This is a genomic window from Streptomyces sp. NPDC056883 (genome assembly GCF_042788835.1).
Lineage (GTDB): Bacteria > Actinomycetota > Actinomycetes > Streptomycetales > Streptomycetaceae > Streptomyces > Streptomyces stoeckheimensis.
This window is the reverse complement of sequence record NZ_JBHUBS010000007.1, coordinates 268,740-324,589: the sequence shown is the minus strand read 5'-3', so window position 1 is coordinate 324,589 and position 55,850 is coordinate 268,740. Positions and strand designations below refer to the sequence as shown.

The window sequence follows — 55,850 nt, the reverse complement described above, 5'->3', positions numbered from 1 at the left end:
CAGTTGCCGTGGTCGTTCCAGTTGTCGTGGTTCCAGTTGTCGTGGTCCCAGTTGTCGTTGCTCCAGTTGCTGTTGTGCCAGTTGTTGTTCCAACTGTCGTTGTCCCAGTTGTCCCAGCACCAACTGGGGCGGTCCGAGCGCGAGGTGTCGCAGCAGTAGCGCCACCAGTCGTCCCCGCTCCAGTTGCTGCCGCGCCAGTCGGAACACCGGTACGTCTGCGGAAGACTCGAGGCGAATGCACTGCTGACGGGCATCAGGCCGAGCGTGATCCCGGCGGCCCCTGTCACGGCTGCCGCAATGAACCCACGGCGCATGGCCATACACCTCCGAGAGTGAAGGGTGAATTACTCCGGATTGCTCCGTTGTGAGGCATTTCCACCCTCCCCCCTCCCCTGCCCACTGTCAAAGGCACCCGCTCGGCATCCCGGCGGCACCCGCGCTCACCAGCGAAAAGACCTACGGGAGCACCGCCAGCCCGTCCAGCTCGACGAGCGCCGTCTCGTCCCACAGCCGGACCACGCCCACGACCGCCATCGCCGGATAGTCCCGGCCCGCCAACCGCCGCCAGATCCGGCCCAGTTCGGGGGCGCAGTCCCGGTAGTCGGCCACGTCCACGGCGTAGACGGTGACCCGGGCCAGATCGGCCGGTGCGCCGCCCGCCCCCGCCAGGGCGGCCAGCAGGTTCGCCAGCGCCTGCTCGAACTGCTGCGGCAGCGTCCCTCCCACCACCTTCCCGGCGCCGTCGAGCGCCGTCTGCCCGGCCAGGAACACCAGCCGGCCCCCGCTCGCGACGACGGCGTGCGAGAAGCCCGTCGCCGGGGAGAGCTCCTCCGGGTTGATCCGCTCCAGGCTCACGCCTCCCCCACCTCCTGCGCCTCCTGCGCCTCCTGCGCCTCCTGCGCCTCCTGCATCTCCCGTGCCTCCCGGTAGAGCTCCTTGGCGATGATCGTGCGCTGCACCTCGCTCGCCCCCTCGTAGATCCTCGGCGCCCGCACCTCCCGGTACAGGTGTTCCAGCAGGTGGCCGCGGCGCAGGGCGGCCGCCCCGTGCAGCTGTACCGCGTGGTCGACGACGTACTGGGCCGTCTCGGTGGCCAGCAGCTTCGCCATGGCCGCCCGCCTCGGTACCTGCGGGGAGCGCGCGTCGGCGTCGTAGGCCTCCGCCGCCGCGTAGACGAGGAGCCGGGCCGCCTCGGTCCGGGTGGCCATCTCGGCCACCCGGTGCGCCACGGCCTGCAGGTCGCCCAGCACCCCGCCGAAGGCGGTACGGGCGGCCGTGTGCGCCACCGTCGCGTCGAGGGCGGCCCTGGCCATCCCGACGGCGAAGGCGCCCACGCTGGGGCGGAAGAGGTTCAGGGTGTCCATGGCCACCCGGAAGCCCCGGCCCGGCTCCCCCAGCAGGTCTGCCGGGCCCACCGGGACCCCGTCGAAGGCGAGCGCGCCGATGGGGTGCGGGGAGAGCATGTCGAGGGGCTCCCCCGAGAGCCCGGGCCGGTCCGCCGGGACCAGGAAGGCGCTGACCCCCTTGGCTCCGGGGCCTTCGCCGGTGCGGGCGAAGACGGTGTAGAAATCGGCCTCGGGCGCGTTGGAGATCCAGCACTTCTCCCCGCTGAGCCGCCAGCCACCTTTGCCCCTGCCTGGGCCCCCGCCCCCGCCCTCGGGCACCGCTTCGAGCGCCAGCGCCCCCGCGTCCGATCCGGCCCCCGGCTCGCTCAGCGCGAAGGCCGCCACCGTGCGCCCGGCCCGGACGCCGGGCAGCCACCGCTCGCGCTGCGCGTCGCTGCCCGAGCGCAGCACCGGGTACGCACCCAGTCCCTGGAGGGCGAGGGCCGTCTCCGCCTCCGTGCAGCCGTAGGCGAGGGATTCGCGCAGCAGGCACAGTTCCAGCGCGCCCGAGGTGAACACCCGTCCCAGCAGCCCCTCTTCGCCCAGTGCGGCCAGCAGCGGCCGGTTGACCCGGCCCGGCTCCCCCTTCTCCGCCAGCGGCCGCAGCCGCTCCGCCGCCAGTGCGCGCAGCCGCGCGCACCACTCCTCCTGGTCCGTCCCGAGCGCGAATCCCGTGAATCGGGTCATCCGTATGCCCCAGCCTCTATCGCGTCCTGTTGACTCCCGTCACCATGACGATACGCTCGTGCTGCGTTCGCACGGCCCGGCTCTTCCACTTCGGTCCACAGTCCATACGCAGGGTCCGGCCCCCACCCGGGGCGCGGGCCGTCGCAAGGGGGCGAACCCGCCTTGGAGCTCAAGCCTTCCGCTCACCGAGACACCTTCGCGCGCGACCACCTGCCGCCCGCGCACGCCTGGCCGCAGCTCCTCTTCGAACTCCCCGGGCTGGCCTACCCCGACCGGCTCAACTGCGGTGTGGAGCTGCTCGACGCCACCATCGCCCGGCTGGGCCCCGACCGCCCCGCCTTCCGCGGCGCGGACGGCACGGTGTGGACGTACGGGGAGCTGCACGCCCGCGTGGACCGGCTCGCGCACGTGCTCACCACCGATCTCGGCGTCGTCCCCGGCAACCGCGTGCTCCTGCGCGGCCCGACCGGCCCCTGGCTCGCCGCGTGCTGGCTGGCGGTGATGAAGGCGGGCGCGGTGGCCGTCACCGTCCTGGCCCAGCAGCGTGCGCAGGAGCTGGCCACGGTGTGCTCGATGGCCCGGGTGAGCCACGCCCTGTGCCAGGCGGAGGTGGTGGACGACCTGGTGAAGGCCGGGGTGCCGGGGCTGCGGATCACCGCGTACGGCGGCGGGGCCCCGGACGACCTGCTGCGGCTGGCCGAAGCCGAGCGCCACTCGGAGCCCTACCCGGCGGTGGAGACCTCCGCCGACGACGTGGCGCTGATCGCCTTCACCTCGGGCACCACCGGGCGCCCCAAGGGCTGCATGCACTTCCACCGCGATCTGCTCGCGGTGGCCGACACCTTCTCTCAAGAAGTGCTGCGCCCCCGCCCCGAGGACGTCTTCGCGGGCAGTCCGCCGCTCGGCTTCACCTTCGGCCTCGGCGGACTGGTGGTCTTCCCGCTGCGGGCCGGCGCCTCGGCGCTGCTGCTCGCGGACGGCTCCCCGCGCCGGCTGCTGCCCGCGCTGGCCGAGCACCGGGTGTCGGTGCTGTTCACCGCGCCCACCGCGTACCGGTCGATGCTGGACACGCTGGGCCCGTACGACACGGGCGCCTACGACCTCTCCGCGCTGCGCCGCTGCGTCTCGGCGGGCGAGAACCTGCCGGCCGCCACCTGGCAGGCCTGGTACGAGCGCACTGGCCTGCGGATCATCAACGGGATCGGCGCCACCGAGCTGCTGCACATCTTCATCTCGGCGGCCGACGAGGACATCCGGCCCGGTACGACGGGCCGCGTGGTGCCGGGCTGGGAGGCCCGGGTGGTGGACCGGGCGGGGCTGCCCGTCGCGGACGAGGTGCCGGGGCTGCTGGCCGTACGGGGGCCGGTGGGCTGCCGCTACCTGGCGGACCCGCGGCAGGGCGAGTACGTACGGGACGGCTGGAACCTCACGGGCGACACCTACGTCCGCGACGCGGAGGGCTATTTCCGCTACGTGGCCCGGGCCGACGACATGATCATCTCCGCGGGGTACAACATCGCGGGACCCGAGGTCGAAGAAGCGCTGCTGCGCCACCCGGACGTGCTGGAGGCGGCCGTGGTCGGCCGCCCCGACGAGCGGCGCGGGCAGGTCGTCGTCGCGTACGCGGTCCCCCGGGAGGGCGCGGTCCTCACCGAGGACGCCCTGCGCACCTTCATGCGGAGCGAGCTGGCCCCGCACAAATGCCCGCGCACCTTCGTCTTCCTGCCCGCCCTGCCCCGGACGGCGACGGGCAAGCTGCAACGCTTCCGGCTGCGCGATCAAGAGGAGCATTTAGAGTGAAGCCGTGGTCGAGCAGCACACCCCGCGATCTCTGATCGTCACGTTCTACGGCGCCTACGGGCGGGCCTTCCCTGGCCCGGTCCCGGTGTCCGCGCTGGTCCGCCTGCTGGGCGCGGCCGGCGTGGACGCGCCGTCCGTCCGCTCGTCGGTGTCCCGGCTGAAGCGGCGCGGCTTCCTGCTGCCCGCGCGGACCGGGGACCGCGCGGCGGGGTACGAGCTCTCCGCGGAGGCGCGCCGGCTCCTGGAGGACGGCGACCGCCGGATCTACGGAACCACCCGCCCGCCGGAGTCCCAGGAGTGGCTGCTGGCCGTCTTCTCCGTCCCGGAGCAGGAGCGGGCGAAGCGGCACCTGCTGCGCTCCCGGCTGGCCGGCCTCGGCTTCGGCGCGGTGGCGCCCGGCGTGTGGATCGCCCCGGCGCAGTGGGACGGGGAGACCCGGCACACCCTGGAGCGGCTGCACCTGACGCCGTACGTGGAGCTCTTCCGGGGCGCCCACCTGGGCTTCGCCCCAACGGCGGAGTCGGTCTCCCGCTGGTGGGACCTGGCGGCGCTGGCCAAGCAGCACGAGGAGTTCCTCGACCTCCACGAGCCCGCCCTGCGCGCCCTGCAGACGGGCACGGCCGACCCCACCCCGGAGGCTGCCTACCGCGGCTACCTGCTCGCCCTGGACACCTGGCGCCGGCTCCCGTACGCGGACCCGGGGCTGCCGCGCGCCCTGCTCCCGGCGGACTGGCCGGGCGACCGCTCGGCGGCGGTCTTCGCGGAACTCCACGAGCGGCTGCGGGACCTCGGGGCCGGCTTCGTGGAGCTGTGAGCCCGGCAGCCGGAAAAGGGGCTGTACCGCGCGCCCGGCGCGGGTGATCATGTGCCATGACGTGGACCTTCACCCCTGATCTGGCGGCCTGGGCGGCCGCCGTGCGTCCCGCCGTGGCTGCGCGGCCCGTGCCCCACACCCAGCTGGTCACGGTCATCGACGCGCTGGAGCGGCAGGGCCTGGACGCCTTCGGATCCGAGCCGCCCCTCTTCGGCTGGTGGACCGGGCCCGACGGGCTGGTCTCGGGCGCCGTCGTGCAGTGCCCTCCGCACCCGCTGCTGATCGGCACGCTGCCCGCCGAGGCGGTCCGGGAGCTGGGAACCGCCCTCGCCTCCGAGCCGCTGCTCGCCGGGGTCGACGCGCTCAACGCCCGCCGCGAGGACGCGCGGGAGCTGGCCGTCTCCTGGGGGAAGCCGACCGAGGTCGTGGAGGAGAACCGCCTCTACCGGCTCTCCGGGCTCATCGCCCCCGACCCCGCCCCGGCCGGGCGGGCCCGGCCCGCCGCAGAGGCCGACCTCCCGCTGCTCCTGGAGTGGGTCACCGCCTTCAGACAGGAGTCCGGCGAGGGCGGGGCCGCCTCGGAGGCGGCCCTGCGCGACCGGCTCTCGTACGGGGGCATGCTGCTCTGGGAGGACGCCGGGATCCCGGTCTCGCTGGCCGGGTTCTTCCGCCCGATCGACGCGGTGACCCGGATCGGCCCGGTCTACACCCCGCCGGAGCTGCGGGGCCGGGGCTACGCGGCCGGGGTGACGTACGCCGCCACCGAGGCGGCGCACGCGGCCGGAGCCGCGGAGGTGCTGCTCTTCACCGACCTGGCCAACCCCACCAGCAACCGCGTCTACCAGCGCCTGGGCTACACCCCGGTCGAGGACCGGGTGGAGGTGGCACTGACGTGACCACCCCTGCGGACGACGAGCAACCCTTGAAACCTCCAGAACCTCCAGAACCCCTCTGGATGCGTGGCTACCCCCGCCCCGTGGGCGGCTTGCGGCTGCCCGCGAGGTAGGGGGCGGGCCAGGGTGCGGCCGGGCCGGTGTAGGACTGGTCGGCGGCCGCGTGCAGGGTCCAGTGCGGGTCGTAGAGGTGGGGGCGGCCGAGTGCGCAGAGGTCCGCCCGGCCGGCCAGCAGCAGGGAGTTGACGTCGTCCCAGGAGGAGATCGCCCCGACCGCGATCACCGGGACGTTCAGGGCGTTGCGGATCCGGTCGGCGTACGGGGTCTGGTACGCGCGCCCGTACTCGGGGGTCTCCTCCGCCACCACCTGTCCCGTGGAGACGTCGATGGCGTCGGCGCCGTGGGCCGCGAAGGCTCCGGCGATGGCCACCGCCTCCTCGGGCGAGGTGCCGCCCGGCGCCCAGTCGGTGGCCGAGAGGCGGACCGTCATCGGCCGGTCCGCGGGCCAGACGGCGCGGACCGCGTCGAACACCTCCAGCGGGAAGCGGAGCCGGTTCTCCAGCGGGCCGCCGTAGGCGTCGGTGCGGTGGTTGGTCAGCGGGGAGAGGAAGCCGGAGAGCAGGTAGCCGTGCGCGCAGTGCAGTTCCAGCAGGTCGAAGCCGCTTCTCGCGGCCCGGACGGCGGCGGCGGCGAAGTCGGAGCGGACGGCGGCGAGCTCGGCGGTGCTCAGAGCCCGGGGCACGGCCGAGACGCCGGGGCGGTAGGGCAGTGCGGAGGCGGCCACCAGGGGCCAGTTCCCCTCGGGGAGCGGGGCGTCCATGCCCTCCCACATCACCCGGGTCGATCCCTTGCGGCCCGAGTGGCCCAGCTGGACGCCCAGCGCGGTGCCGGGCGCCGAGGTGTGCACGAAGTCGGCGATCCGCGCCCAGGCTGCCGCCTGCCCGGCGGTGTAGAGGCCCGTGCAGCCCGGGGTGATCCGGCCCTCGGGGCTGACGCAGACCATCTCCGTCATCACCAGGGCGGCCCCGCCCAGCGCCCGCGCGCCGAGGTGTACCAGGTGGAAGTCGCCCGGCACGCCGTCGCCGTCCGCGCCCGCGCCCGCGCCCGAAGCCGAGTACATGTCCATCGGGGAGACCACGACCCGGTTGCGCAGGGTCAGGCCCCGCAGGGTGAACGGGGTGAACATCGGCGGGGTCCCGGCCCCGTCCGTTCCGTCGACCGGTCCGTCGTCCGGGCAGCCGAATTCCCGCTCCACGGCCCGGGTGAAGCGCGGATCGCGCAGGGCCAGATTCCCGTGGGTGACCCGCAGGCTGCGGGTCAGGAGGTTGAAGGCGAACTGCCGGGCGGGCTGCTCCACGTACCCGGCGAGCTCCTCGAACCACCGCATGCTCGCGGCCGCCGCCCGCTGGGTGGAGGCCACCGCCGGCCGGCGTGCGGCCTCGTAGGCGGCCAGTGCGGCCGGGACGTCCGGCTCGGCCTCCACCGCCCGGGCCAGGGCGAGCGCGTCCTCCACCGCCAGTTTGGTGCCGGAGCCGATCGAGAAGTGCGCGGTGTGCGCGGCGTCGCCGATGAGCACCGTGTTGCCGTGCGACCAGCGCGCGTTGACCACCGTACGGAACTGCGTCCAGGCCGAGCCGTTGCCCCGCAGCGGCCGTCCCCGCAGGGCCTCGCCGAAGATCTTCGCGCAGCGCGCCGCGGATTCCGCCTCGTCGCAGAGGTCGAAGCCGGCGGCCTGCCAGACCTCTTCGCGCATCTCGACGATCACGGTGGAGGAGTCGGCCGCGTACGGGTACGCGTGCAGCTGCACCACCCCGTGCTCGGTCTCCGCGATCTCGAAGCGGAAGGCCTCGAAGGGGAAGTCGGCGGCCAGCCAGATGTACCGGCACCGCCCGCCCGTCAGCGTGGGCCCGTAGTGCTCCGCCGCGGCCTCCCGGGTCCGGCTGTGCACCCCGTCGGCCGCGACGACCAGGTCGTACGAGGCTGCGAGCGCCTGCGGCTCGGGCGCCGGGGTGCGGAAGCGGAGCCGGACCCCGAGGCCCGCGCAGCGCTCGTGCAGGATCTCCAGGAGCCGGCGCCGCCCGAGCGCGGCGAACCCGTGGCCGCCGGAGGTCAGCAGGCGGCCCCGGTGCACGATGTCGATGTCGTCCCAGCGGACGAACTCGGCGCTCAGGGCCGCGTAGACCACGGCGTCGGCCGCTTCGATGCCGCCGAGCGTCTCGTCGGAGAGGACCACCCCGAAGCCGAAGGTGTCGTCGGGGGCGTTCCTCTCCCACACGTCCACCGCGTGCCCCTGCCGGGCGAGCAGCGCGGCGGCGTACAGCCCGCCCGGGCCCCCGCCGACCACGGCGACCCGCAGGGCGGCGCCCTCCCGGCCGGTGCTCATCGCGCCGGTGCTCATCGAACCGGTGCCCATCGAACCGGTGCCCATCGAACTACCGGCCCTTCCACTGGGGCGGCCGCTTCCCGGTGAAGGCCGCGTGGAACTCCCGGTAGTCCTCGCCGTTCATCAGCAGGGCCTGGGTGTTCGCGTCGAGTTCCACCGAGGCGGCCAGCGGCATGTCCAGCTCCGCGGTCAGCAGCGCCTTGGTCTGCGCGTACGCGAGGGCCGGACCGGCGGCGAGGTGCGCGGCGAGCTCCGCCGCGCGCACGGAGGCCTTGCCCTCCTCGGTGACCTCGCTGAGCAGCCCGATCCGCTCGGCCTCCGGGGCCCTGACCTGCTCCCCCAGCATCAGCAGCCGGGTGGCGTGCCCGAGCCCGACGACGCGGGGCAGCAGGTACGCGGCGCCCATGTCGCCGCCGGAGAGGCCGACCCGGGTGAAGAGGAAGGCGAAGCGGGCGGTGGGGTCGGCGATGCGGAAGTCGGCGGCGAGCGCGATGACGGCCCCGGCGCCGGCGGCGACCCCGTGGACGGCGGCGATGACCGGGAAGGGGCATTCGCGCAGGGCGCGCACGACCTGTCCGGTCATCCGGTTGAAGTCGAGGAGCTGGGCGGTGTCCATCGCGAGGGTGGCGCCGATGATCTCGTCGACGTCGCCTCCGGAGCAGAAGCCGCGCCCTTCGCCGCCGAGCACGAGGGCCCGTACGGAACGCTCACGGGACAGTTCGGCGAGCAGGTCGCGCAGGTCGGCGTAGGCGCCGAAGGTGAGCGCGTTGAGCTTCTCGGGGCGGTCGAGGGTGACGGTGGCGACGCCGTCCCGCCGGTCCACCCGGAGGTGGTTCCAGCGTTCGGTCGCGGGTGTGGAACCGAGGAAGGGACTCACCCTCCCGAAGGTATCACCGGTCCATGACTGTCGTCAGGGAAGCGCGATAACCGTGGGTCCGTGCCGCCGGCCGGACTCCACACGTACCGAAGGTCCCGAGCCGGTGTGCCCGACGTCCCTTGCGATCACGTCGGGGTGCCCTACGGCCGGACATTTCCACTTCGTATCGTTGAAAACAGGATTTCCCCCGCCCCTACGACCCCACGGAACGGACGGCCTGCCTTGCCCGAACCCTCCGCCTGGCGGATAGCCCTGCCGCACACGACGGCGGCCGTACCCATCGCCCGCGCCCTGGTCCGTACGGCCCTCGCCGACATCGACGCACCCGCCGACAGCGACACCGCCGAACTGCTCACCGCCGAACTGGTCGCCAACGCCGTGGAGCACACCCCCGGCGACGCCCCCATCGAGCTCGTCGTGGAACTGCTGGCGAACGGCTGCCAGGTCGAGGTCCACGACGGTGATCCGCAGCCCCCCGCCGACCTGACCGCCCCCGGCCCGGACGACGCCCATCCCGACCCCTGGCAGGAGCACGGCCGCGGCCTGCTGCTGATCCGGACCCTGAGCTCGGCCTGCGGGCACCGCGCCACCCCGCACGGCAAGGCCGTGTGGTTCACCCTGCCGTCCCGGGCGGCCCTCTAGGGCGCCTGGGCCCCGGTGCCCCCGCCCCGACGCATGACTATGCGGCCGACTCCGCGAGGGTCGCGACGAGCACGGCCTTGATGGTGTGCAGCCGGTTCTCCGCCTCGTCGAAGACGACGGAGTGCCTGGACTCGAACACCTCGTCCGTCACCTCCAGCGACTCCAGCCCGTGCCGCTCGTGGATCTCCCGGGACACCTTGGTGCCGAGATCGTGGAACGCGGGCAGGCAGTGCATGAACTTCACGTCCGGGTTCCCGGTGGCGCGCAGCACGTCCATGGTGACGGCGTACGGGCTCAGCGCCTCGATGCGCTCGTCCCAGACCTCCTTGGGCTCCCCCATGGACACCCAGATGTCGGTCACCACGAAATCGGCCTGCCCTACGCCCTCCGCGAGGTGCTCGGTGAGCGTGATCCGGGCGCCGCTGGCGGCCGCCAGCTCGCGCGCCGCGGCCACCACGGGCGCGGCCGGCCAGTAGTGCTCCGGCGCCACGATCCGTACGTCCATGCCCAGCAGCGCGCCGGTGACCAGGTACGAGTTGCCCATGTTGAAGCGGGCGTCGCCGAGGTAGGCGAAGGAGATCCGCTCCAGCGGCTTGGTGCAGTGCTCGGTCATCGTGAGCACGTCGGCCAGCATCTGGGTGGGGTGCCAGTCGTCGGTGAGGCCGTTGAAGACGGGCACGCCGGCGTGTGCGGCGAGCTGCTCGACGGTGTCCTGCGCGTCACCGCGGTACTGGATGCCGTCGAACATCCGGCCCAGCACCCGCGCGGTGTCCTTGACCGATTCCTTGTGGCCCATCTGGGAGCCGGAGGGGTCGAGGTAGGTGGTGTGGGCGCCCTGGTCGGCGGCGGCGACCTCGAAGGCGCAGCGGGTGCGCGTCGAGGTCTTCTCGAAGATCAGGGCGATGTTCTTGCCCTGGAGGCGGCGCCGCTCGGTCCCGGCCTTCTTGGCCGCCTTGAGTTCGGCGGCGAGCTCGACCAGGCCGCGGAACTCGGCGGCGGTGAAGTCGAGCTCCTTGAGGAAACTGCGGCCGACAAGATCGGTGGCCATGGGGGCGCTCCAGAGTCACGGTGACAGGGGATGCTGGAAGTCTATACGACGGACTGCATTGATATACAGACCTTCGCATACGGGCGGACCTCGGCGTTCCCCGCCCCCTGGTTCCCCGGCGTCCCCCGCCCCGCCTCGCCCCCGCCCCCGCCCCCGGCTAGGCCACCGCGTCCCGCTCCACCGGACAGCTCATGCAGCGCGGCCCGCCCCGTCCCCGTCCCAGCTCGCTGCCCGGGATCTCGATCACCTCGATGCCCTGCTTGCGCAGGTGGGTGTTGGTCGTGACGTTCCGCTCGTACGCGACGACCACGCCCGGCTCCACGGCCAGCACGTTGCAGCCGTCGTCCCACTGCTCGCGCTCGGCGGCGTGCACGTCCTGGGTCGCCGTGAGCACCCGGATCGCGTCCAGCCCGAGCGCGGCGGCGATGGCCCGGTGCATGTGCTCCGGCGGATGGTCCGTCACCTTCAGCTCGCTCGGCCCGCCGCCGGGCTCAATCGTGTAGGAGCGCAGCATGCCCAGGCCCGCGTACTGGGTGAACGTATCTGCGTCGACCATCGTCATCACCGTGTCCAGGTGCATGAACGCACGCCGCTTGGGCATGTCGAGCGCCACGATCGTCGTCGCCGACCCGGCGGCGAACAGCCCGCGCGCCAGCATCTCCACCGCCTGCGGGGTGGTCCGCTCGCTCATCCCGATCAGCACGGCGCCGTTGCCGATGACCAGGACGTCGCCGCCCTCGATGGTCGAGGGATAGTCGGCCTGCCCCTGTGACCAGGTGTGGAAGGGCCCGGAGCCGGTGAAGAGCGGGTGGTGCTTGTAGATGGCCTCGAAGTGCACGGTCTCGCGCTGCCGGGCCGGCCAGCGCATCGCGTTGATGGACACCCCGTCGTAGATCCAGGCGGAGGTGTCCCGGGTGAAGAGGTGGTTGGGCAGCGGCCCCAGCAGGAAGCCGTCGAGCTCCAGGGCGTGGAAGCGGACCGACACCGGCTCCGCGTGCCGCTCCAGGAACTCCCGCTTGGTCATCCCGCCGATCAGCGCCTCGGCCAGGTCCCCCGAGGGGAGTCCGTCGAAGACCGCCCGCAGGTGGTCGGTGGCGAGCGGACCGTACTCCTTCTCGTCGAAGACCCGGTCCAGGACGAGGTGTCTGGCCTCCGGGATGTCCAGGGCCTCCACCAGCAGGTCACCGAAGAGGTGGACCTCCACTCCGCGGTCGCGCAGTACGTCGGCGAAGCCGTCGTGCTCCTGGCGGGCCCGGCGCACCCACAGCACGTCGTCGAAGAGCAGCGCGTCCTTGTTGCTCGGCGTGAGCCTCTTCAGCTCCAGGTCGGGCCGGTGGAGGATGACGCGGCGAAGCCGCCCGGTCTCGGAATCGACATGGAATCCCATGCCGTACACGTTCGCAGACCGGGCGGCTTTTTGACGTGGCGTCGGCTCAGCGGGTTCGGACCGCCCGATCCGGCGGCGATCCGGGGCCCGCCGGTTCAGCGCAGGCCGAGCAGGGCCTCCGGGGTGCCGGTGAGGTCCGGGGCGATGACGCCCAGCGCGGGGGCGGTCACGTTCGGCAGCCCGTGGTTGGACGCGTCGGGCATGGTCAGCGGGGAGCCGACGAGCAGTCCCGGGGTACGGGTGCGCACGGTGGTCGCGGGTGCGTCCAGCGAGCCCTCGCCGTCCGTCTCGGGCTTGCCGAGCAGGTTCGGCACCGGGGAGGTGAGGAGGGTGTCCCCGAGCTCGGTGCCGATCGGCACCGCCGGCAGAAGCGGGCTCGGCAGCATGTCGCCCTTGTGGAACCGGGGCGCCTCGGGTGCTCCGACCACCGGCACCGGCACTCCGGTGGCCAGGTGCGGGACGTCCACGCCGAGCGTGGTCCGCACCGCGTCCAGGGGGACTCCCACCGGCACCGCGTCGGCCATGGCCGGGGTGGCCGCGCCTGCCGCGGCCATACAGGTCATGAGTGCCGCAATGCTTCCGCGCGCGGTCATCTTCATAGGTGACGTTCCGTCCTTCCAGGGTCGCGGACATTCCGCTGCCCTGGATGAACGATCCCGCCGGTGGTTTTCCCGGAGTTCTCCGCGAAAGTTCCCCCATACGACCTAATGAGCGGCCGTACGGGGGCCTTTCCTTGACGCCTCGGCGGCTTCAGAGCCGCGGGTCCACCGGCTCCGACTCCAGCGCGAGGACGGCGAAGACCGCCTCGTGGACCCGCCACAGCGGCTCCCCGGCCGCCAGCCGGTCCACGGCCTCCAGACCGAGCGCGTACTCGCGCAGGGCGAGCGAGCGCTTGTGTCCGAGGTGGCGCCCGCGCAGCCGCTCCAGGTGGTCCGGACGCGTGTACTCGGGACCGTAGATGATCCGCAGGTACTCGCGTCCGCGCACCTTCACCCCCGGCTGCACGAGCCGGCCCTTGCCGTCCTTGGCGTACGCCTGGAGCGGTTTGACGACCATGCCCTCGCCGCCGGCGGCCGTCAGCTCCAGCCACCAGTCGGTGCCCGCCCGTACCGAGGCCTCGTCGGCGGTGTCCACCAGGATCCGGCCGGTGCGGCGCAGCAGTCCGGTCCCGGCGGCCTCGTCGGCGGCGACGAGCCGGTCCAGCCAGAACAGCTGCTCGTCGTGGGGCACGGCCGCCAGCGAGCGTCCGGCCACCGCCAGCAGCTGGAACGGGGCGAACCGTACGCCGTCCAGCCCGTCGGTGCTCCAGCAGTAGCGCCGGTACGCCTCGGTGAACTTCGCCGCGTCCGCGGCCCGCCCGCGCTGGCGCTCCAGGAGCTCCCCGGTGTCCACGCCCCGGGCCGCGGCCGCCTCCAGGGCGGCGAGGGCGTCGGGGAAGACGGCTCCGGAGGCCGCGCCCACGGCGGCGTACTGGTTGCGCAGCAGGCCGGCGGACTTCAGCGACCAGGGCAGCAGTTCGCCGTCGACGAGCAGCCAGTCCGTGTCGAGCTCCTCCCAGAGCCCGGCGTCGGTGACCGCCGCCCGCAGCCGGGCGAGGACCTCCTCGGTGACCTCGGGGTCCTTGAAGAAGGGCCGTCCGGTACGGGTGTAGACGGAGCCGGTGGGGCCGTCGACCCCGAAGTGCTCGCGGGCCGCGTCGGCGTCCCTGCAGAGCAGCACGGTGGCCCGGGAGCCCATGTGCTTCTCCTCGCAGACGACCTGGGCGATGCCGTCCTTGCGGTACTGCGCGAAGGCCTCGGCCGGGTGCTCCAGGTAGCCCTCATCAGCGGCTCCGCCGCGGGCGTCGATCTGCGAGGTGGCCGTCGGCGCCATGGTCGGCGGGAGGTACGGCACCAGGCGCGGGTCCACGGCGAAGCGGCTCATCACCTCCAGGGCGGCGGCCGCGTTCTCCTCGCGGACGTTGACGTTGCCCAGGTGCCGGGTCTCCACGATCCGGCGGCCGTGGACGTCGGCCAGGTCGAGCGGACGCCCGTCATGACCGCCCGGTACCTCGGTGACCAGCGGCTTGACCGGCTCGTACCAGACCTTCTCGGCCGGTACGTCGACCAGCTCGCGCTCGGGCCAGCGCAGGGCGGTCATCTTCCCGCCGAAGACGGCTCCGGTGTCGAGGCAGATGGTGTTGTTGATCCAGGCGGTGTTCGGGACCGGGGTGTGGCCGTAGACCACGACGGCCTTGCCCCGGTAGTCCTCGGCCCACGGGTAGCGCACGGGCAGCCCGAACTCGTCGGTCTCCCCCGTGGTCTCCCCGTACAGGGCGTGCGAGCGCACCCGGCCGGAGGTGCGGCCGTGGTACTTCTCGGGCAGCCCGGCGTGACACACCACGAGCTTGCCGCCGTCGAGGACGTAGTGGCTGACCAGGCCCTGGATGAAGGTGCGGACCTCCTGGACGAACTCCGCCGGCTCCGCTTCGAGCTGCTCGATCGTCTCGGCGAGGCCGTGGGTCCGCTGGACCTTGGACCCCTTGAGGTGGCGGGCGAGCTTGTTCTCGTGGTTTCCGGGCACGCACAGGGCGTTGCCGGAGCCGACCATGCCCATCACGCGGCGCAGCACGCCGGGACTGTCCGGGCCGCGGTCGACGAGGTCGCCGACGAACACGGCGGTGCGGCCCTCGGGGTGGGCGCCGTCCTGGTAGCCGAGCTTGGCGAGCAGGGTCTCCAGCTCGGAGGCACAGCCGTGGATGTCGCCGATGATGTCGAAGGGGCCGGTGAGGTGGGTGAGGTCGTTGAAGCGCTTCTCCAGGACCACCTCGGCCGACTCCACCTCCTCGGGCGTGCGCAGCACGTGCACCTTGCGGAAGCCCTCGCGCTCCAGCCCGCGCAGCGAACGCCGCAGGTCGCGGCGGTGGCGCTGGATGACCGCACGGGGCAGCTCGGCCCGCTCCGGGCGGCCCGCGTTGCGCTCGGCGCAGACCTCCTCGGGCAGGTCGAGGACGATCGCGATGGGCAGGACGTCGTACTCGCGGGCGAGCTGGACCAGCTGCCGGCGGGACTCGGCCTGGACGCTGGTGGCGTCGACCACGGTGAGGCGGCCGGCGGCGAGCCGCTTGCCCGCGATGTAGTGCAGGACCTCGAAGGCGTCCTTGCTGGCGCTCTGGTCGTTCTCGTCGTCGGCGACCAGGCCCCGGCAGTAGTCGGAGGAGATGACCTCGGTGGGCTTGAAGTGCGTGCGGGCGAAGGTGGACTTGCCCGAACCGGTCGCACCGATCAGGACGACGAGGGACAGGTCGGTGACGGGAAGAACGCGCTTGCGGTCGGTGATGTCGGTGGTCATGCTGCCTCGCCCTCCTTCGGGGTGTCGGTGACGGTGGTGGCGGTGTCCAGGGTGAAGACGGCCATCTGGGTCGGCGGCCCCACCTCGGGGTCGTCGTCCCCGACGGGCAGGTACGCGACGGAGTAGCCGTGCCGGGAGGCGACGTCCCCGGCCCAGGCCCGGAACTCCTCGCGGGTCCACTCGAAGCGGTGGTCGCCGTGCCGGACGTGCCCGGCGGGCAGGGTCTCCCAGCGGACGTTGTACTCGACGTTCGGCGTGGTCACGAGGACCGTGCGGGGGCGGGCCGAGCCGAACACCGCGTACTCCAGGGCGGGCAGCCGCTCGGGGTCCAGGTGCTCGATGACCTCGCTGAGCACGGCCGCGTCGTAGCCCACGAGCCGCTTGTCGGTGTACGCGAGCGAGCCCTGCATCAGGCGGACGCGGGAGCTCTGCCGCTCCCCCATCCGCTCCAGCCGCAGCCGCCTCGCCGCGATGTTCAGCGCCCGGACGGACACGTCCACTCCGACGATCTCGGTGTACGCCGGGTCCTTGAGCAGCGCCTGTACCAACTGGCCCTGGCCGCAGCCAAGATCGAGGACGCGGGCCGCACCCGCTGCCCCCAGCGCGGCGAGGATCGCCTCGCGGCGCAGCACGGCGAGCGGTACGGGCCGCTCTTCCGTGTCGCTCGCCTCGTCCACCGCGTTGTCGAGCTCCTCCACCTCGCTGCCGTCGGCCTCGGCGAGGCGGACCAGCTCCAGCCGCTCCAGGGCGTCCTGGGTCAGCCGCTTGTGGCGGGCCAGGTAGCGGGAGGTGATCAGCCCGCTCTCCGGGTGTTCGGCGAGCCAGCCGTCTCCGGCGCGCAGCAGCTTGTCCACCTCGTCGGGGGCTATCCAGTAGTGCTTGGAGTCGTCGAGGACGGGCAGCAGGACGTACAGGCCGCGCAGGGCGTCGGAAAGCCGCAGCTCACCCTCCAGGACGAGGCGTACGTACCGGGAGTCGCCCCACTCCGGGAAGGTCTCGTCGAGCGCGACCGGGGTGGCCGTGACCGACTCCCAGCCGAGCGGGCCGAACAGCCGGCGCACGAGCTCGGCGCCGCCCCGGGCGGGCAGGACCGGGATCTCGATGCGCAGCGGGCGCACCTCGCCGGGCAGCTCGGGGCGGGCCGCGCACTGCCCCTTCAGTGCGCTGCGGAACACCCCGCTCAGGGCGACGGCCAGCAGCGAAGAGGCGGCGTACGGGCGGTCGTTGACGTACTGCGCGAGCGCGGCGTCCGGGGTGCCGCCCTGCCCCTTGCCCTGACCGCGCCGCACGAGCGCGACGGGATCCACTTCCAGTAGCAGGCCCGCCGTGCACCGCTCGTCCGTGGCTTCGGGGTAGAAGACGTGGGCGGTGCCGTGGGAGGTGGAGAACGCCTGCGTCTTGCCGGGATGCTTGTGCAGCAGGAAGCCCAGGTCGGTGGCGGGACGCTCGGCCGTGCCGGTCGTGGAGATCGTCAGGAACATGCGAGCGATTGTTGCTGGTCAGCGGTGTTGCCCGCGCCCTATTTTCCGGCGGCGCCTACCGTCGAATCATGAGCGGCATCGTTGTTGTGTACGAGCTCGACCAGCCGGTGGCGGGGTCCGTCCACCGGGTGCACGCCGCGCCCACCGCCCCGGGAGGCGGCACAGAGCGCGGCCCGCGGACCATGTGCGGCAAGGACACCTTCGCCATGGAAACGGCCGACTGGAAACCGTCCGACCATCCGGGCGCCTGGTGCCCGCCGGAGTACGCCGACGCGGTGTGCCCCGGCTGCGAGGCGGTGATGGGCGAGGATTAGGCCCCCTCCGGGGTGATGACGTCTCCATCATGACAGGTCAGAGGCCGTTTTCGTAGGACGGACGGCACAGCCGATCCGCCTTGTCCGGGGCCCTGCGCGGACCACAAGATCTCCCTCATGAATCCCACGGAGAACATCAATCACGACGCCGTGCTGCGAGCCCGGGTGGCGCTCCTCGGATCGGGCACGCTGCCCGTCCGGGAGCGGGTGGCCGCCTATCGCGTCCTCGTCCGGGTGAGTCCGTTGGCCTATCTGCCGCTGCTGGCGGCCGCGTTGTTCGCGTACAGCCGTCAGGAGTTCGCCCACCGGCCCGGGATAGCCCTTGCCCTGCGGGCCGAGTCCGTCGCCGCCGCGCGCCGGATGTGCGCGCTGGAACCCGAGGAGACCCAACTGCTCCTCACCGCACTGGTGCACCACCGCGAGCAGCTGCTCCTGATGGAGCGTCCGGAGGAACTGGCCGCCGTGGAAGCGGAGATGGAGGCGCTCGTGGCCTCGGGCGGCGGATCTCCGGGCGTGCGCTGGGACCTCAGCGGAGCGTAGCGGCCAGTTCCGCGATGCGGTCGGGGCCGATGCGGCAGCAGCCGCCGATGAGCCGGGCCCCGGTGCGCCGCCAGGCGGCCGTGGGCCAGGGGGCGGGGGTGGCCGGGGCCCGCCAGGTGGCGGTGACGGGCTCCCAGACCGAGCCGTCGTTGGGGTACGCCAGCAGCGGTTTCGCGGTGACGGCGGCGGCCGCTTCGAGGGCGGGCAGGACCTCCGCCGGGTCGCAGCAGTTCACGCCGACGGCGATGACCTGCGGGGACCCGGCGGCGAGGGCGAAGGCCTCGGCCAGGGGCTGCCCGGCCCGGGTGCGGCCGTCCGCCACCGTGTAGCTCAGCCAGGCGCGGGCTCCGCTCTCCGCGAGCACGGTGAGCAGGGCTTCGGCCTCGGTGGCGTCCGGGACGGTCTCCAGGGCCAGGAGGTCGGGGCCCTCGGCCAGCAGCGCCGCGATCCGGGGCCGGTGGAAGTCGGCCAGCTCCCGCACGCTCAGGCCGTACCGGCCGCGGTACTCGGAGCCGTCCGCCAGCACCGCCCCGTACGGGCCCACGGACGCGGCGACCCACACCCCGTGCTCCGCGGCCCGGGCCGCCGCGTCGGCCAGCCGCACGCTGCGCCGCAGCAGGGCGGTGGTGCGCTCCGGGCCGTAGCCGCGCCGGGCGAAGGCGGCGTACCCCACCTGGTAGCTCGCGGTGATCAGCACCTCGGCGCCGGCCCGGGCGTAGGCGGTGTGGGCGGCCGTCACCTGCTCCGGCCGCTCGGCCAGGACCCGGCCCGTCCACAGGCCGCCGGACAGGTCGCAGCCCTGGTCGGCGAGCTGGTTGCTCAGCCCGCCGTCCAGGAGCACGGTCCGCCCGCCGGGGCCGGCCAGGGCCTCGGCGAGCGGCCGGGATGCGCGGGGCACGGTGGCCGTCCCGTCAGCCGAGCTGGGACTGGACCCGGGAGGAGATCAGCTCCAGGTGGTCCAGATCGGAGAGGTCGAGCACCTGGAGGTAGAGGCGGGAGGAGCCGACCGCCTCGTAGGCTCCGATCCGGTCCACCACCTCGGCCGGGGAGCCGGCCAGGCCGTTGGCCTTGAGTTCCGCCACGTCCCGGCCGATGGCGGCGGCCCGCCGGGCCACCTCGGCGTCGTCCTTGCCCACGCACACGACGAGCGCGTTGGAGTAGACGAGGTCGCCGGGCTTGCGGCCGGCCTCCTCGAGGGCCGCGCGGACCCGGCCGAACTGCCGCTCGCTGTCCGCGATCGAGGCGAACGGCATGTTGAACTCGTCCGCGTACCGGGCCGCGAGGCGCGGGGTGCGCTTCGCGCCGTGGCCGCCGATGAGGACCGGGATCTTGTCCTGGGCCGGCTTGGGCAGCGCCGGGGAGTTCTCCACCTGGTAGTGGACGCCGGCGTAGTCGAAGGTGGCGCCGGGCTCGGTGGCCCACAGGCCGGTGACGATCTCCAGCTGTTCTTCCAGCCGGGCGAGGCGCTCGGCCGGGAAGGGGATGCCGTACGCCTTGTGCTCCTCCTCGAACCAGCCTGCGCCCAGGCCGAGTTCGATCCGGCCGCCCGACATCTGGTCGACCTGTGCGACCTGGATGGCGAGCACGCCGGGCAGCCGGAAGGTGCCGGCCGTCATCAGGGTGCCCAGCCGGATCCGCTTGGTCTCGCGGGCCAGGCCGGCCAGGGTGATCCAGGCGTCGGTGGGACCGGGCAGACCGTCGGCCGCACCCATGCGCAGGTAGTGGTCCGAGCGGAAGAAGGCGTCGAAGCCGAGGTCCTCGGTGGCCTTGGCGACGCTCAGGAGGGTGTCGTAGCTCGCGCCCTGCTGGGGCTCGGTGAAGATACGGAGATCCATGACTCCATCCTGCCCCTTCGGCCCCGGCCGGGTGAATCTGCGTCAACCGGGCGGTCGCCGCCGCCCGCGCCAGTGACCAGCCCGGATGGGGATCGTTGGCTCGGACGGAGCCGGACCGCCCGGCCCGCGCGCCGGCGGCCTTCGCCGGTGCGTCCACCGCCCCCTTCCGCCCCGGAAGGGCCAGGGCCGAGGAGGCCGCCATGTCCCAGGAGTCCGCGCCGGAGACCCTCCGGCAATCCCGTCAGGACTGCCAGACCGGACAGGCAGCGCACGACCACGCACGCCAGGAGTCCGCGGTACCCGCCCAGGGCGGCGCACCGAAGGGCCTGCTGCAGCAGATGGAAGAGCTGATGGCGGCGCTGAACGCCGACCTCTCACAGCTCGACGCCGACCTCCAGTCCTCCACCGACCGCAGCCCCGGCACTGCGCTGCACCAGGACGGCCGCACCCCGGAGACCGGAGACCGCCCGTCCCACCGCACCTCCTGACCGCCCGGGTCCCGTCGCCCGCGACGGGACCCCACCGAAACGCCCCGAACGCCGAAGCACCCCGACTCGGGCGCCCCCGTCTGGAGCCGCGCCAGCCCGGACCACCCCGCTCAGGCCACGCCGGAGGCGGATCCCCGTTCGCGGACGGCCATCCGGCGCAGGATCGCCCGGACGCGGTCGCTCGACTCGTCGGCCGCGTCTATCGACTCTATGCACTGCCAGTACAGACCCTCGTCGTCCGTCCCGCAGGCCACCCCGACCAGCGCTATGCCCACTTCGCCGAGCAGCGCCTGGAGTCCGAGCAACGCCTGCCGGGCGTCCGTCACCTCGGTCAACTGCGCAGCCCGGGGCGGGAGATCGGGCGCATAGCCCTCTCCGCGCAGAGCCGCCCGGTCGAGCACCCCGCAGCCCCTGCCCCCCGCTTCACCCAGCCCCCGTGCCTCCGATCTCAGCTCCGGCGGCCCGGTGACCGCCAGCCAGCTGCCAATGCCCTGCGCGAGGGCCTGTGCCTGCCAGGCCTCGCCCACGATGTCCCAAGCCGCCCCGCTCTGCGCCAGCGCGTGCCGGCCGGCTGCGATGAGCCGTACCGCGTCCATATGCCGTCCCCCGTCCGCACGACATCTTGCCGTTCTCTCCACTACCCAGAGTGAGGGCAACGGGCCGGTAAAGCCAGGGGTATTCGGAAATTGTGGACACCGAAGATGGTTGTGGATATCGCCATCACTCCGAAGAGTGACGGTCCGCCCCCGGAGTGCCCGGGACGGGAAACCTCAGCTCGTTCCGGTCGATCTTCGCGGCGAGCGCATCCAGCACATCGACCCCGAGAACCTCACAGAACTGCAGCAGATAGGCGAGTACGTCCGCCACCTCATCGGCCACTCTGTGTGCGGTGTCCGGCTTCTCCATGACCCTGGCGGACTGTTCGGGCGTCAGCCACTGGAAGATCTCCACCAGTTCGGACGCCTCGACGCTCAGCGCCACCGCCAGGTTCTTGGGCGTGTGGAAGGGTTCCCATCCGCGCGCCGCCGCGAACTCCGCCAGCCGCCGCTGGAGCAGGTCGATCCGCTCGCCGGCACCCTTCTCTTCCCCGGTCACTCCACTCACTCCACGCTCTTCGCTCATGCACCCAGGTCTACCACCGAGATCCCCGCGACCCCCCGGGCGGCCGTCGCGCAGGCCTCGCCCGCGGAGGCGGCCAGCCTGACCTGCCCGCGCCCGCACGCCAGTACGGCCAGCCGCAGCAGTTCGTCGGTCTGCCGGCCGTCCAGGTCCCGGTCGAAGCCGTCCGCGAGCACCGCCAGCGCCTGCCGCGCGGTGGGCAGTTCGGCCGCCGGATCCACGTCCAGGACACCCGGCCCGGTCAGCAGCACCAGCGCGAGCGCGAGGAAGCGCAGCTCGCCCGCGCCCAGCCGGGCCAGCTCGGTGGCGGGCCTCGACGGGCCCCGGTCCAGCAGGCCGGTGACCGGGCCGCCCTCGGGAGCCCGTACGTCCAGTCCGGCCACCCACCCCGCGCACCCGGTCCGGGCGGCCCCGGTGAGCAGCCCGTACCGGGTGCCGCACTCCAGGCGGGTCCGGCGCAGTACGTCGGCCAGGTTGGCGCAGTCGGCCAGCAGCCTCCCCTCCCCCGGCGCGACGGGCTCCCGCATCCGCTCCGGGCGGGGGTCGCAGGGGAACACCGAGCGCAGCGCGACCACGACTTGTTCGGCGGCGGCCAGCACCTGCCGCTGCCCCTCGGTGGCCCCGGCCACGCGCAGCGGGAGCAGCGCGGTCCCGAGCCGGTCGTCGGGCAGCGGGGCCCGGGTGACCCCGGTGGATCCCCCGGTCAGCCAGGCCGCCTGGACGGACCGTCGCCCGGGGTCGCGCAGTGCGGTGGCGAGGAGGATCTGCCCGTCCACCGAGAGCCGTTCGCCGACGATCCGCAGTGCGGGCTCCGCCTGGACGGCGAGGTCGAGCCGGACCGGCCCGGCGGGGCCGTCGACCGTACAGCCGATCCGGAACCCCCGCCGCCGCTCCGCGTCGGGCGCCGCCCGGTCGGGGATCCGGGCCCGCGGATCGGGAAACACCTCCTCCAGCGTGGCCCCGGCGCCCAGGGCGGCCAGCGCCCCGTAGGCCTCCAGCACCTGGGACTTGCCGCTCCCGCTCGGCCCGGCGAAGAAGGTGACGGGCCCGAGCGCGAACCGGGCCCCGCGGTGCGCCCCGTAGGCGGAGAGCCGCAACTCGGTCACGGCCGGCCGCAGATGCGGGGCGCCTGCGGCGGGCGGAGCCTGGGCCGGAACCTGCGCCGGGGCCGCCCCCGAAGCCCGGGCCGGAGCAACGGCCTGGGCGGGAACCGCGGCCCGGGCCTCAGCCGGAGCTGCGCACCGGCTCACGCCTAACCCTTGATCGGCGAGCACGGCGGAACCCCCGGAGGTGGTGGCCATCCCGGAAGCCGAGGGGCCATCAGGCCCTGCGGAGGCAAGGGAATCGGCAGAGCCGACCGCCACGGCGGCAGGCACGGACGAAGCCGGGGCGGGCACGGACGAAGCCGAAGCCGGGGCGGGCGCGGCCGAGGGCGCGGCCGGGGCGGGCGCGGCCGAGGGCGCGGCCGGTGTGGTGGAGGGGGCGAGGCGCGAGGTCATGCGCGGGACGGTACGGGCCGCCGGACCCCCCGTGGGTCCGGCGAACCGTTCCGCCCGCGGGACCTTCCTACGATCGGGGGACGGCCGCGGCCGCGATCCCCTCCACCTCGGTCCCGACGGGCGCCAGCAGGAAGACGTTGCGGTCGACCCGGTGCATCCCGCTGCCCAGGCCGAAGACCACGCCACTGCTGAAGTCCAGGATCCGCTTGGCGACTTCGCCGTCCGCGCCCGTGAGGTCCAGCAGCACCGGGATCTGCGCGATCAGGTACTCCGCCACCTCCCGCGCGTCCGCGAAGACCTGGACCCGGATCACCACGAAGCGCCGCTGCTCCGCCGCGGACGCCCCGGGAACCGTGGGGATCGTGCGGTGATCCACCCGGGAGGGCCACTCGTTGCGACTCCGCAGGGGGACCACCTGCGCGAGCCCCTCCCACTGTTCGTCGGTGACGTCGTACCTGCTCACCAGGCCGCCTCGGCCTTGCGCTTCATGTGCATCCCCCCATCCTCTCGCGTTTCACCCGTTCAGCCCAACACCGACACGAGGCAGCCGGGAAGCCCCTCCGACTACCCCTCACCCGCCCGGTAGGTTAGGTTAGGCATACCTAAGTACGCGCCATCTCGCCACTCGGGACGACGGAGATCCACATGCACCTGCCCCTGCTGCTGCCCACCGACGCCGAGCGGATCCGGTCCGTCCTGGCCGCCGCCCACTCCATGACCGTCGTCACCGACGGGCAGCGCACGGAGATCCGCCACCTCGACGGCACCGACCCCCTCGGCCGGCTGCACCTGCACCCCGCCGAACCGGGCGGCGGCGACGAGCACCGCCCCGCGATCCGGCTGGAGTTCACGGACGTCGCGCCCACTCCCGTGCGGGACCGCGTGCGCGCCCGGGTCACCCTCGTCGGCCGCCTGCTCACCCCCTTCGCCGCATCCGCGGACGAGGGCTCCGGATCCACCTGCATGGAGTTCGGCCGGGCCGTCCTCGAAACCGCCGACGGCGCCCGCTCGTACGTCGGCCTCGACGAGCTGGACGCGGCCCGCGTCGACCCGCTCGCCCCCTACGAGGCCGGGATGCTCACCCATCTCCTCGACGACCACGCCGAACTCGTCACCCTCCTGCTGCGCCTGGTCCGGCCGCAGCCCGCGGCGGAGGCGCGGCCGAAGGCGGGCGCCGGGTCCGCCGTCCTGCGCGCGCTGCCGCTCGCCATGGACCGGTACGGGATCACCCTGCGCCTGGAGGAACGGCGCGGCCACCACGACGTACGGATCCCCTTCCCCTCCCCGCTCGACGACGTGGAGCAGTCCGGGGCGCAGATCCAGGCCCTGTTCAGCGCGGCCCGGCGCAGCTCGCACCGCAACACCCTGCCCGCCTGAGCGGCCCCTCCCGGGAACGGGCCGTTCCGGAAGAAGATCGCCGAAACCCGGAACAACGCTCCCCCGACGGCCTGTTGGAAAGATCATGAAGGCCATCACATACACCGCATACGGAACGCCCGACATCCTCGCCCTCACCGAGGTTCCGGAGCCCAAGGTCGGTCCGGGCGAGGTCCTCGTCCGCGTCAAGGCCGCCGGCGTGAACCCGGTGGACTGGAAGCTCGCCGCCGGATACCTCGATTCGATCCTCGAGGTCCGCTACCCGGTCATACCCGGCTGGGACGTCGCGGGGGTCGTCGAGGCGGTCGGCGAGGACACCTTCGACTACGCCGTCGGCGAGGAGGTGTACGGCTACGTCCGCAAGGAGTGGGTGGAGCTGGGCACTTACGCCGAGCTGGTCTCCGCCCCCGTCCGCACCCTCGCCCGCAAGCCGCGCGAGCTGACCTTCGAGCAGGCCGCCGGCATCCCGCTGGCCGGGCTCACCGCCTACCAGTCGCTCACCCGGGTGGGCCTCAAGGCCGGCGAGACCGTGCTCATCCACTCCGCCGCCGGCGGCACCGGCTCCTTCGGCGTGCAGATCGCCGTCGCGCTCGGCCTGCGCGTCATCGGCACGGCCGGCGCGCACAACCACGACTACCTGCGCTCGCTCGGCGCCGAGCCGGTCCTGTACGGCGAGGGCTTCGCCGACCGGGTCCGCGAGCTGGCGCCCGAAGGGGTGGACGCCGCCCTGGACTTCTTCGGCGACGACGTCATCCCGGTGCTCCGGTCCCTGGTCAGGGAGGAGCACCGGGTGGTTTCCATCGCCGACTACACCGCGGCCGCCCAGGGCGCGCACCAGCTGTGGGTCCGCCCGGACACCGCCGACCTGACCTTCCTGGCCGAGCTCGCGGACGAGGGCAAGCTGACGGTCAACGTGGAGCACGCCCTGCCGCTCGCCGAGGCGGCGAAGGCCTGGGAGCTGAGCGCCACGGGCCGCACCCGCGGGAAAATCGTCCTTACGGTCTGACCCGGTCCGACCCGGGGCACGGCCCCTTCGCTCAGGAGGTGATCGGCGGCGCCGTCCCGCCGCCGCCCGCCGGGCCGAGCGAGGGGCCGACCGCCCGCAGGGCGCCCGGCGTGCGCCCCTCGCCCCAGCCGATCTCCCGCCGGTAGCTGCCGAGCAGGCCGCGGCCGGCGAGCCCGGCCACGTCCCGTACGGCCGGGTCCTCGGGCACCGGCCGGGTCAGCGGGGACACGAACAGCGCGTCCACCGGGCAGTTGGCCTCGCACAGGAAGCAGGTCTGGCAGTCCTCCTGCCGGGCCAGCAGCGGGATGCCCTCCGGGCCCCGCTCGAAGACGTCGGTCGGGCAGACCTCCACGCACTTGTCGCAGGCGATGCACCGCTCGGCCGAAACCAGTTCGATCATGCGACCAGCTCCGCCGGTCGCGTCCAGACCCGGTCGAGCCCGCCCGTCACGATGCGGTGGTGCTGCGCCGGGTCCTGCCCCGGGTGGTCGAGCCGGCGGGCCATCCCGCGGCTCTCCGTACGGGCCAGCGCGGACGCGTACATCCAGCGGGCGTGCGCCGTCATGGCCGCCGCCTGCCGGACCTTGACCAGCCCGGCACCCTCCCCGCGCACGGAGCCGCGCAGCTGCGCCCACACCTCGTCGAGGGAGCCGAGGGCGCCTCCGAGGACGGAGCCGCGCCGCAGGTAGTTCTTGTCGTACGGCAGCACTTCCTCCTGGACGAGCCGTACGAGTTCCCGTGCCTCGCCGGGCCCGGCAGCGGACCCGGAGTCCCCGGTCGGCCGCAGGCCCGCCCCGCCGGCCCCGGTGACCGGCCGGAAGGCGGCCCGGCCCGAACCGAGGGAGAGGGCGTACCGGGCCGCGCCGGCCCCCGCCCAGCTGCCCGAGGACATCGCCCAGGCGGCGTTGTGGCTGCCGCCTCCGGTGAAGCCCCCGCAGATCTCCTCCCGGGTGGCCGCGTCCCCGGCGGCGTACAGCCCGGGGACCGTGGTGGAGCAGTCCTCCCCGGCGATCCGGATCCCGCCGGTGCCGCGGACGGTGCCCTCGGCCAGCAGCGTGACGGAGAAGCGGTCGGTGAAGGGGTCGATGCCGAGCCGGTCGAAGGTGAGGAAGAAGTTCGGCTGCGCGAGCCGCATCGCGGCCTGCGCGGTGGCGTCGGCCCGGTCGAGGCGGGCGTAGACCCGGGCTCCGGTGAGGAGTTCGCGGGCGATGGCGGAGCGGCCGCCGAGGCTGGCGGCGCCCTCCAGGACCTCGCCGTCCTCCCGGTAGAAGGACGCGAAGGAGTAGAACGCCGTCTTGGTGACGGAGGTGCCCTCGGGGGCGATCCCGTAGGAGTTGGAGAACTCCATGCCGGACAGCTCGGCCCCCGCCTCGGCGGCGAACAGTGCGCCGTCCCCGGTGTTGGTGTTGGTGCCGAGCGCGCCGCTGAGGAAGGCGCAGCCCCCGGTGGCCAGGACGACGGCGCCGGCCCGGACCCGGTAGGGCTCGCCGGCCTGGCGGCGGTAGCCGGCGGCGCCCGCGGCGGCGCCGTCCGCGTCGGTCAGCAGCTCGGTGACCGGGCTGTGGTCGAGGATCCGGACCCCGGCGCGGCGGATCCTGATGCGCATCCGCCGCATGTACTCGGGTCCCTGGAGGCCGTTGCGCAGCGGCCGGCCGTCGGGGCCGGTCGGGAAGGGGTAACGCCCTTCGTCGGCCAGCTCGTTCATCCGGTCGTACGTCTCGTCGAGGACCCGGGACATCCACCGCCGGTCGGCGAGGTACCCGCCGAGCCCCTCGCGGCTCGCCATCGCGGCCTCGCGGGCCGCGGGCTCCGGCGGGACGTACCAGACGCCGGTGCCGCCGGCGGCGGTCGCCCCGCTGGTGCCGCAGTAGCCCTTGTCCGCGAGGACCACGGAGGCCCCGGCCCCGGCCGCCTTGAGGGCGGCCCAGGCGGCGGCGGGGCCCCCGCCGACCACGAGCACGTCGGCCACGTGCTCGCTCACGCCTCGGCTCCGTGCCCGGCCGCTGCGGCTGCCGCGGCGGCGGCGGTGTAGCGGTTGGCGGGGCGCGCCAGGCCGTAGTTCTCGCGCAGGGTGCTGCCGGTGTACTCGGTGCGGAAGAGGCCGCGGCGCTGCAGGATCGGCACGACCTGGTCGACGAAGTCGGTGAGCCCGGTGGGGAGCACCGGAGCCATGATGTTGAAGCCGTCGGCGGCCCCCTGGGTGAACCACTCCTCCAGCTGGTCGGCGATCTGCTCGGGCGTCCCCGCGAAGACGCGGTGGCCGCGGCCCGCGCCCAGGCGGGCGATCAGCTCGCGCAGGGTCAGGCCGCCCTCGCGGCGGGCGAGCTCCGCGACGAGCGTGAAGCGGCTCTTGTTGCCGTTGATGTCCCGCTCCTCGGGCAGCTCGGGCAGCCCGCCGTCGAGCGGCAGCCCGCTGAGGTCCACGCCCAGCACGTTGGAGAGCTGCGCGAGGCCGTACTCCGGGATCTGCAGCTCGGTGAGTTCCTGCTCCAGGGCCCTGGCCTCGGCCTCGGTGGAACCGATGACGGGGGCGATGCCGGGCAGGACGAGCAGCTCGTCCTCGGAGCGGCCGTACTTGGCGAGGCGGGACTTGAGGTCCTTGTAGAAGGTCTGCCCGTCGGCGAGGGTCTGCTGGGCGGTGAAGACGGCCTCGGCGTACTGGGCGGCGAACTCCTTGCCGTCCTCGGAGGATCCGGCCTGCACGAGCAGCGGGTGGCCCTGGGGGGTGCGGGGCACGTTGAGCGGGCCGGCGACGCCGAAGTACTCGCCGCGGTGCGCGGCGGGGTGGAGCTTGTCGGTGTCGGCGTAGACGCCGCGCTCCTTGTCGAGGACGATCGCGTCGTCCTCCCAGCTGTCCCACAGCTTGGTGGCCACGTCCAGGAACTCCCGGGCCCGCTCGTAGCGGAGGTTGTGCTCCAGGTGCTCTTCGCGGTTGAAGTTGCGGGCCTCGTCGACGCTGCCGGAGGTGACGATGTTCCAGCCGGCGCGGCCGCCGCTGATGTGGTCGAGGGAGGCGAACTTCCGGGCCAGGTTGTAGGGCTCGTTGAAGGTGGTGGAGACGGTGGCGATGAGCCCGATGTGCTCGGTGACGGCGGCGATCGCGGAGAGCAGGGTGAGCGGCTCGAAGCCGCCGACGGCGTTGTAGCGGGCCTTGCCCCAGAGGGCGACCCCGTCGGCGAAGAAGATCGAGTCGAGCAGGCCGCGCTCGGCGGTGCGGGCCAGTTCCTGGAAGTAGCGCAGATCGGTGATCCGCTCGGGGCTGCTGGAGGGGTGGCGCCAGGCGGCGTCGTGATGTCCCGCGTTCATGAGGAAGGCGTTGAGGTGGAGGGTCCGGGGTGCGGTCATGTCGTGTCCTCGGGGTACGGGGGCCCCGCGGGGCGGGGGCCGGGAACAGGGAGCGGGCCGAAGCGGCCCGGGGCCCCGGGGGGCATGGCGGAGGCCGGGGGCCGTGACCGGAGGCCGAGGGGCCTGGCCGGGCCGAAGGCCGGGCGTCAGGGCGGTGGCCCGGGACCCTGGTCAGGGCTCCCGGGCCGGACCGGAGGCAGGCGGCCCCGACCCTGGCCAGGGGCCCAGGCCGGGGTCAGGGCCGGGGCCGGAGCCAGGGCCGAGGGCCCGGGGTCAGGACGGGACGCGCCAGGTGCTCAGGCGGCGTTCTATCGTGACGAGGATCTGGTTGAAGGCGAGGCCGATCGCGGAGATCGTGACGATGCCCGCGTACATCTGCGGGATCGCGAAGTTGAACTGCGAGGCGTTGATCAGGTAGCCGAGGCCCGCCTTCGCGCCGATCATCTCGGCTGCCACCAGGACCAGGATGGAGACGGCCCCCGCCAGGCGGATGCCCGTGAAGATGACCGGTACCGATGCGGGCAGGATCACCTTCTGGAACAGCTTCGGGGTGGACAGGTCCATCGAGCGCGCCAGTTTCACCAGGGTCGGGTCGGCGTTGCCCACGGCGCTGATGGTGTTGAGGAGGATCGGCCAGACGCAGGCGTAGACGACGATCGAGACCTTCGAGGTCTCCCCGATGCCCAGCAGCAGGACGAACACCGGCAGCAGCGCGAGCGCCGCCGTGTTGCGGAACACCTCCAGCAGCGGCCCGAGCAGCGCCGCCACCGGCCGGTACCAGCCGATCAGCAGCCCCAGCGGGACCGCGACGGCCACCGCGATGCCGAATCCGCCGAAGGAGCGGGCCAGGCTCGCCTTGCTGTGCTCGGCGAGCTGCCCGTTGCCCAGCAGCTCCCACCAGGCCTTGGCGACCTCGCTCACCGGCGGCAGGAACGTCGCGTCGACCAGCCCCAGCCGCGGCGCCGCCTCCCACAGGGCCAGCAGCGCGAGGATCGCCGCCGAGCGCAGGGCCGCCGCCCGCAGCCCCCGCAGGACGCGCAGGGCCAGCGCCGTGGCCGGTGCCCGTACGGGGGCCGGCGCGGGGGTCCGTACCGCCTCGGGCGCGAGGGTCCGTACCGCCGTCGCCTCCACCGCCTCCTGCACCGCCGCTTCCACCGTGGTGCTCATACGGCGACCTCCTCCTTCTCCAGTTGCTGGGCTCGGGCCACCTCGTCGTGGAGCAGGGTCCAGATCTCGTGGCGGTAGCGGGCGAACTCCGGGCTCGAGCGCAGGTCTTCACCGGTGGCCCCGGTGGCCCGGTCGCCGAACGACACGGGGACGACCTGCTTGACCCGGCCGGGGCGGGAGGTGATGACGGCCACCCGCTGCCCGAGGTACACGGCCTCTTCGATGCCGTGCGTGATGAACACGATCGTCTTGCCTGTGCTCTGCCAGATCCGCCGCAGTTCGTCCTGGAGGGACTCGCGGGTCTGCGCGTCGAGCGCCGCGAACGGCTCGTCCATCAGCAGCACGTCCGGGTCGTACGCGAGCGAGCGCGCGATGGCGACCCGCTGGCGCATGCCGCCGGACAGTTCGTGCGGGTGCCGGTCCTCGAACCCGGTGAGACCGACGAGGTCCAGGAACTCCCTTGCCTTCGCCGCTCGTTGGCGGCGCGGGACGCCGGTGGCCTCCAGACCGAACTCGATGTTGCCCAGCGCGGTGCGCCACGGCAGCAGCGCGTACTGCTGGAAGACGATGCCCCGGTCGAGCCCCGGCCCGGTGACCGGTTTGCCGTCGAGCAGGATCCGGCCGGAGGTGGGCGGGGTCAGGCCGCCGAGCAGGTCCAGGAGGGTGGACTTGCCGCAGCCGCTGGGGCCCACTACGACCACGAACTCCCCCGAACCGATCTCCAGGTCGATGCCGTCGAGGGCGGTGAACTCCTTCTTCTTGTCCTTCGTCGGAAAGGTCTTCGTCACGGACTCGAACACGATCTTCGCCATGGTGCCGTCAGCCCTTCCCGGACGCGTTGAACTCGTTGGTGTAGAGGTCGGCCGCCTTGAGCTGACCCTTCTTGATCTCCCCGCGCTCGCCCAGCCAGTCGATCCACAGCTGGAACTCCTTGTCGGCGATCCGGCCGCCGGGCTCGGCGACCCCGTAGGAGCGCCAGTACTGCAGGGTCGAGGTGTCCTCGTTGCGGCCGCGCTTCTTGACGATCTCCGTCATCCGCGCGATGACCTCCTCGCGCGGGGTGGCGCGGGACCAGTCGATGGCCTTGCCGACGCCCGTGGTGAAGGTGCGGACGGTGTCCGGGTTCTCCTTGATGAACTTCTTCGTCATCACGTAGGAGCCCGCGCTGAACGCGCCGAGCAGTTCGAAGTCCTTGAACAGCGGCCGGATGCCGCCCGTGGCCAGGGCCTTGTCGCGCAGCACGCCGCTGAGGACGCCGACCTCGATCTGCTTCTGTCTCAGGGCCTGTTCGGTGTTGACGGGGGGCACGACGAGCGATTCGACCTTGGCCGCGTCGCCCTTGGGGATGCCGTTGCGCTCCAGGTAGATGTCGAGCAGGGCCTGGGCGTGGGCGCCCAGGGTGTTCATGCCGACCTTCTTGCCGATCAGGTCCCGGGGGGACCGGATCGGGCTGTCCTCCAGGACGTAGTAGCCGAGGTAGGTGTCCTTGTCGGAGCCGTAGTAGGAGGTGACGGCCTGGATCTGGGCCTTGCTGGACGCCAGTTTGACGATCGCGCCGTTGAAGGCGCCGCCGAAGTGGGTCTGGCCCGTGGCCGCGGACTGGATGTCCTGGGGGCCGCTGATGGTGTTGCCGACCCATTCCAGGGTCAGGTCGCCGAGATAGCCCAGGTCGGCGGCGAGCTCGGGCAGGCTCACCGCGCCGACGTTGCCCTGGTACTTCAGGGTGGTGACCTGCTCGCCCCGGGAGCCGGAGGCGGTCGCCGTCCCGCAGCTCACCGCGGCCGCCGAGATGCCGAGCAGGGTGAGGAACTGGCGTCGGGAGGTACGGGTGGTGGTGAAGGCTGCGGACATGGCGATTCCTTGTCGATCCGGGTCGGGCGAGTCAGGCAGGTCGGGCGGGGTGGGCGGGTCGGGCGGGTGATGCCGTACGGAGATCAGCTCGCGGTGGCGAGCGCGGCGGCCTGGGCGGCGCGCAGGGCCTCGGCGAACTCGTCGACGGCCTGGTACAGATCCAGCTCCGCCTCCGGCCGCAGCCGGTCCGGGCCGGCCCCGCGCTCGACGGTGGAGTCCAGGACGAAGCGGCCGGCGGTGACGTGCCGGGCGCCGAGCGCGGCGAGGACCGGGCGCAGGGCGTAGTCGATGGTCAGGACGTGGGCGAGGCTGCCGCCCGTGGCCAGCGGGAAGACCGTCTTCCCGGCCAGCCCGTCCTGCGGGAGCAGGTCGAGGAAGGCCTTGAGGAGACCGGTGTACGAGGCCTTGTAGACGGGCGTCGCGATGACGATCCCGTCGGCTTCGGCGACGGCTTCCAGGGCCCGGCGGATCTCCGGCTCGCCGCGGCGGGCGGCGAGCAGATCGGCGGCGGGGAGCTCCCGGACGGCGAGCTGCGCGGTCTCGTACCCGGCGTGGTTCAGGCGGCGCAGCACGTGGTCGGCGACCACGTCGGTACGGGAGTGGACGGACGGACTGCCGGTGAGGGCGAGCAGCTTGGGCACGGAGCGCTCCTTGGCTGACGGGGAGAGTGGGGTGGGACGGGTCGTGCGGGGCCGGTCGGCTCAGGCTTCGGAGGTGGAGGCTCCGGAGGCGATGCCGAAGGCCGGGTCCGGCACGGACTCCGGGCTGATCAGCCGGGACGGGACCCCGTCGGGCCCGACGGGGACGTCGCCGTCGACGGTCACGCGGCGCAGGGTGCGCTCGTGGTCGTCGGAGTCGTCGACGCCGTAGTGCTGGGTGGCGCGGTTGTCCCAGATCGCGACGTCACCGGCCTGCCACTGCCAGCGGACGGTGTTCTCGGGGAGCTCGATGTGGGCCTGGAAGAGGTCCTGGAGGAGGCGCGAGTCGCGGCCGGTGAGGCCGTTGATCCGCTGGACGAAGTTGCCGAGCAGCAGGGTGCGTTCGCCGGTCTCGGGGTGGACCCGGACCACCGGGTGCTCGGTGAGGAACTTGGTCGAGGTGAACACCTCGCGGTACTGGGCGAGCGCCTCGGGCAGGGCGTCGGGCTTCAGGGCCGCGTAGTCGTACTCGTTGGAGTGCACGGCGCGCAGGCTGTCGGCGAGGACGCGGAGCGGCTCGGGCAGGCCGGCGTAGGCGGTGGCGGTGTTGGCCCACAGGGTGTTGCCGCCGTACGGCGGGATGGTGACGGCGCGCAGGATGGAGAAGGCGGGGTAGGCCGGGACGAAGGTGACGTCCGTGTGCCACTGGTTGGCGCGGGCTCCGTGGTGGGAGTCGATGCCGAGCGCGTAGCGCCCGTCGGCGGAGGGCACGGTGGGGTGCGCGACGGGCGCGCCGAGCAGCTGGGCGAAGGCCTCGTGCCCGTCTTCGTCGAGGTGGCCCTGCCCCCGGAAGAAGACGACCTTGTGGGCGAGCAGCGCGGCCCGGATGCCTGCGACGGCGTCGGCGTCGAGGTCGCCGCCGAGGCGGACCCCGCCGATCTCGGCGCCTATGCGGCCGCCGATCTTGGTGACAGTGAGGTCGGTGCGGGTGGCAGTGGACATGAGAGGCTCCTTATTTATTTCCGCAGAGGAAGAAATGAGGGAAAGCGAGGACGGAGGGGTCCGGGCGGGGGAAGCGGAGGCGTCGGGCGGGGGAAGGGGAAGAGGACCGGCTGCGGGCGGGGCGGTCTGCGACGTTCGGCGGACGGAGGGCGGCCGGTGACGGGGTGCGGCGGGTGGCCGACAGCCGGCGACGGCGAGGAACGGGCGAGCGGACGGGCCGCGCCCGGTGGGGCCGGTCCGGACCGCAGGGCCCCGTGCACGCCCCGGACGAGGAGGCACGAACGCCCGAGCGCCCGGAACGCGGCGACGCGGAAATTCAGGGGCACCTACGCTCAGGGGCCTGACGCTCAGGGACGCTCACGCCCAGGAGCGGCGACGCTCAGGGACGCTCACGCCCAGGAGCGGCGACGCTCGGGGACGGGCACGCCCGGGAGCAGCGACGCTCAAGGACGCTCACGCCCAGGAGCAGCGAAGCTCAGGAACGTTCACGCCCAGGAGCGGCGACGCTCGAGGACGGGCACGCCCGGGAGCAGCGACGCTCAAGGACGCTCACGCTCGGGAGCCGTGGGGCTCGGGGTCGGCGGCGCTCAGGAACAGCGCGGGGCCGTACAGCGACGGCCCTGACACTCGCCCGGCGCGGTACAGAGGCCGGGGGTGTGGAGCCGCGGGGCGAGGAACTCGGTCGCGGTCATGTCCCGGAGACTGCCAGCGCCCCCACCCCCGGTCAACCCCACCGAGCACCCCCCGCCATCACCCCCGACCCCCGATACACACCCCCCGCGACCTGCGCTTTAACCGTTTCCCGCCACTCCCGGAACGGCCGAAACCCATGGCCTGATTTCACGCCCCCGCAACGCACCCGCCACGCACCACCACATCCCGCCCCACCTCGCCCCGCCTCGCCCCGCCCCGCCTCGCCCCACTCGGCCCCGCCGGCGTGTGAAGCGCGGGGCCCGGGGCAGAGCCCCGGCAACGGCGCCGCACTACGCCACGCCACCGGTCACCCAAATCCAGCCCCGCCGGCGTTTGAGGCGCGGGGTCCGGGGCGGAGCCCCGGGAGCGGCGCCGCACCACGCCACCACCCACCCCAGCCCCACCAGCCCTACCGGCTGGGCCGGGCCCGGGCCCCCGGGGCGCGCCGCCGCACAGCGGCGCCCCCGTCCCGTCCCCGCCGAGCGCAGCGACACGGCATGATCGGGACCACACCCCACCCCCCGAGGAGGCCGCCCGTGTCCCCCACCCCCGGTGACAGCCGGGCCGCCGCCAACGCCGCCTCCGTGCTCCGCGCCGTCCTGGCCCACGGCCCCCTCGCGCGGAGCGACATCCCGCAGCTCTGCGGTCTCAGTCCGGCGGCCGTGTCGCGGCAGACCACGGCCCTGGTCCGGGCCGGGCTGCTGCACGAGCACCCCGAGACGGAGCCGCACGCCGCGGTGACCGGCCCCGGCCCCGGCCGCCCCCGCATCCCCCTCGACCTGCACACCGGCCCCCTCGGCGGCCCCCTCGCCGCCGGCCTGCACATCGGCGTGCCCGCCTCCACCTTCAGCCTCGTGGACCTGCGCGGCCGCGTCCTGGCCCGCCGGGCCCTCCCGCACGCGGGCCGCTCCCCCGGCAGCCTCCCCGCCGACATCGCCGCCGAACTCGGCCGGTTCCTCGAGGCCTCCAACCCCGCCGGCCGCCCCCTGCTCGGCGTCGGCGCGGCCCTCGGGGGCTGGGTCCGCCCCGCCGACGGCACCGTGGTCCGCCACGACGCCCTCGGCTGGCGCGACCTGCCCCTCGCCGCCGAGCTCTCCGACCGCCTCGGCCTGCCCGTCTCCGTGGACAACCACGCCCGCGCCGTCGCCCACGCCGAGATCCTCTTCGGCCGCCCGGAGGCCCGCTCCAGCCTCCTCCACCTCTTCATCGGCAACGTCGTCGACGCCGCCTTCGGCATCGAGGGCACCGTGCACCAGGGCCCGGAAGCCGCCGCCGGGGACGTCGCGCACCTCCCGGTGCCCGGGTCGCAGACCCCCTGTGCGTGCGGTCGTACGGGCTGTCTCCAGGCGACCGCCTCCGACGGGGTCCTCGGCGCCGAGGCCGTGCGCCGCGGGATCGTCCCGGAGCCGTCCGTCAACCTCCTGGTCGACGCCGCCGCCACCGGCGACCCCCGTGCCGACCGGCTGCTGCGCGAACGCGCCCGTACCGTGGGCCGGGCCGCCGCACTGCTCCTCGACGTGTTCAACCCGGCCGTCATGGTGGTCGCCGAGCTGGCCAGCATCCTCCACGACGGCTACCTCGACGAGATCCGCGACGCGGCCGGCGACCAGGACCGTTACGGGCGGCGGATCGTCGCCCCGCAGGCGGGTCCCGCCGTACTCCCGGTAGCCTCCGCGACCGTCCTCCTCGCCCCGCTCTTTCGTGACCCCTCCCGACTCACATGAGAGGGCGAGATCACATCCGGTGGTTATAGGTCGTTCACAAGGACCCCCCTAACATTCGAGCCATGACGGTCCTGCCTGATGACGGGCTCTCCTTGGCCGCCGAATTCCCTGACGCGACGCATGAGCAGTGGCAGCGCCTGGTAGAGGGCGTGCTGCGCAAGTCGGGCAAGGAAGTATCCGGCGAGGCAGCGGAAGACGCGTTGTCCACGAAACTCGAGGACGGGCTCACCACCCGCCCGCTGTACACCGCGCCCGAAACCGCGCCCGATACCGGTTTCTCTGGGTTCCCAGGGTTTGCCCCCTTCGTACGGGGCGGCCGCCCCGAGGGAGGCGCCGCCTCGGGCTGGGACGTGCGCCAGCGCATCGCGGGCAGTGACCCCGTACGGGTGAACGACGCGGCCCTGGCCGACCTGGAGAACGGCACCACCTCGCTGTGGCTGGCCGTGGGCGACGCCGGCCTCCCCGCGGAGGGCCTGGGCCGTGCGCTGGAGGGGGTCTACCTCGACCTGGCGCCCGTCTCCCTGGACCCCGGAGCCCAATTCGCCGAGGCCGCGCGGGCCTTGCTCGCGCTGTACGCCGAGCGCGCGGTGGCCCCCGAGGCCGCCCACGCTTCGCTGGGCGCCGACCCGCTGGGCCACGAGGCCCGGACGGGTGAGGCCCTGGACCTGGCGGAGGCCGCCGCGCTCGCCGCGGACACCGCCGCCTGGCCCCACGTACGCGCCCTGACCGTCGACGCCCTGCCCTACCACGAGGCGGGCGGCAGCGCCGCCGAGGAGCTGGGGCTCTCCCTGGCCACCGGGGTCGCCTACCTGCGCGCCCTCACCGAAGCGGGCCTGACGGCCGAAGCGGCCTTCGGCGAGCTGGAGTTCCGCTACGCCGCCACCGCCGACCAGTTCCTCACCATCGCCAAGCTGCGGGCCGCCCGCCGGCTGTGGGCGCGGATCGCCGAGGCCTGCGGGGCTCCGGGGGCCGGCGCCCAGCGCCAGCACGCCGTGACCTCGCCGGTGATGATGACCCGCCGCGACCCGTGGGTGAACATGCTGCGCACCACCGTCGCCTGCATGGCGGCGGGCGTGGGCGGCGCCGACGCGGTCACCGTGCTCCCGTTCGACCAGGAGCTGGGTCTGCCCGACGCGTTCGCCCGGCGCATCTCCCGCAACACCTCCACCATCCTGCTGGAGGAGTCCCACCTGGCCCGCGTGATCGACCCGGCCGGCGGCTCGTACTACGTCGAGCAGCTCACCGACGAACTCGCGCACGCCGCCTGGGAGTTCTTCCAGACCGTCGAGAAGGCGGGCGGCCAGGCCGCCGCCCTGCGTTCCGGCCTGGTCGCCGACCGCCTCGCCGCCACCTGGGCCGCGCGCTCGAAGAAGCTGGCCACCCGGCGCGAACCCGTCACCGGAGTCAGCGAGTTCCCGCACCTCTCGGAGAAGCCGGTCGTACGGGAACCCGCGCCGGCCCCGCTCACCGGCGGACTGCCGCGCGTGCGGCGCGACGAGGCGTACGAGGCCCTGCGCGCGCGCAGCGACGTACACCTGGCGGCGACGGGGGCCCGGCCCACCGTCTTCCTGGCGGCCCTGGGCCCGGCGGCCGCGCACACCGCCCGCGCCACCTTCGCCTCGAACCTGTTCCAGGCGGGCGGCATCACCCCGGTCCACGACCCGGTGTCGGTGACCCCGGAGACGGCGGCGGCGGCCTACGCGGCGAGCGGCGCCGACGGCATGGCCGTGCTGTGCTCCAGCGACGCGCTGTACGAGGAGCAGGCCGAGGCGGTGGCCGCGGCCCTGCGCTCGGCCGGCGCGACGACCCTGTTCCTCGCGGGCAAGCCCGGTACCGCCGCGGCGGCCGTGGACGAGTACGTCTTCGCCGGCTGCGACGCGGTCGCCGTGCTGTCCTCCGTACTCGACCGGATGGGAGTCGCGCAGTGAGCACCCCCCGCATCCCCGATTTCTCCGAACTCCCGCTGGACGGTGCGGCCCCGGCGGCCGGTTCCGAGGACCAGTGGCGCACGGCGGTCAAGGAGTCCACCGGGACCACCCCCGCCGACCTGCTGTGGGAGACCCCCGAGGGGATCGGCGTACAGCCCCTGTACACGGGCCGCGACCTGGAGGGCCTGGACTTCCTCCACACCTACCCGGGTGTGGCCCCGTACCTGCGCGGCCCGTACCCGACGATGTACGTCAACCAGCCCTGGACGATCCGGCAGTACGCGGGCTTCTCCACGGCCGAGGAGTCCAACGCCTTCTACCGGCGCAACCTCGCGTCCGGCCAGAAGGGGCTGTCGATCGCCTTCGACCTGCCCACGCACCGCGGCTACGACAGCGACCACCCGCGGGTGACGGGCGACGTCGGCATGGCGGGCGTGGCGATCGACTCGATCTACGACATGCGCCAGCTCTTCGACGGCATCCCGCTGGACAAGATGACGGTGTCGATGACGATGAACGGCGCCGTGCTGCCGGTCCTCGCCCTCTACATCGTGGCGGCGGAGGAGCAGGGCGTCTCCCCCGACAAGCTCGCCGGGACCATCCAGAACGACATCCTCAAAGAGTTCATGGTCCGCAACACCTACATCTATCCGCCGAAGCCCTCGATGCGGATCATCTCCGACATCTTCGCCTTCACCTCGCAGAAGATGCCCCGCTACAACTCCATCTCGATCTCGGGCTACCACATCCAGGAGGCCGGAGCCACGGCCGACCTGGAGCTGGCGTACACCCTCGCGGACGGCGTGGAGTACCTGCGGGCGGGCCAGGCCGTCGGCCTGGACGTGGACGCCTTCGCACCGCGCCTGTCCTTCTTCTGGGCGATCGGCATGAACTTCTTCATGGAGGTGGCGAAGCTGCGTGCGGCCCGCCTCCTCTGGGCGCGCCTGGTCAAGCAGTTCGACCCGAAGAACGCCAAGTCCCTTTCCCTGCGCACCCATTCGCAGACCTCGGGCTGGTCCCTGACGGCGCAGGACGTCTTCAACAACGTCACGCGCACGTGCATCGAGGCGATGGCGGCGACCCAGGGCCACACCCAGTCGCTGCACACCAACGCCCTGGACGAGGCCCTCGCGCTGCCGACGGACTTCTCGGCGCGCATCGCCCGCAACACCCAGCTCCTCCTCCAGCAGGAGTCGGGCACCTGCCGGTCCATCGACCCGTGGGGCGGCAGCGCGTACGTCGAGAAGCTGACGTACGACCTGGCGCGCCGGGCCTGGCAGCACATCCAGGAGGTCGAGGCGGCCGGCGGCATGGCGCAGGCCATCGACGCGGGCATCCCCAAGCTCCGCGTGGAGGAGGCTGCGGCCCGCACGCAGGCCCGTATCGACTCGGGCCGCCAGCCGGTGATCGGCGTCAACAAGTACCGGGTGGCGACGGACGAGCAGATCGACGTCCTCAAGGTCGACAACTCCTCCGTCCGCTCCCAGCAGATCGCCAAGCTCCGGCGGCTGCGCGAGGAGCGCGACGAGGCGGTCACCCAGGACACCCTGAGGGCGCTGACCAACGCGGCCGAGCGCGGGGACGGCAACCTCCTCGCGCTGGCGGTGGACGCGGCGCGCGCGAAGGCCACGGTGGGCGAGATCTCGGACGCCCTGGAGAAGGTGTACGGGCGGCACGCGAGCCAGATCCGTACGATCTCGGGTGTGTACCGAACCGAAGCAGGCGAGTCCCCGTCCCTGGAGCGCACCCGCGCGCTCGTCGACCGGTTCGAGGAGTCGGAGGGCCGCCGGCCGCGCATCCTGGTCTGCAAGATGGGCCAGGACGGGCACGACCGCGGCCAGAAGGTGATCGCGACCGCCTTCGCCGACCTGGGCTTCGACGTGGACGTCGGCCCGCTGTTCCAGACCCCCGAGGAAGTGGCCCGCCAGGCCGTGGAGGCCGACGTGCACGTGGTCGGCGTCTCCTCGCTGGCCGCCGGGCACCTGACCCTCGTACCGGCGCTGCGCGAGGCGCTCGCCGCGGAGGGCCGCGAGGACATCATGATCGTCGTGGGCGGGGTCATCCCTCCCGCGGACGTCCCGACCCTCCTCGAGATGGGGGCGACGGCGGTGTTCCCGCCCGGCACGGTCATCCCGGACGCGGCGCACGACCTGGTGACGCGGCTCGCCGCGGACCTGGGTCACGAGCTGTAGGCGCCGCCGTGCCACCCAGGATCGACATCACCGCCTACACGAAGGGCGTACTCGACGGGAAGCGCGCGTTCGTCGCGCGCGCGATCACCCTCGTCGAGTCCACCCTGCCCGCGCACCGGGCCCTGGCCCAGAGCCTGCTGACGGAACTCCTGCCCCACTCGGGGCGGGCGCGCCGCATCGGCATCAGCGGGGTGCCGGGCGTCGGGAAGTCCACCTTCATCGATGCCTTCGGCACCTTGCTGACGGGGCTGGGCCACCGGGTGGCGGTCCTGGCCGTCGACCCGTCCTCCACCCGTACGGGCGGCTCCATCCTGGGCGACAAGACCCGTATGGAACGCCTCTCCGTGGACCCCGCGGCCTTCGTCCGCCCGTCCCCGTCGGCGGGGACGCTGGGCGGGGTGGCGAAGGCCACCCGGGAATCGATCATCGTGATGGAGGCGGCGGGCTACGACGTGGTCCTCGTCGAAACGGTGGGCGTGGGCCAGTCGGAGACGACGGTCGCCGGAATGGTCGACTCCTTCCTGCTCCTCTCCCTCGCCCGCACGGGCGACGGGCTCCAGGGCATCAAGAAGGGCGTCCTGGAGCTGGCCGACGTCCTCGCCGTCAACAAGGCGGACGGCCCGCACGAGCGCGACGCGAAGTCCGCGGCGCGCGAACTGTCGAGCGCGCTGCGCCTGATGCACCCGGCCGACGCCGCGTGGACCCCGCCGGTCCTGACCTGCAGCGCCCGGGAATCCACGGGTCTGGAGGAGGTCTGGAACCGCCTGGAACAGCACCGCGTGCTCCTGGAGGCGGGCGGCCGCCTGGCGTCGAAGCGGGCGGCCCAGCAGGTGGAGTGGACCTGGTCGATGGTCCACGACGAACTCCTGGAGCGCCTCCGCTCGAACACGGCGGTACGGGACCTGGCCCCCACCCTGGAATCGGCGGTCCGGGCCGGCACCCTGACCCCGACCCTGGCGGCAGACCGCCTCCTGGCGGCGTTCACCGACTCATGATCCAGCCCCGCCGGGGTCAGGCGGGAACCAGCACGGACCCGCCGCTGGCCAGCACCCGCCGCAGCACCCGGCCCCGCTCCTCCGCATCCCCCTCGGAGAGCAACGCCGCCAGCACGGCGACCCGCGCCTGCGGCGCCCGCAGGGTCCCCGTCGGCACGGCCCCGGCCGCGACCAGGTCCACCGCACCCCCGTGGGTGTAGATCTCCGTCACCGGCCCGGCCGCGACCCGCGTGGTCAACGCCACCAGCACGCCGTCCGCGACGGCCGCCTTCACCGCGTCGACGACCTCCGGCGTCGCGTTGCCCGCGCCCGTCCCGACCAGCACGATCCCGCGCGCTCCCGCCGCCACCGCGGCGTTCAGCAGCACCGCGTCACCGCTCACGTGGTGCACGACGACGTCCACCCGCGGCGGCCCTTCCGGCGCCTCCGGCATCGCGGGCAACGGCAGCGGCTCCGGCCGCACCGGCGTCCGCAGCACGGTGACCTTGCCGAAACCGACCTTCCCCAGCAGTTCCTTCGACGGGTCGGCGAAGGCGTCGAGCGCCACCGCCTGCGCCTTCACGGTCCCGCGGGCCGCGTGCACCCGGCCCGCGAACGTGATCAGGACGCCGAGCCCGCGCGTCTTCGACGCGGTCAGCAGGGCATCGTAGAGATTCCCGGGACCGTCCCCGTCCGCCGCCCCCATGGGCCGCTGCGAACCGGTGAACACCACGGAACGCGCGTCGTGGTGGTGCAGGTCCAGCAGGAACGCCGACTCCTCCAGCGTGTCGGTGCCGTGCGTGACGACGACCCCGTCCACACCCGGGTCGGCGAGCACCTCGTGCACGGTCCGCAGCAGGGTCAGCTGGTGCGCGGTGGTCAGCCGGGGGCTGTTGACGCTGAACAGGTCGACGACCTCGACGCTCACACCCTCCGGCAGCGGAGCGGTGGCCATGACCTCGGCCCCGTCCGCATCGGCCGCAAAACCGGAACCCTGCCAGCGGCTGGCTATCGTCCCGCCCGTACTGATCACGACGATGCGTCCCATGACCCCGACCCTTCCCTCACACAGCCCGAAACGGCCCGCACAGATTTTCTACAAACGGCAATGGTAGGCCGATCTACGCGCAATGCGATTGCGATTTGGCCCCACCCCGCAATAAAACCTGAGTGATAATTGCGCAATGGACGCGATCGACAAAGAAATCTTGCGCGAGCTCCAGGCCGACGGCCGGCTCAGCAACCAGGAGCTCGCCCAGCGCGTGGGCCTCACCCCCTCCCCCTGCATGCGCCGGGTCCGCCAGCTCGAAGAGGAAGGGATCATCCAGGGCTACCGCGCGGTGATCTCCCCCGAAGCCGTGGGCCGCGGCTTCGAGGTCCTGGTCTCCGTGGAGGTCCGCCGCGACCGCGAGGCCGTCGAAGCCTTCGAAGCGGCCCTCCAGGACATCCCCGACGTCATCGAGGCCTACCGCCTCTTCGGCAGCCCCGGCTGTCTCCTGCGCATCGCGGTGGCGGACCTCCGCGCGTACGAACGCCTCTGGATCGAGCAGCTGACGGCCCTCTCGGGCGTCACGGAGGTCAACTCCCAGATCATCATGAAGCGCATCAAGGAACCGACGGGCCTGCCTGTGTAGCCGCCCGTACGACGACGGCCGGGACGGATCCCTGGGGATCCGTCCCGGCCGTCGCGTGCGCTCAGCCCTCTTCGGGCTCGTCCTGCGTGTAGTCGCCCTTGTGGTTCTCGATCACGTTCTGGACGTGAAGGGCCATTTCACGCAGCTCGATCCAGTTGTCCTTCATGCCGAACATCAAGGGAAGCGTCACGCCCTCCGCCAGCCCTTGCAGCTCGTCGAGGCGGATCCTGGCGGTGGACAGGAAGTCCTTGAACTCACGGCGCACATCGGAGATGTCCCTCGGGGACCCCGTCGCCCCGGATCCGACCGCCCCGTCGCCCGCACCGCCCGCCCGGTGGCCGTGCGTCCAGTCTTCATCGTCCTGGTCGTCGTCCTCCTCGTCCTCCACGTCCTCGTCCTCCGGCGGGTCGAGGAGCAGCGCCGCCTTCTTCGGGTCGGAGGCCACGACGACGTCCCATTCCAGCAGCAGGACCGGCTCGCCGTCCTCCCGCAGGACGCGGTCCTCTGCCTCCAGGTCGACCACCAGGTGCTGGTACTCGGCGTCGGCTGCGGAGTGGGGATCGCCGGGCAGGCCCAGCGCCTGCTTCGTCCCCGAGTTCCGGGGCAGTCGGCCGTCCTCGAAGCGCTGGGCGGCCAGGGCCAGCGTCCAGAGTCCGAGCGCGTTGTCCTCCTTGGCCAACCCCTCGATGACCTTGTGCACGTCGGAACGGAAGGGGACCTTTCCGGGCGCCCTGTACGCGCCGACCCCCGACCCCACGTTCCGGGTGAGGATCTTGTCGGCGATCAGAGCGGTGCCGCCGGCCAGGGCAAGTGTGAGACGGGCGTCCTGGCTCCCCCCGAGCGCGGGCTCGACGAGCCCCGTGAAGTCATCGGTCACTATGGGGACCCAGCCGTCGACGAGGACCTCCTTGAAGAGGACACCGCCGTTGGACCACGCGTTCCGGGCCTGCTGGGCGACGGACATCTTCGTGGACCGCCACGGATGGTCGACGATGGGGCCGAGCAAGCTGGCGTACCCCTTGTCCGTCATCCTGCGCTCACCCTTGATCTCCTTGGCCCGGTTCCTCAGTTCGTCCGAGATGGCCGGCCGCGTCAGGGTGTGCAGCAGTCGCACGGCACGCCACAGTCCGGTGCCGGGCATCCGGGGATCCCCGTACACCTCGGGGGCGTCCTTGGCCTTCCGCCGCCCGACGGCCAGTTCGTAGACCGCTTCGAGTCCGTCCTGCTTCCGGCCCAGGAGGACGCGCTTGAGGGCCCGGCTGACGACCTCGACGTTCTGCGCGGAGCTGTCCCACGGCTTGAACTCCACGTGCACGGAGGCCAGGATCGAGCGCAGCGCGTCGTCGAACACCTCCTCGGCGTTGAGCGAGTCCTCCCGGTCGTGCGCCCGTACGCCGACCGTGATGTGTGCGGGCACGACGTAGGACTGTGCGATCTGGATCGCCGCCAGGGGCGGCGCCTCGTCCACGGCCACGGAGGCGATCGTCTTGGTGAACAGCGTCCGCTGGGTCTTTCGCCAGTTCTCCCGGGCCAGCGCCATCCGCTGGGTCAACGGCTTGACCGGGTCGTTCGCGGACGGCCGCTGCTCGGCCACGAGCACGTCGGCCGCCAGCGTCCCGACGTCCTCGGGGTCGCTCTCCGGTCCCGCGAGCACGTTCCACGCACTCGCCAGCCGGGTGATCCCGTCCCGCGCGATCAGGCCGTAGACCGGTTCGGAGCCGTCGTCGAACTCGTAGACGACCGGGTGCACGATCAGCGCACGGGTCACCCGGCGGGCAAGGATCGACTCGGTGTAGGAGTTCTTGTAGAGGGTGGCGGAGATGGTCTGCTTCACGTGCCGCCTGAGGTGCGCGGGGCTCTCGTACCGGTAGCGGAGGATCGCCTGCGGGCTGCCGTCCTCGGCGACTCCTTCGACCCGGGGGTCCTCGACCCCGAGCAGTTCCTGGCCGGTGCGCGGCTGGATGGCCGGGAAGATCTCCGACAGCCAGAGCCTGGAGTGCACGGACCTCAGGGTCGCCCCGTCCACGTGCTCCTCGAGGAGCAGCCCGGCGCGGGCGTCCTGCGACTCGCGCAGTTGGAGGGCCACCGTCTCCGGCGTGACGGCCCCCCGGGCCACGGCGTGCCAGGCGTCCTCGGGCAGCGAGACCAGGGAGCTGTTCAGGCCCGCCTTGACCAGCTTGCTCCGGTCGTCCATGGCGGAGGGTTCGGGGAGCTCCCGGTCGACGGTGGACACCTCGACCTGCTCTTTGCCCCAGTCGACGACGATCGGCGAAGCCGGGGGGTTGGGTGGGGATGCGGGCATGGAGCCACTCCTCTTGTCAGGTCGGTATGGGAGACTGGAATTGCGGTTCTGGCCCCGCCTCGTGCGGGCTCCCAGGTCCTGCCCGGCTGGGCCCCGGATCCGTCCGGGGCCCAGTCCCTTTCGTTTTCGCGCCGCTCAGCGGGCGCGGGGCCCGTCGGCGTCCGGGAACGTCTCGGCGAACCAGTCCCACATGAACCTGCGGGGCTCCTTCCTGGCGACGGCCTGGTAGGCCGCGTACGCGAGGAAGTCGGCGGCCTGCAGCAGGTCGCGGGTGGGGGCGGGCTCGAACACCGGATCGCCGACGAGGTACCGGCCCTCCGGGGGGAGCGTCCGGTGGGCACCCCGGAGCGCGGCCTCCCTCCCGTCGCCGTCCACGATCAGCCGGCCGTACGTACCGTCCCCGGCCAGCTCGGCGTTCAGGTCGTGCGCGAGGGCGGCGAAGAGCGCGGGGCGGTCCCGCGCGTAGTCGGTCGTCTCGCGGTGGACGGCGTGGACCCGGACGCCGGGAAACGTGGCGATGACACGGAGTCCCCGGAGGACGACCTCCTGGGTGTGCCGCCGGTGGAACTCGGGGCTGCTGCTCCGCGACCGGTGGAACCGGCCCCGGGGTCCGGCGAGTTCGACGGCGTGCAGGGCGACCGAGGTCGGGATCAGGAGGCGGCGGTCCACTGCGAGTTCCTCGCGGAACTCCCGCCAGAGCCGCTCGGCGGCGGGGCGGTGGTGACGGTCGATCCCTAAGGCGGCGAAGTGGATGCTCGTGGAGCCGTCACCGCCGTCGTCGACCTCGTAGTCGCGGTGGGGCGTCGCGCCGTTCTCAGGAGACATGGGGAATCAACTCCGCAGGCACGTGCGGGCTGGTCCGGACGCCATTGCCGGGGCCTGTCCGCACCGCCTCCGGGAAGGGGTACGGGCGCGGGGTGCTCACTACCGCGCGACGGGCCGGTCGACTCCGCCGGCGCCGGTTGCCGCACGGTCCGGGATCAGACCTCATGGGAGGTACCACCCGGACTAGCCGCCGCCCCTCCGAGCCCTCAACCACCGGGCCCTCAGGGCCTCCAGGAACATTCCCGGAGCCACACGTCACAGCGGTGCCTCGCACCACGCTGGAATCAACGATACCCATGCAGCCGGATGGAAGTGAAGCAAATCCTGTACACCTACCCGAAGTTGGAGATCGGCACACTCACCGCACCGCATCGCGCACCGCATCGCGCACCGGATCGCCACTCCGGCGGCGCTCCGCGCGTTGACCATGCGCCGAGCATTCGGTTAGGCTTACCTAAGTCGGATGGCTGTCGACGGCGCGCGGCCCGTACCCCCGCCGTGGCGGTCCGGCCGACCCTGTGACGGACGGACTGCCCATGCTGTGTTCGAGGTTGATCAACGCGAACATCATCACCATGGACCCCGACCGTCCCTTCGCCCGTGAGCTGGGGATCTGGCGGGGGCGGATCGTGGGGCTCGACGAGGACGTCGCCTCGCTGCCCGCCCGGGAGGTCGTCGATCTGCAGGGCGCCACCGTGCTGCCCGGGTTCATCGACAGCCATGTGCACCTGGCCTGGACCGGGCTGAAGCAGAGCACCCCGAGCGTCGCCCCGTGCGAGCGGGTCGAGGACGTGCTGGCGGTGGTGGCGGAGGCGGTCTCCCGCTCGGCGGGCGGGGACGGGGCCTGGGTCGACGTCATGGGCTATGACCAGCGGGCCCTGGGGCGGCACCTGACCGCCGGCGAGCTGGATACGGTCAGTCGCGGGCGCAAGGTGTTCCTGATGCACGACTCCGGCCACGGATGCGTCGTGAACAGTGCCGTACTGGGGCTGCTGCCCGCCGAAGTCCCGCACCAGGACGGCTTCCTCGCCGAGGCGGCCATGACCGCCGCGCGGCGGCTGCGGCTGCCGTACGGGCAGGCCGAGATCGCCGACGCCGTCGAGCGCGCGGCCCGGACCTGCCTCGCCGAAGGCGTGACCGCCGTCGCCGAGGCGGGCATCGGGGGCGGGCTGCTCGGCCACAGCCCGGTGGAACTCGGCGCCTACCAGCTGCTGCGGGACCAGGGACGGCTGCCGCTGCGGGTCCAGCTCATGCCGGCCGGCGATACGTTGCGGCCGCGCGAGGCGCACCGGGAGGACGGCTTCCCCCGCGCCCTGGACCTGGGCATGCGCACCGGATTCGGTGACGACTGGCTGTCGCTGGGCGCGCTCAAGATCTATACCGACGGCGGCATGATGGCCCGTACCGCCGCGCTCACGGCCCCGTACGCGGGCACCGAGCACACCGGCCAGCTCCAGGACGACCCCGAGCGCCTCACCCGACTGATCGTGGACGGTCACCTCGCCGGCTGGCAGCTCGCCGTCCACGCCATCGGGGACCGCGCCGCCGACCTCGCGCTCGACGCGCTGGAGCAGGCGCAGCGGCTGCTGCCCCGCCCGGACGCGCGGCACCGGATCGAGCACGCCGGACTGATCCGCCCCGACCAGCTCCCGCGCTTCGCGCGCCTGGGCGTCAGCGCGGTCGTCCAGCCGACCTTCCTGCACTCCTTCGGGGACGACTACGCGGACGTGATGGGTGAGGAGCGGGCCCCCTGGATGTACCGGGGGCGCGGGTTCCTGGACCACGGGGTGACCCTCGTGGGGAGTTCGGACCGGCCCGTCACCGACGGGGCTCCGCTGCGGGCGATCCAGTTCATGGTCGAACGCACCTCCGCCTCCGGGCGGCCGATCGGGCCGGACGAGGCGATCACCGTCGAGGAGGCGCTGCGCGCCTACACGGTCGCCGGTGCGTACGCCTGCCGGTGGGACGACAGCGCCGGCAGCCTCGCCCCGGGGAAGCGCGCCGACCTGGTCGTCCTGGGCGACGACCCGCGGTCCGTCGATCCCTCCCGGATCGGCGCCATCGAGGTCGTGGACACCTTCGTCGACGGAAACGAAGCAACGAACGAAGGAAAGCTGTGAGCAATCAGGTGAACGTCCTGGAACGGTTCTCCCCGCTGTGGGAGGTGCCCGAGATGCCGCCGCGCTGGGTGATCTGGCACGCGGGCGCGGGCGACTCCTTCGTCTTCGACCGGGAGTTCAACATGCCCGTCGACGTGGACGACGCGGTCCTCGGGGAAGTCCTGTGCCGGATGCGCGAGGCCGGGGTGCCCGAGGGCGTCGATTACCCCGGCCGCCCGTGCGGATGACGGCTGCCGCGGCGGAGCCGGTTCCGGGCACCGACGGCTCGGCGCAGCCCTGGATCAGCTCGCCCGAACCGGGGCTGTGGGCGGTGCGGGTGAGCCTGTACGCGGAGCGGGCGCGGGAGTTGGAGGGGATGCTCGACGACACCGAGCGGGTCCGGCTCCAGGGGTTCAGGCGCGACGCCGACCGTGACCAGTACCGGGTCGCGCACGTCGCGCTGCGGCAGTTGCTGGGCGACCGGCTCGGCCGGGACCCGGCGCAGGTGCGGTTCTTCCGCGAGCCCTGCCCCGGCTGCGGCGGACCGCACGGCCGGCCGGCCGTGACCGACGCACCGCTGCACTTCTCGCTGTCCCATGCGGGGGACGCCGTCCTGGTGACCTTCGCGGACGGTCCGGTCGGCGTCGACATCGAGCGGCGGCCGGCCCCCGAGCTGGCGGCCCAGGTCTCCTCCGAACTGGCGGAGGTCCTCCATCCCGACGAACGCGCCGAGCTGTCGGCGCTGCCGGCCGGCGAGCGCCCCGCCGCGGTGGCCCGCTGCTGGTCCCGGAAGGAGGCCTACCTCAAGGGAGTCGGCATCGGACTCGGCGGGAACCCGACCCTGACCTACGTGGGCACCGGCGCCACCGCCTCGGCTCCGCCGGGATGGACCGTCGCCGACGTGCCCGCCTTTCCCGGCTACGTGGCCGCACGCGCCGTCCGTACGCGCCGACTTGGCTCCTTTAGCTAGGTAAGGCTAACCTTACCTAGACCGTTCCGCCGGGAGGCCCTGCCCCCGCACCCGCACACGGCGGAACCGAGGAAGGAACACCTTGACCACGGCCACGCTGCCCCCTGCCGCCGCGCACGCCACCCTGTCGCCCCGCACCCCCGCACCCCGGTGGCACGAGGTCCCCGAGTTCTCGGTGCGCCCGGCCCGCCGGGACGACGGCCCTGCGCTCGCCGCCCTTTCCCGGCCGTTCGTCCACGCGGGGGCGCTGCGCGAACGCCCGCTCTCCCTCTACCTCTCCCGGGCGTCCGACTTCCTCGTCGCCCAGGCGCCCGACGGGACCCTCGAAGGCTGCCTCGGGTTGCGCGAACACCCCACCGCCGGCGTGCTGTACAACTTCTGCGTCGCCGCCCACCGGCAGGGCACGGGCATGGGCGCCCGACTGCTGCACGCGGCGTTCGCCCGGGCCCGTACGCGCTCCCTGTCGGAGCTGTTCACGGCGACCACCGGCAGCGGCCGCCTCTTCCTCCGCCACGGGTTCCTCCCGGCCTGCCCGAGCCTGGCGCCGGCCGACTGGGCGCAGTCCCTGGACCCCGGCCGGGGCGCACGCGTCCTGTCCCGCGCCCTGTAGCCGGCGAAGACCGCCCAGACGAAGGGGCGGGCCCCCTGAAGGGCCCGCCCCGAGCCGTGCCTCCGGTAACCGGCCGCCGGTCCTACGCGGCGTCGAGGATCGCGGGCAGCGCCGCCACCAGGGCATCGGCCCGCTCCTGCGGCAGCGTCAGGGCGGGAGCCAGCCGTACGACGTCCGCGCCCGCCGCGTTCACGAGGAACCCGGCGTCCTGCGCGGCCCGCTGGACCCGTGCGGCGACCGGCTCGGCGAGGGCGATGCCCAGGAGCAGGCCGGCGCCCCGCACTTCGCGGACCAAGGGGTGTTCCAGAGCTTCGATGCCGCGCCTCAGCCGCTCCCCCACCCGCGTGGCATGCGCGAGCAGCCCTTCCTTCTCGATGGTCTCCAGGACGGCGAGCCCGGCCGCGCACGCGACCGGGTTGCCCCCGAAGGTGGATCCGTGCTGACCGGGGGTCAGCAGTCCGGCGGCGGCGCCGAAGGCGACCGTGGCGCCGATCGGCAGGCCGCCGCCCAGCCCCTTGGCCAGGGTGATCACGTCCGGCTCCGCTCCTGGCTCCGCCTGGTGCGCGAACCAGTGGCCGGTGCGACCGATCCCGGTCTGCACCTCGTCCAGGACGAGCAGGGTGCCCGTGGCACGGGTGATCTCGCGGGCCGCCCGCAGGTAGCCCCGGGGGGCCGGGACGACCCCGGCCTCGCCCTGCAGGGGTTCGAGGAGGACCGCGGCCGTCTGCTCCGTGACGGCCGCGCGGAGCGCCTGCGCGTCCCCGTAGGGAACGTGCGTGACCTCCCCGGGCAGCGGCAGGAAGGGGGCGCGCTTGGGCGGCTGTCCGGTGAGGGCCAGCGCCCCCATGGTGCGCCCGTGGAACCCGCCCTCCGTCGCGACCAGGTGCGGGCGCCCGGTCCGGCGGGCGATCTTGAAGGCGGCCTCGACCGCCTCCGCGCCCGAGTTGGCGAAGAACACCCGGCCCGGCCGCTCCAGCAGGGCCAGCAGCCGTTCCGCCAGCGCGACGGCCGGCTCCGAGACGAACAGGTTCGACACGTGGCCGAGCCGGGCCACCTGGTCCTGGACGGCCGAGACCAGGGCCGGGTGGGCGTGCCCGAGGGCGTTGACCGCGATCCCGCCGGTGAAGTCCGTGAACGCGCGGCCGTCCTCGTCCCAGACCGTGCTGCCCTCGCCCCTGACCAGGGCCAGCGCGGGGGTGCCGTAGGTGTCCATCATCACCGCGCTCCAGCGGTCGGCGAGCGGTGTCCTCGTGCTGTCGGCGGTCACGCGCCGTCCCCCTCGTCGCCGCCGGGCCCCTGCGGGCCGGGCTCCTCGTCCGGCACCACCGTGGTGCCGGGTCCGTCATCGGTGAAGACTCCGCGCAGCAGCGCGTGCGGCACCCGGCCGTCGATGACCTGCGCCCGGGCGACGCCGGCGCGTACGGCGCGCAGGCAGCCCTCCATCTTGGGGAGCATGCCGCTGGCGAGCTCCGGGAGCAGGGCGTCCAGCTCACCGGCCGTCAGGCGGTCGATCACCTCGGTGCTGTGCGGCCAGTCCGCGTACAGCCCCTCGACGTCGGTCATCACCACGAGCCGGTCGGCCCCGAGGGCCACGGCCAGCGCCGAGGCCGCGAGGTCGGCGTTGACGTTGTAGACCTGGCCGTCCTCGCCGCGCGCGACGGGTGAGACCACGGGGATGCGGCCCTGCTCCAGGAGTGCGGCGATGGCACTGCCGTCCACGTCCACGATGTCGCCGACCTGGCCGATGTCCACCGGCAGCCCGTCCACCCAGGCCGGGCGCCGGACGGCGGTCATCGTGTGGGCGTCCTCGCCCGACAGGCCCACGGCGAACGGCCCGTGGGCGTTGATGGCGCCGACCAGTTCGCGCTGGACCTGGCCGGTGAGCACCATGCGCACCACGTCCATGGTCTCCGGCGTGGTCACCCGCAGCCCGGCCTCGAAGCGCACCTCCAGGCCGAGCCGGTCGAGCAGTGCGCTGATCTGGGGCCCGCCGCCGTGGACGACGACGGGCCGCAGGCCCGCGTGCCAGAGCTCCACGACGTCCTGGGCGAACGTCCGGTGCGCGGACGGGTCCGCCATGGCGTTGCCGCCGAACTTGACGACGACCGTCCGGCCTTGGAGCTGCTCCAGCCAGGGCAGGTCCCGGGGGGCCTGCGCCTGCGCCTGCTTCTGAGTCTGCATGTGCGCCGTCGTCTCCGTCGTCGTCTCCGCCGTCATCCCGACCCCGTTCACGAGCTGTAGGCGCTGTTCTCGTGCACGTACTCGGCCGTCAGGTCGTTGGTCCAGATGACGGCCGAGGAGTCGCCGGAGCGCAGGTCCACGGTGATGCCGATCCGGCGGCCGGACAGGTCGACCTTGTCCCGCGACTCTCCTGCGGCGCCGTCCCGGCACACCCAGACGCCGTTGATCGCCACGTCCAGCCGGTCCGCGTCGAAGACGGCCGACGTGGTGCCGATCGCGGACAGCACCCGGCCCCAGTTGGGGTCCTCGCCGTGCAGCGCGCACTTGAGGAGGTTGTTGCGGGCCACCGAGCGGCCCACCTCCACGGCGTCCGCTTCCGAGGCCGCACCGACGACGGCCACCTCGATCTCCTTGGACGCGCCCTCGGCGTCCGCCACCAGCTGGAGCGCCAGGTCCCGGCACACGGCGTGCACGGCCGCGGTGAGCTCGGCGGGTCCGGGCGCGATGCCCGAGCTGCCCGAGGCGAGCAGCAGCACGGTGTCGTTGGTGGACATGCAGCCGTCCGAGTCCACCCGGTCGAACGTGGTGCGCACCGCCTCGCGCAGCGCGGCGTCGAGCACTTCGGCGCTCGCGTCGGCGTCCGTGGTCAGGACGACCAGCATGGTGGCGAGGCCGGGGGCGAGCATCCCGGCGCCCTTCGCCATGCCTCCCACCGTCCAGCCGGGGCCGGAGGCCACCGACGTCTTGTGGACGGAGTCCGTCGTCTTGATCGCGACGGCGGCCTCCTCGCCGCCCTCGGGCGACAGCCGGTCGGCGGCGGCGGCGATGCCGGCCGTCACCCGGTCCATCGGCAGCCGGACGCCGATGAGGCCGGTGGAGCACACCGCGACCTCGTCGGGGGTGACCTCCACGGCCAGTGCGGTGCGTACCGCCATCGCCAGGGCGTCTTCCGCACCACCAGGGCCCGTACAGGCGTTCGCGCCACCGGAGTTGAGGACCACGGCGGAGATCCGCCCGTCGGCGAGCGCGCGGCGGGACCAGCGGACGGGCGCGGCCTGCACGCGGTTCGAGGTGAAGACACCGGCGGCGGCGCGGGACGGCCCCCGGTTCACCACCAGGGCCAGGTCCGGGTCACCGGACTCCTTGATGCCGGCGCGCACAGCGCCGGCAAGGAATCCCCGGGCGGCGGTCACACTCACGGAGCCACTCCATTCGTGGGCAGGCCCAGCCGTTCCGGCAGGCCGAGGGCGATGTTCATGCTCTGCACCGCGCCACCGGCGGTGCCCTTCGTCAGGTTGTCGATGGCGCTCACGCAGATCAGCCTGCGGGCGTCCGGGTCCACGGCGATCTGCACCTGGGCGGTGTTCGAGCCGAGGACGGCTGCGGTGGTGGGCCATTGGCCGGGCGGCAGCAGCCGGACGAACGGCCTGTCGGCGTACGCGGCTTCGAACACGGCGCGCACGTCGTCCTCCGCGAGCGCCTCCGCGGCCGGGCTCAGCCGGGCCGAGCAGGTGGCGAGGATGCCCCGGGGCATGGGCGCCAGGGTGGGCGTGAAGGAGACCGTCACGTCGGTGCCCGCCGTGCGGGACAGGTTCTGGGCGATCTCCGGGGTGTGCCGGTGGCCGCCGCCGACTCCGTACGGGCTCATGGAGCCCATCACTTCGGTGCCGAGCAGGTGCGTCCTGAGGGCGCGTCCGGCACCGGAGGTGCCGCTGGCGGCGACGATGACGGCTTCGGGCTCGACCAGGTGCGCCGCGTAGGCGGTGAACAGGGCCAGGGTGACCGCGGTGGGGTAGCAGCCGGGAACGGCGATCCGGGTGGCCCCCTTCAACTCCGCGCGTGCACCCGGCAGTTCCGGCAGTCCGTAGGGCCAGGTGCCGGCGTGGGCGCTGCCGTAGAACCGCTCCCAGGCCGCCGGGTCCCGCAGCCGGAAGTCGGCTCCGCAGTCCACGACCAGGGTGCCGGGCTCCAACTCGGCCGCGAGAGCGCCCGATTGGCCGTGGGGCAGGGCGAGGAACACCACGTCGTGGCCGCGCAGGGACGCGGCGGAGGTGTCCAGGAGGATCCGGTCGGCGAACTCCGGAAGCTGTGGCTGTACGGTCCCCAGCGGACGCCCCGCACTGCTGTGCGCGGTCAACGCACCGATCTCCACGGCTGGATGCGAGCTCAGCAGGCGGAGCAGCTCCCCGCCCGCGTAGCCGCTGGCACCGGCCACCGCGACCCGTACGGTCATGTTCTTCCGCTCTCTCTCGGTTCGTGTGGGCGCCTTCGGCGCAGGGGGCGCCGCGGTACTGGCGTCGGCGGGACGCGCTCAGGCATCCTTGCGCACGCTTCGGGACCCTCCGCCGAGCAGCAGCTCGCGGAGCAGGGTCTCGGTCGTGCACACCACCGCGCTGCGGGCGGCCCAGCGCAGGGCCATCTCGTGCTCCTCGGCGGAGAGGTCGGCGACGGCGTCGGCGACCACGAAGGGCTGGATGTCGTTCATGAAGGCGTCGGCGGCCGTCAGGAGGACGCCGAGGTGGGCGTGGACCCCGCAGACGATCAGCTGGTCACGCCCCTCCGAACGCAGCAGTCTCCCCAAGTGGCTGCGGAGGAAGGCGTTCTGGCGCACGTTGGCCAGTACGCGCTCGCCCGGCTGCGGGGTGAGCGGCGGGATGATCGCGGCGGCGTCGGTCCCGTCACCGATGCCCGGCCCCCAGACGTCGGCGGCGAGGCCGCGCTGACCCGGCGGCTGCGCGGCCGGCTCGGCGGTGAAGAAGACCGGAATTCCCAGCGCCGTGGCGAGGGCCCGAAGTGCCGTGATGTTCTCGACGAGTTCCACGACCGGGGACCTGTCCGTGGGAAGTTCCCCCACGAAGTGGTTCTGCATGTCGTGGACGAGGAGTGCGGCGCGGCCGGGATCTATGGCCCAGGAGGCGCAGGACCGAGGCAGGGCGGCACGGTCGGGCATGGGATAAGAACCGATGACCGGCAGGCCCATGACGATCCCCTCCCCTGATGCCGCGAGCGGCTCCACACAACGTCTGCGTAGTTAGCTTAGCCTAACCTAATTAAGCCCGGATTCGCTCGCACATCCGACATGGAGCGGCCCCGGGCGCGCCGCGAGCGCGGCACGTCCGGGGCCGTACACCCGTTCCCCGCAGGGGCGTTCACCCGTCGGGGCGATCCCCGGTCAGGCTTCGACGGCCGTCGCGAGGGACCGGGGGCGGAGGTCGGTCCAGCTCGACTCGATGAACTCCAGGCACGCCTCACGGGTGGTCTCGGCGAGGGCGACCGTCCATCCGCCGGGAGCCTCGGCGAAGGAGGGCCAGAGGGAGTGCTGACCCTCGTCGTTCACCAGGACCAGGAAGCGGCCGTCGGCATCGTCGAACGGGTTGGTGCTCATACTGGGGTTCCTCCAGGAGCCCGATGGGACCGGCGGATGGCGTCGGTGTGCGGCGCGCGCAGTCCGACAGCGGGCGCCGTGCCCGTGGGGAAGGTCGATCGGGAATGAAGAGAGCCATCCACTTAGGTTAGGCTCGCCTAATTATAGAGCTTAACGTTTCCCCTTCCCCCTCACAAGGAGGCACCGATGCGTGCACTCGAACGGATCCTGGCCGAGGACGGCTCGGAGAGCCCCTTCGCCGCGTTCGACCTGCCCGGCACGCCCGGCACCGATGAGTTCTGGGCGGCCGCGGCTCCCGCGTCCGCGCCTTCCGGCGACGGCGGTTGGGTCACCCTGTTCCTGTGGCGCGGCAGCCCGACGGTCATCGATTTCGAGAGCTGGTCGGATCCGGTGGTGCTGCTCCGGTGGCGCGACACGGACTGCTGGTACGCCGAGGTGCGCATGCCCGCACGGCTCCGAGTGACCTACCGGTTCCTCGCCGATGACGGATCGTCGTACCCCGATCCCCTCAACCCGGTCCGGGCGGGCGGCGAACGCTCCGTCGTGGCCACCCCGGACGCCCCGCCCCAGCCGTACTGGCCGGCCGTGGGCGCCGACGACGTACTGCCCCTGCCGCGCACCCGGATCCGATGGGCGAGCGAGCGGCTCGGCGGCAAGCGCACCGTACGCGTCCACCCGGTGGGCGGCGGCGGACCGGTGGTCCTGCTGCTCGACGGGGACGACTGGCTGTACCTCCACCCGGCCATGACGGCCTTCGACGCGGCCTTCGACGCCGGCGACATGCCCCCGGCCACGCTGGTGTTCCTGCCCACCAAGGACCGGCAGGCGGAGTTCGGCTGCCGGCCCGAGCTGTGGGAGGCGGTACGGGACGAACTGCTGCCGCTGATCGCGGACAGCGGGGTCCCCGCGGACCTCGGCCGGCTGGTGGTCGCCGGGCAGAGCCTCGCCGGGCTGAGCGCGATGTACGCGGCCCTGGAGTTCCCGGAGCTGGTGTCCCGGGTCGCCTGCCAGTCGGGGTCGTTCTGGTGGACCCCGGAGGCCGCGGACCTGCCGGACCCGCTGGGCGGTCCGCGCGGCGGCACCATCGCCGCGCGGCTGCGCGAGCGTCCCGCCCCGGCCGGGCTGCGGATCGCGTTCGACCTGGGCGAGCACGAGGCGCGCATGCAGCCGCACTGCGAACTGGTCGAAGCCCTGACGGAACAGGCCGGTGCGACCGTACGGGTGTCCCGGTCGGCGTCCGGCCACGACCGGGCGGGCTGGCGCCAGGCCCTGCTCAGGGACGTCGCCTGGGCGCTGGCCTGACGCCCTGCCGACAACGACGAGGAGGGGGCCCGGGGGGGGGGGGTGGGGAGGGGGCAGACGGACGAACCCGCCGCTTTGCCCGCGGTTCGCATCGCTGCGACCACACTGCTGCCCACGATCACCA

General features: G+C 73.2%; 52 protein-coding genes (1 of these 52 only partly in view). 19 read left to right on the top strand and 33 right to left on the bottom strand.

What is annotated here, in order from left to right; all coding sequences use genetic code 11:
* The 3 genes from ACFRU2_RS20140 to ACFRU2_RS20130 all read right to left on the bottom strand — a co-directional run.
* Positions 1–254: the 5' portion of a hypothetical protein gene (locus ACFRU2_RS20140; RefSeq protein ID WP_382973819.1), read on the bottom strand. It extends 112 nt beyond the left edge of the window; 254 of the gene's 366 nt are visible here — the first part of the coding sequence; it begins with the start codon at positions 252–254; the stop codon falls past the left edge of the window.
* Positions 255–456: 202 nt separating this feature from the next.
* A complete protein-coding gene (locus tag ACFRU2_RS20135) occupies positions 457–855 on the bottom strand; it encodes a RidA family protein (protein WP_382973816.1) in 399 nt (132 codons plus the stop codon).
* The gene (locus tag ACFRU2_RS20130) at positions 852–2,072 is read right to left on the bottom strand and encodes an acyl-CoA dehydrogenase family protein (protein ID WP_382973813.1); all 1,221 of its coding nucleotides are present in this window, start codon (positions 2,070–2,072) and stop codon (positions 852–854) included. The genes ACFRU2_RS20135 and ACFRU2_RS20130 overlap by 4 nt, the downstream gene beginning before the upstream one ends.
* Before the next feature lie 162 nt (positions 2,073–2,234).
* Here ACFRU2_RS20130 and ACFRU2_RS20125 point away from each other — a divergent pair, with 162 nt between their 5' ends.
* Genes ACFRU2_RS20125 through ACFRU2_RS20115 form a run of 3 tightly spaced genes read left to right on the top strand, consistent with a single transcriptional unit; the run spans position 2,235 to position 5,582 of the window.
* A complete protein-coding gene (locus ACFRU2_RS20125) occupies positions 2,235–3,872 on the top strand; it encodes an AMP-binding protein (RefSeq protein ID WP_382973810.1) in 1,638 nt (545 codons plus the stop codon).
* Positions 3,873–3,876: 4 nt separating this feature from the next.
* Positions 3,877–4,686, top strand: a complete 810-nt coding sequence (locus ACFRU2_RS20120) for a PaaX family transcriptional regulator C-terminal domain-containing protein (RefSeq protein WP_382973807.1) — start codon at positions 3,877–3,879, stop codon at positions 4,684–4,686.
* Between the two features lie 56 nt (positions 4,687–4,742).
* A complete protein-coding gene (locus tag ACFRU2_RS20115) occupies positions 4,743–5,582 on the top strand; it encodes a GNAT family N-acetyltransferase (RefSeq protein WP_382973804.1) in 840 nt (279 codons plus the stop codon).
* A 67-nt stretch (positions 5,583–5,649) separates the two neighbouring features.
* On the opposite strand, the gene ACFRU2_RS20110 is transcribed toward ACFRU2_RS20115, so the two are convergent.
* Both ACFRU2_RS20110 and ACFRU2_RS20105 read right to left on the bottom strand, forming a co-directional pair.
* Positions 5,650–7,977, bottom strand: coding sequence for a bifunctional salicylyl-CoA 5-hydroxylase/oxidoreductase (locus tag ACFRU2_RS20110; protein WP_382974030.1), 2,328 nt, complete (start codon positions 7,975–7,977; stop codon positions 5,650–5,652).
* Between the two features lie 34 nt (positions 7,978–8,011).
* Positions 8,012–8,839 (bottom strand): enoyl-CoA hydratase family protein, encoded by an 828-nt coding sequence (locus ACFRU2_RS20105; RefSeq protein WP_243331536.1) that lies wholly within the window; start codon positions 8,837–8,839, stop codon positions 8,012–8,014.
* 222 nt (positions 8,840–9,061) lie between these two features.
* Here ACFRU2_RS20105 and ACFRU2_RS20100 point away from each other — a divergent pair, with 222 nt between their 5' ends.
* Entirely contained in the window at positions 9,062–9,481 is a 420-nt protein-coding gene (locus ACFRU2_RS20100; RefSeq protein ID WP_274549995.1) for an ATP-binding protein, read from the top strand.
* Positions 9,482–9,518: 37 nt separating this feature from the next.
* Here the strand turns inward: ACFRU2_RS20100 and argF are convergent, their stop codons facing one another.
* The 5 genes from argF to ACFRU2_RS20075 form a co-directional block, all read right to left on the bottom strand.
* Positions 9,519–10,529 carry an ornithine carbamoyltransferase gene (argF, locus tag ACFRU2_RS20095; RefSeq protein ID WP_382973801.1) on the bottom strand — a complete coding sequence of 337 codons (1,011 nt, stop codon included), beginning with the start codon at positions 10,527–10,529 and terminating at the stop codon, positions 9,519–9,521.
* A gap of 157 nt (positions 10,530–10,686) precedes the next feature.
* Positions 10,687–11,916: an arginine deiminase gene (locus tag ACFRU2_RS20090; RefSeq protein ID WP_382973799.1), complete on the bottom strand. Its 1,230-nt coding sequence runs from the start codon at positions 11,914–11,916 to the stop codon at positions 10,687–10,689.
* Positions 11,917–12,011: 95 nt separating this feature from the next.
* Positions 12,012–12,479, bottom strand: a complete 468-nt coding sequence (locus tag ACFRU2_RS20085) for a hypothetical protein (protein ID WP_382973796.1) — start codon at positions 12,477–12,479, stop codon at positions 12,012–12,014.
* A gap of 187 nt (positions 12,480–12,666) precedes the next feature.
* Positions 12,667–15,246: a polynucleotide kinase-phosphatase gene (locus tag ACFRU2_RS20080; RefSeq protein WP_382973794.1), complete on the bottom strand. Its 2,580-nt coding sequence runs from the start codon at positions 15,244–15,246 to the stop codon at positions 12,667–12,669.
* Positions 15,243–16,727, bottom strand: coding sequence for a 3' terminal RNA ribose 2'-O-methyltransferase Hen1 (locus ACFRU2_RS20075; protein WP_382973791.1), 1,485 nt, complete (start codon positions 16,725–16,727; stop codon positions 15,243–15,245). Before ACFRU2_RS20075 ends, ACFRU2_RS20080 begins: the two co-directional genes overlap by 4 nt.
* 68 nt (positions 16,728–16,795) lie before the next feature.
* Between ACFRU2_RS20075 and ACFRU2_RS20070 the strand changes: the two genes are divergently transcribed.
* Positions 16,796–17,041, top strand: a complete 246-nt coding sequence (locus ACFRU2_RS20070; protein ID WP_382973788.1) for a hypothetical protein — start codon at positions 16,796–16,798, stop codon at positions 17,039–17,041.
* A 117-nt stretch (positions 17,042–17,158) separates the two neighbouring features.
* Complete coding sequence (locus ACFRU2_RS20065; protein WP_382973785.1) at positions 17,159–17,581, top strand: hypothetical protein; 423 nt, start codon at positions 17,159–17,161, stop codon at positions 17,579–17,581.
* On the opposite strand, the gene mmuM is transcribed toward ACFRU2_RS20065, so the two are convergent.
* Complete coding sequence (gene mmuM / locus ACFRU2_RS20060; protein WP_382973783.1) at positions 17,568–18,479, bottom strand: homocysteine S-methyltransferase; 912 nt, start codon at positions 18,477–18,479, stop codon at positions 17,568–17,570. The genes ACFRU2_RS20065 and mmuM overlap by 14 nt on opposite strands.
* 13 nt (positions 18,480–18,492) lie before the next feature.
* A complete protein-coding gene (locus ACFRU2_RS20055) occupies positions 18,493–19,416 on the bottom strand; it encodes an LLM class F420-dependent oxidoreductase (protein WP_382973780.1) in 924 nt (307 codons plus the stop codon).
* 200 nt (positions 19,417–19,616) lie between these two features.
* On the opposite strand from ACFRU2_RS20055, the gene ACFRU2_RS20050 reads away from it, so the two are divergent.
* Complete coding sequence (locus tag ACFRU2_RS20050; RefSeq protein WP_382974040.1) at positions 19,617–19,904, top strand: hypothetical protein; 288 nt, start codon at positions 19,617–19,619, stop codon at positions 19,902–19,904.
* A 110-nt stretch (positions 19,905–20,014) separates the two neighbouring features.
* On the opposite strand, the gene ACFRU2_RS20045 is transcribed toward ACFRU2_RS20050, so the two are convergent.
* The 4 genes from ACFRU2_RS20045 to ACFRU2_RS20030 form a co-directional block, all read right to left on the bottom strand.
* Positions 20,015–20,500 (bottom strand): DUF6099 family protein, encoded by a 486-nt coding sequence (locus ACFRU2_RS20045; protein WP_243331552.1) that lies wholly within the window; start codon positions 20,498–20,500, stop codon positions 20,015–20,017.
* A 124-nt stretch (positions 20,501–20,624) separates the two neighbouring features.
* On the bottom strand, positions 20,625–21,026 hold the full coding sequence (locus ACFRU2_RS20040) for a nucleotide pyrophosphohydrolase (RefSeq protein ID WP_382973777.1): 402 nt from the start codon (positions 21,024–21,026) through the stop codon (positions 20,625–20,627).
* Positions 21,023–22,129: an ATP-binding protein gene (locus ACFRU2_RS20035; RefSeq protein ID WP_382973775.1), complete on the bottom strand. Its 1,107-nt coding sequence runs from the start codon at positions 22,127–22,129 to the stop codon at positions 21,023–21,025. The genes ACFRU2_RS20040 and ACFRU2_RS20035 overlap by 4 nt, the downstream gene beginning before the upstream one ends.
* Before the next feature lie 460 nt (positions 22,130–22,589).
* Entirely contained in the window at positions 22,590–22,985 is a 396-nt protein-coding gene (locus ACFRU2_RS20030) for a cell division protein SepF (RefSeq protein ID WP_250742110.1), read from the bottom strand.
* 182 nt (positions 22,986–23,167) lie between these two features.
* Here ACFRU2_RS20030 and ACFRU2_RS20025 point away from each other — a divergent pair, with 182 nt between their 5' ends.
* Together ACFRU2_RS20025 and ACFRU2_RS20020 are read left to right on the top strand one after the other, a co-directional pair.
* Positions 23,168–23,899: a DUF2470 domain-containing protein gene (locus ACFRU2_RS20025; RefSeq protein WP_382973771.1), complete on the top strand. Its 732-nt coding sequence runs from the start codon at positions 23,168–23,170 to the stop codon at positions 23,897–23,899.
* 85 nt (positions 23,900–23,984) lie between these two features.
* Positions 23,985–24,905 carry an NADP-dependent oxidoreductase gene (locus tag ACFRU2_RS20020; RefSeq protein ID WP_382973768.1) on the top strand — a complete coding sequence of 307 codons (921 nt, stop codon included), beginning with the start codon at positions 23,985–23,987 and terminating at the stop codon, positions 24,903–24,905.
* A gap of 31 nt (positions 24,906–24,936) precedes the next feature.
* Here the strand turns inward: ACFRU2_RS20020 and ACFRU2_RS20015 are convergent, their stop codons facing one another.
* From ACFRU2_RS20015 to ACFRU2_RS19980, 8 genes are all read right to left on the bottom strand, one after another.
* Positions 24,937–25,305: a 4Fe-4S binding protein gene (locus tag ACFRU2_RS20015; RefSeq protein WP_382973765.1), complete on the bottom strand. Its 369-nt coding sequence runs from the start codon at positions 25,303–25,305 to the stop codon at positions 24,937–24,939.
* A complete protein-coding gene (locus tag ACFRU2_RS20010) occupies positions 25,302–26,885 on the bottom strand; it encodes an FAD-dependent oxidoreductase (protein WP_382973762.1) in 1,584 nt (527 codons plus the stop codon). Before ACFRU2_RS20010 ends, ACFRU2_RS20015 begins: the two co-directional genes overlap by 4 nt.
* Positions 26,882–28,249: an LLM class flavin-dependent oxidoreductase gene (locus ACFRU2_RS20005; RefSeq protein WP_382973759.1), complete on the bottom strand. Its 1,368-nt coding sequence runs from the start codon at positions 28,247–28,249 to the stop codon at positions 26,882–26,884. Before ACFRU2_RS20005 ends, ACFRU2_RS20010 begins: the two co-directional genes overlap by 4 nt.
* Positions 28,250–28,522: 273 nt before the next feature.
* A complete protein-coding gene (locus tag ACFRU2_RS20000; RefSeq protein ID WP_382973757.1) occupies positions 28,523–29,416 on the bottom strand; it encodes an ABC transporter permease in 894 nt (297 codons plus the stop codon).
* Entirely contained in the window at positions 29,413–30,228 is an 816-nt protein-coding gene (locus tag ACFRU2_RS19995; RefSeq protein WP_382973754.1) for an ABC transporter ATP-binding protein, read from the bottom strand. Before ACFRU2_RS19995 ends, ACFRU2_RS20000 begins: the two co-directional genes overlap by 4 nt.
* A 7-nt stretch (positions 30,229–30,235) precedes the next feature.
* Positions 30,236–31,267 carry an ABC transporter substrate-binding protein gene (locus ACFRU2_RS19990; RefSeq protein WP_382973751.1) on the bottom strand — a complete coding sequence of 344 codons (1,032 nt, stop codon included), beginning with the start codon at positions 31,265–31,267 and terminating at the stop codon, positions 30,236–30,238.
* A gap of 83 nt (positions 31,268–31,350) precedes the next feature.
* Entirely contained in the window at positions 31,351–31,908 is a 558-nt protein-coding gene (ssuE, locus tag ACFRU2_RS19985) for an NADPH-dependent FMN reductase (protein WP_382973749.1), read from the bottom strand.
* 60 nt (positions 31,909–31,968) lie between these two features.
* A complete protein-coding gene (locus ACFRU2_RS19980) occupies positions 31,969–32,907 on the bottom strand; it encodes a TauD/TfdA family dioxygenase (protein ID WP_250742896.1) in 939 nt (312 codons plus the stop codon).
* A gap of 1,229 nt (positions 32,908–34,136) precedes the next feature.
* Here ACFRU2_RS19980 and ACFRU2_RS19975 point away from each other — a divergent pair.
* From ACFRU2_RS19975 to meaB, 4 genes are all read left to right on the top strand, one after another.
* Positions 34,137–35,324, top strand: a complete 1,188-nt coding sequence (locus ACFRU2_RS19975; RefSeq protein WP_382973746.1) for an ROK family protein — start codon at positions 34,137–34,139, stop codon at positions 35,322–35,324.
* A gap of 62 nt (positions 35,325–35,386) precedes the next feature.
* On the top strand, positions 35,387–37,252 hold the full coding sequence (locus ACFRU2_RS19970; RefSeq protein ID WP_382973745.1) for a methylmalonyl-CoA mutase family protein: 1,866 nt from the start codon (positions 35,387–35,389) through the stop codon (positions 37,250–37,252).
* Positions 37,249–39,444 carry a methylmalonyl-CoA mutase gene (scpA, locus tag ACFRU2_RS19965; RefSeq protein ID WP_382973743.1) on the top strand — a complete coding sequence of 732 codons (2,196 nt, stop codon included), beginning with the start codon at positions 37,249–37,251 and terminating at the stop codon, positions 39,442–39,444. The genes ACFRU2_RS19970 and scpA overlap by 4 nt, the downstream gene beginning before the upstream one ends.
* An 8-nt stretch (positions 39,445–39,452) precedes the next feature.
* On the top strand, positions 39,453–40,439 hold the full coding sequence (meaB, locus tag ACFRU2_RS19960) for a methylmalonyl Co-A mutase-associated GTPase MeaB (RefSeq protein ID WP_382973741.1): 987 nt from the start codon (positions 39,453–39,455) through the stop codon (positions 40,437–40,439).
* Between the two features lie 16 nt (positions 40,440–40,455).
* On the opposite strand, the gene ACFRU2_RS19955 is transcribed toward meaB, so the two are convergent.
* Positions 40,456–41,466: an asparaginase gene (locus tag ACFRU2_RS19955; protein WP_274549972.1), complete on the bottom strand. Its 1,011-nt coding sequence runs from the start codon at positions 41,464–41,466 to the stop codon at positions 40,456–40,458.
* Between the two features lie 136 nt (positions 41,467–41,602).
* Here ACFRU2_RS19955 and ACFRU2_RS19950 point away from each other — a divergent pair, with 136 nt between their 5' ends.
* Complete coding sequence (locus ACFRU2_RS19950; protein WP_250742902.1) at positions 41,603–42,052, top strand: Lrp/AsnC family transcriptional regulator; 450 nt, start codon at positions 41,603–41,605, stop codon at positions 42,050–42,052.
* A 61-nt stretch (positions 42,053–42,113) separates the two neighbouring features.
* Here ACFRU2_RS19950 and ACFRU2_RS19945 read toward each other — a convergent pair whose 3' ends face one another.
* Together ACFRU2_RS19945 and ACFRU2_RS19940 are read right to left on the bottom strand one after the other, a co-directional pair.
* The gene (locus ACFRU2_RS19945; RefSeq protein WP_382973737.1) at positions 42,114–44,354 is read right to left on the bottom strand and encodes a hypothetical protein; all 2,241 of its coding nucleotides are present in this window, start codon (positions 44,352–44,354) and stop codon (positions 42,114–42,116) included.
* Positions 44,355–44,489: 135 nt separating this feature from the next.
* Positions 44,490–45,179: a hypothetical protein gene (locus ACFRU2_RS19940; RefSeq protein ID WP_382973734.1), complete on the bottom strand. Its 690-nt coding sequence runs from the start codon at positions 45,177–45,179 to the stop codon at positions 44,490–44,492.
* 536 nt (positions 45,180–45,715) lie between these two features.
* Here ACFRU2_RS19940 and ACFRU2_RS19935 point away from each other — a divergent pair.
* The 4 genes from ACFRU2_RS19935 to ACFRU2_RS19920 all read left to right on the top strand — a co-directional run bounded on the left by ACFRU2_RS19935 (position 45,716) and on the right by ACFRU2_RS19920 (position 48,858).
* Positions 45,716–47,299 carry an amidohydrolase gene (locus tag ACFRU2_RS19935; protein ID WP_382973732.1) on the top strand — a complete coding sequence of 528 codons (1,584 nt, stop codon included), beginning with the start codon at positions 45,716–45,718 and terminating at the stop codon, positions 47,297–47,299.
* A complete protein-coding gene (locus ACFRU2_RS19930) occupies positions 47,296–47,526 on the top strand; it encodes a hypothetical protein (protein WP_382973729.1) in 231 nt (76 codons plus the stop codon). Before ACFRU2_RS19935 ends, ACFRU2_RS19930 begins: the two co-directional genes overlap by 4 nt.
* Positions 47,523–48,248 carry a 4'-phosphopantetheinyl transferase family protein gene (locus ACFRU2_RS19925; protein ID WP_382974027.1) on the top strand — a complete coding sequence of 242 codons (726 nt, stop codon included), beginning with the start codon at positions 47,523–47,525 and terminating at the stop codon, positions 48,246–48,248. The genes ACFRU2_RS19930 and ACFRU2_RS19925 overlap by 4 nt, the downstream gene beginning before the upstream one ends.
* Positions 48,249–48,330: 82 nt before the next feature.
* The gene (locus ACFRU2_RS19920) at positions 48,331–48,858 is read left to right on the top strand and encodes a GNAT family N-acetyltransferase (protein WP_382973726.1); all 528 of its coding nucleotides are present in this window, start codon (positions 48,331–48,333) and stop codon (positions 48,856–48,858) included.
* Between the two features lie 82 nt (positions 48,859–48,940).
* Here the strand turns inward: ACFRU2_RS19920 and ACFRU2_RS19915 are convergent, their stop codons facing one another.
* The 6 genes from ACFRU2_RS19915 to ACFRU2_RS19890 form a co-directional block, all read right to left on the bottom strand.
* Positions 48,941–50,074 (bottom strand): acetylornithine transaminase, encoded by a 1,134-nt coding sequence (locus ACFRU2_RS19915; RefSeq protein ID WP_382974025.1) that lies wholly within the window; start codon positions 50,072–50,074, stop codon positions 48,941–48,943.
* 47 nt (positions 50,075–50,121) lie between these two features.
* Positions 50,122–51,039 (bottom strand): acetylglutamate kinase, encoded by a 918-nt coding sequence (argB, locus tag ACFRU2_RS19910; RefSeq protein ID WP_382973723.1) that lies wholly within the window; start codon positions 51,037–51,039, stop codon positions 50,122–50,124.
* A gap of 47 nt (positions 51,040–51,086) precedes the next feature.
* Positions 51,087–52,238 carry a bifunctional glutamate N-acetyltransferase/amino-acid acetyltransferase ArgJ gene (argJ, locus tag ACFRU2_RS19905; RefSeq protein ID WP_382973720.1) on the bottom strand — a complete coding sequence of 384 codons (1,152 nt, stop codon included), beginning with the start codon at positions 52,236–52,238 and terminating at the stop codon, positions 51,087–51,089.
* A complete protein-coding gene (gene argC, locus ACFRU2_RS19900; RefSeq protein WP_382973717.1) occupies positions 52,235–53,272 on the bottom strand; it encodes an N-acetyl-gamma-glutamyl-phosphate reductase in 1,038 nt (345 codons plus the stop codon). The genes argJ and argC overlap by 4 nt, the downstream gene beginning before the upstream one ends.
* Before the next feature lie 78 nt (positions 53,273–53,350).
* Positions 53,351–54,019: an isochorismatase family protein gene (locus tag ACFRU2_RS19895; RefSeq protein WP_382973715.1), complete on the bottom strand. Its 669-nt coding sequence runs from the start codon at positions 54,017–54,019 to the stop codon at positions 53,351–53,353.
* A gap of 192 nt (positions 54,020–54,211) precedes the next feature.
* The gene (locus ACFRU2_RS19890; protein ID WP_382973712.1) at positions 54,212–54,424 is read right to left on the bottom strand and encodes an MbtH family protein; all 213 of its coding nucleotides are present in this window, start codon (positions 54,422–54,424) and stop codon (positions 54,212–54,214) included.
* Between the two features lie 186 nt (positions 54,425–54,610).
* Between ACFRU2_RS19890 and ACFRU2_RS19885 the strand changes: the two genes are divergently transcribed.
* Positions 54,611–55,726 carry an alpha/beta hydrolase-fold protein gene (locus tag ACFRU2_RS19885; protein WP_382973710.1) on the top strand — a complete coding sequence of 372 codons (1,116 nt, stop codon included), beginning with the start codon at positions 54,611–54,613 and terminating at the stop codon, positions 55,724–55,726.
* The last annotated feature ends 124 nt before the right edge of the window (positions 55,727–55,850 follow it).

Excerpts from the sequence above, each read along its gene's own strand:
- ACFRU2_RS20130 (WP_382973813.1), bottom strand. The coding sequence starts at position 2,072 with ATGACCCGATTCACGGGATTCGCGCTCGGGACGGACCAGGAGGAGTGG.
- ACFRU2_RS20115 (WP_382973804.1), top strand. The coding sequence starts at position 4,743 with ATGACGTGGACCTTCACCCCTGATCTGGCGGCCTGGGCGGCCGCCGTG.
- ACFRU2_RS20110 (WP_382974030.1), bottom strand. The coding sequence starts at position 7,977 with ATGAGCACCGGCGCGATGAGCACCGGCCGGGAGGGCGCCGCCCTGCGG.
- argF (WP_382973801.1), bottom strand. The coding sequence starts at position 10,529 with ATGGCCACCGATCTTGTCGGCCGCAGTTTCCTCAAGGAGCTCGACTTC.
- ACFRU2_RS20090 (WP_382973799.1), bottom strand. The coding sequence starts at position 11,916 with ATGGGATTCCATGTCGATTCCGAGACCGGGCGGCTTCGCCGCGTCATC.
- ACFRU2_RS20085 (WP_382973796.1), bottom strand. The coding sequence starts at position 12,479 with ATGACCTGTATGGCCGCGGCAGGCGCGGCCACCCCGGCCATGGCCGAC.
- ACFRU2_RS20080 (WP_382973794.1), bottom strand. The coding sequence starts at position 15,246 with ATGACCACCGACATCACCGACCGCAAGCGCGTTCTTCCCGTCACCGAC.
- ACFRU2_RS20075 (WP_382973791.1), bottom strand. The coding sequence starts at position 16,727 with ATGTTCCTGACGATCTCCACGACCGGCACGGCCGAGCGTCCCGCCACC.
- ACFRU2_RS20070 (WP_382973788.1), top strand. The coding sequence starts at position 16,796 with ATGAGCGGCATCGTTGTTGTGTACGAGCTCGACCAGCCGGTGGCGGGG.
- ACFRU2_RS20065 (WP_382973785.1), top strand. The coding sequence starts at position 17,159 with ATGAATCCCACGGAGAACATCAATCACGACGCCGTGCTGCGAGCCCGG.
- ACFRU2_RS20055 (WP_382973780.1), bottom strand. The coding sequence starts at position 19,416 with ATGGATCTCCGTATCTTCACCGAGCCCCAGCAGGGCGCGAGCTACGAC.
- ACFRU2_RS20050 (WP_382974040.1), top strand. The coding sequence starts at position 19,617 with ATGTCCCAGGAGTCCGCGCCGGAGACCCTCCGGCAATCCCGTCAGGAC.
- ACFRU2_RS20045 (WP_243331552.1), bottom strand. The coding sequence starts at position 20,500 with ATGGACGCGGTACGGCTCATCGCAGCCGGCCGGCACGCGCTGGCGCAG.
- ACFRU2_RS20040 (WP_382973777.1), bottom strand. The coding sequence starts at position 21,026 with ATGAGCGAAGAGCGTGGAGTGAGTGGAGTGACCGGGGAAGAGAAGGGT.
- ACFRU2_RS20025 (WP_382973771.1), top strand. The coding sequence starts at position 23,168 with ATGCACCTGCCCCTGCTGCTGCCCACCGACGCCGAGCGGATCCGGTCC.
- ACFRU2_RS20020 (WP_382973768.1), top strand. The coding sequence starts at position 23,985 with ATGAAGGCCATCACATACACCGCATACGGAACGCCCGACATCCTCGCC.
- ACFRU2_RS20015 (WP_382973765.1), bottom strand. The coding sequence starts at position 25,305 with ATGATCGAACTGGTTTCGGCCGAGCGGTGCATCGCCTGCGACAAGTGC.
- ACFRU2_RS20005 (WP_382973759.1), bottom strand. The coding sequence starts at position 28,249 with ATGACCGCACCCCGGACCCTCCACCTCAACGCCTTCCTCATGAACGCG.
- ACFRU2_RS20000 (WP_382973757.1), bottom strand. The coding sequence starts at position 29,416 with ATGAGCACCACGGTGGAAGCGGCGGTGCAGGAGGCGGTGGAGGCGACG.
- ACFRU2_RS19995 (WP_382973754.1), bottom strand. The coding sequence starts at position 30,228 with ATGGCGAAGATCGTGTTCGAGTCCGTGACGAAGACCTTTCCGACGAAG.
- ACFRU2_RS19990 (WP_382973751.1), bottom strand. The coding sequence starts at position 31,267 with ATGTCCGCAGCCTTCACCACCACCCGTACCTCCCGACGCCAGTTCCTC.
- ACFRU2_RS19980 (WP_250742896.1), bottom strand. The coding sequence starts at position 32,907 with ATGTCCACTGCCACCCGCACCGACCTCACTGTCACCAAGATCGGCGGC.
- ACFRU2_RS19970 (WP_382973745.1), top strand. The coding sequence starts at position 35,387 with ATGACGGTCCTGCCTGATGACGGGCTCTCCTTGGCCGCCGAATTCCCT.
- ACFRU2_RS19955 (WP_274549972.1), bottom strand. The coding sequence starts at position 41,466 with ATGGGACGCATCGTCGTGATCAGTACGGGCGGGACGATAGCCAGCCGC.
- ACFRU2_RS19950 (WP_250742902.1), top strand. The coding sequence starts at position 41,603 with ATGGACGCGATCGACAAAGAAATCTTGCGCGAGCTCCAGGCCGACGGC.
- ACFRU2_RS19945 (WP_382973737.1), bottom strand. The coding sequence starts at position 44,354 with ATGCCCGCATCCCCACCCAACCCCCCGGCTTCGCCGATCGTCGTCGAC.
- ACFRU2_RS19940 (WP_382973734.1), bottom strand. The coding sequence starts at position 45,179 with ATGTCTCCTGAGAACGGCGCGACGCCCCACCGCGACTACGAGGTCGAC.
- ACFRU2_RS19935 (WP_382973732.1), top strand. The coding sequence starts at position 45,716 with ATGCTGTGTTCGAGGTTGATCAACGCGAACATCATCACCATGGACCCC.
- ACFRU2_RS19925 (WP_382974027.1), top strand. The coding sequence starts at position 47,523 with ATGACGGCTGCCGCGGCGGAGCCGGTTCCGGGCACCGACGGCTCGGCG.
- ACFRU2_RS19915 (WP_382974025.1), bottom strand. The coding sequence starts at position 50,074 with ATGATGGACACCTACGGCACCCCCGCGCTGGCCCTGGTCAGGGGCGAG.
- argB (WP_382973723.1), bottom strand. The coding sequence starts at position 51,039 with ATGCAGACTCAGAAGCAGGCGCAGGCGCAGGCCCCCCGGGACCTGCCC.
- argC (WP_382973717.1), bottom strand. The coding sequence starts at position 53,272 with ATGACCGTACGGGTCGCGGTGGCCGGTGCCAGCGGCTACGCGGGCGGG.
- ACFRU2_RS19895 (WP_382973715.1), bottom strand. The coding sequence starts at position 54,019 with ATGGGCCTGCCGGTCATCGGTTCTTATCCCATGCCCGACCGTGCCGCC.
- ACFRU2_RS19890 (WP_382973712.1), bottom strand. The coding sequence starts at position 54,424 with ATGAGCACCAACCCGTTCGACGATGCCGACGGCCGCTTCCTGGTCCTG.
- ACFRU2_RS19885 (WP_382973710.1), top strand. The coding sequence starts at position 54,611 with ATGCGTGCACTCGAACGGATCCTGGCCGAGGACGGCTCGGAGAGCCCC.